The 57,282-nt window shown below is 60.9% G+C and carries 50 protein-coding genes and 2 tRNA genes (1 of these 52 only partly in view); 25 read left to right on the forward strand and 27 right to left on the reverse strand.

Annotated features, from left to right (window positions below):
• Positions 1-28: 28 nt before the first annotated feature.
• Positions 29-457, reverse strand: coding sequence for a ferric iron uptake transcriptional regulator (gene fur, locus AACT07_RS07790; protein ID WP_005334301.1), 429 nt, complete (start codon positions 455-457; stop codon positions 29-31).
• Between the two features lie 242 nt (positions 458-699).
• Here fur and AACT07_RS07795 point away from each other — a divergent pair, with 242 nt between their 5' ends.
• Positions 700-1,173: a DUF4442 domain-containing protein gene (locus AACT07_RS07795; RefSeq protein WP_005334300.1), complete on the forward strand. Its 474-nt coding sequence runs from the start codon at positions 700-702 to the stop codon at positions 1,171-1,173.
• A gap of 90 nt (positions 1,174-1,263) precedes the next feature.
• Here the strand turns inward: AACT07_RS07795 and fldA are convergent, their stop codons facing one another.
• From fldA to AACT07_RS07815, 4 genes are read right to left on the reverse strand one after another with little or no spacing between them, the layout of a single operon-like run.
• On the reverse strand, positions 1,264-1,788 hold the full coding sequence (gene fldA, locus AACT07_RS07800) for a flavodoxin FldA (RefSeq protein WP_005334298.1): 525 nt from the start codon (positions 1,786-1,788) through the stop codon (positions 1,264-1,266).
• Between the two features lie 39 nt (positions 1,789-1,827).
• Entirely contained in the window at positions 1,828-2,124 is a 297-nt protein-coding gene (ybfE, locus tag AACT07_RS07805; protein WP_005334297.1) for a LexA regulated protein, read from the reverse strand.
• Between the two features lie 20 nt (positions 2,125-2,144).
• On the reverse strand, positions 2,145-2,366 hold the full coding sequence (locus AACT07_RS07810; protein WP_005334296.1) for a DUF2788 domain-containing protein: 222 nt from the start codon (positions 2,364-2,366) through the stop codon (positions 2,145-2,147).
• A 55-nt stretch (positions 2,367-2,421) separates the two neighbouring features.
• Positions 2,422-3,204, reverse strand: coding sequence for an alpha/beta fold hydrolase (locus tag AACT07_RS07815; protein ID WP_083249931.1), 783 nt, complete (start codon positions 3,202-3,204; stop codon positions 2,422-2,424).
• A 274-nt stretch (positions 3,205-3,478) separates the two neighbouring features.
• Between AACT07_RS07815 and seqA the strand changes: the two genes are divergently transcribed.
• On the forward strand, positions 3,479-3,988 hold the full coding sequence (gene seqA, locus AACT07_RS07820; protein ID WP_005350541.1) for a replication initiation negative regulator SeqA: 510 nt from the start codon (positions 3,479-3,481) through the stop codon (positions 3,986-3,988).
• A 58-nt stretch (positions 3,989-4,046) separates the two neighbouring features.
• Complete coding sequence (gene pgm, locus AACT07_RS07825; protein WP_069527087.1) at positions 4,047-5,711, forward strand: phosphoglucomutase (alpha-D-glucose-1,6-bisphosphate-dependent); 1,665 nt, start codon at positions 4,047-4,049, stop codon at positions 5,709-5,711.
• Positions 5,712-5,833: 122 nt separating this feature from the next.
• Here pgm and AACT07_RS07830 read toward each other — a convergent pair whose 3' ends face one another.
• Complete coding sequence (locus AACT07_RS07830) at positions 5,834-6,523, reverse strand: TetR/AcrR family transcriptional regulator (RefSeq protein WP_253182236.1); 690 nt, start codon at positions 6,521-6,523, stop codon at positions 5,834-5,836.
• Here AACT07_RS07830 and AACT07_RS07835 point away from each other — a divergent pair.
• Positions 6,522-7,187, forward strand: coding sequence for a peroxiredoxin-like family protein (locus tag AACT07_RS07835; protein ID WP_069527088.1), 666 nt, complete (start codon positions 6,522-6,524; stop codon positions 7,185-7,187). The genes AACT07_RS07830 and AACT07_RS07835 overlap by 2 nt on opposite strands.
• 84 nt (positions 7,188-7,271) lie before the next feature.
• On the opposite strand, the gene mltB is transcribed toward AACT07_RS07835, so the two are convergent.
• From mltB to AACT07_RS07885, 10 genes are all read right to left on the reverse strand, one after another.
• Complete coding sequence (gene mltB, locus AACT07_RS07840) at positions 7,272-8,363, reverse strand: lytic murein transglycosylase B (protein ID WP_069527193.1); 1,092 nt, start codon at positions 8,361-8,363, stop codon at positions 7,272-7,274.
• A 132-nt stretch (positions 8,364-8,495) separates the two neighbouring features.
• Positions 8,496-9,110, reverse strand: a complete 615-nt coding sequence (locus AACT07_RS07845) for a CDP-alcohol phosphatidyltransferase family protein (protein ID WP_069527089.1) — start codon at positions 9,108-9,110, stop codon at positions 8,496-8,498.
• A gap of 16 nt (positions 9,111-9,126) precedes the next feature.
• Positions 9,127-9,777 carry an ATP-binding cassette domain-containing protein gene (locus AACT07_RS07850; protein ID WP_069527090.1) on the reverse strand — a complete coding sequence of 217 codons (651 nt, stop codon included), beginning with the start codon at positions 9,775-9,777 and terminating at the stop codon, positions 9,127-9,129.
• Between the two features lie 23 nt (positions 9,778-9,800).
• Positions 9,801-11,435: an ABC transporter permease gene (locus AACT07_RS07855; RefSeq protein WP_139123767.1), complete on the reverse strand. Its 1,635-nt coding sequence runs from the start codon at positions 11,433-11,435 to the stop codon at positions 9,801-9,803.
• Between the two features lie 77 nt (positions 11,436-11,512).
• A complete protein-coding gene (locus AACT07_RS07860; RefSeq protein WP_069527092.1) occupies positions 11,513-12,712 on the reverse strand; it encodes an ABC transporter substrate-binding protein in 1,200 nt (399 codons plus the stop codon).
• 17 nt (positions 12,713-12,729) lie between these two features.
• Positions 12,730-14,883: an FAD-dependent oxidoreductase gene (locus AACT07_RS07865; RefSeq protein WP_069527093.1), complete on the reverse strand. Its 2,154-nt coding sequence runs from the start codon at positions 14,881-14,883 to the stop codon at positions 12,730-12,732.
• Entirely contained in the window at positions 14,883-15,464 is a 582-nt protein-coding gene (locus AACT07_RS07870; protein ID WP_021231092.1) for a carboxymuconolactone decarboxylase family protein, read from the reverse strand. Before AACT07_RS07870 ends, AACT07_RS07865 begins: the two co-directional genes overlap by 1 nt.
• 25 nt (positions 15,465-15,489) lie before the next feature.
• Positions 15,490-16,164 (reverse strand): DUF1499 domain-containing protein, encoded by a 675-nt coding sequence (locus AACT07_RS07875; RefSeq protein ID WP_069527094.1) that lies wholly within the window; start codon positions 16,162-16,164, stop codon positions 15,490-15,492.
• A 179-nt stretch (positions 16,165-16,343) separates the two neighbouring features.
• Positions 16,344-16,622 carry a peptidylprolyl isomerase gene (locus tag AACT07_RS07880; RefSeq protein WP_005334269.1) on the reverse strand — a complete coding sequence of 93 codons (279 nt, stop codon included), beginning with the start codon at positions 16,620-16,622 and terminating at the stop codon, positions 16,344-16,346.
• Between the two features lie 133 nt (positions 16,623-16,755).
• Positions 16,756-17,130 (reverse strand): hypothetical protein, encoded by a 375-nt coding sequence (locus tag AACT07_RS07885; protein WP_043818464.1) that lies wholly within the window; start codon positions 17,128-17,130, stop codon positions 16,756-16,758.
• Positions 17,131-17,644: 514 nt separating this feature from the next.
• On the opposite strand from AACT07_RS07885, the gene tamA reads away from it, so the two are divergent.
• Positions 17,645-19,420, forward strand: coding sequence for an autotransporter assembly complex protein TamA (tamA, locus tag AACT07_RS07890; RefSeq protein ID WP_069527095.1), 1,776 nt, complete (start codon positions 17,645-17,647; stop codon positions 19,418-19,420).
• A gap of 61 nt (positions 19,421-19,481) precedes the next feature.
• Complete coding sequence (tamB, locus tag AACT07_RS07895) at positions 19,482-23,282, forward strand: autotransporter assembly complex protein TamB (RefSeq protein ID WP_069527096.1); 3,801 nt, start codon at positions 19,482-19,484, stop codon at positions 23,280-23,282.
• Between the two features lie 176 nt (positions 23,283-23,458).
• Here the strand turns inward: tamB and AACT07_RS07900 are convergent.
• Positions 23,459-23,543 (reverse strand) — tRNA-Tyr (locus tag AACT07_RS07900).
• A gap of 34 nt (positions 23,544-23,577) precedes the next feature.
• A tRNA-Tyr gene (locus AACT07_RS07905) sits at positions 23,578-23,662 on the reverse strand.
• Between the two features lie 124 nt (positions 23,663-23,786).
• Between AACT07_RS07905 and AACT07_RS07910 the strand changes: the two genes are divergently transcribed.
• Positions 23,787-24,296 carry a VC2046/SO_2500 family protein gene (locus AACT07_RS07910; protein WP_069527195.1) on the forward strand — a complete coding sequence of 170 codons (510 nt, stop codon included), beginning with the start codon at positions 23,787-23,789 and terminating at the stop codon, positions 24,294-24,296.
• Positions 24,297-24,407: 111 nt separating this feature from the next.
• Here AACT07_RS07910 and hpf read toward each other — a convergent pair whose 3' ends face one another.
• Entirely contained in the window at positions 24,408-24,746 is a 339-nt protein-coding gene (gene hpf, locus AACT07_RS07915) for a ribosome hibernation-promoting factor, HPF/YfiA family (RefSeq protein ID WP_005334257.1), read from the reverse strand.
• Positions 24,747-25,114: 368 nt separating this feature from the next.
• On the opposite strand from hpf, the gene AACT07_RS07920 reads away from it, so the two are divergent.
• The 3 genes from AACT07_RS07920 (at position 25,115) to AACT07_RS07930 (ending at position 30,796) form a co-directional block, all read left to right on the forward strand.
• Positions 25,115-27,619, forward strand: a complete 2,505-nt coding sequence (locus tag AACT07_RS07920; protein ID WP_069527097.1) for a putative bifunctional diguanylate cyclase/phosphodiesterase — start codon at positions 25,115-25,117, stop codon at positions 27,617-27,619.
• A 99-nt stretch (positions 27,620-27,718) separates the two neighbouring features.
• Positions 27,719-29,620, forward strand: coding sequence for a transglycosylase SLT domain-containing protein (locus AACT07_RS07925; RefSeq protein ID WP_069527098.1), 1,902 nt, complete (start codon positions 27,719-27,721; stop codon positions 29,618-29,620).
• 177 nt (positions 29,621-29,797) lie between these two features.
• Positions 29,798-30,796, forward strand: a complete 999-nt coding sequence (locus AACT07_RS07930; RefSeq protein ID WP_069527099.1) for a LacI family DNA-binding transcriptional regulator — start codon at positions 29,798-29,800, stop codon at positions 30,794-30,796.
• A 77-nt stretch (positions 30,797-30,873) separates the two neighbouring features.
• On the opposite strand, the gene AACT07_RS07935 is transcribed toward AACT07_RS07930, so the two are convergent.
• Both AACT07_RS07935 and AACT07_RS07940 read right to left on the reverse strand, forming a co-directional pair.
• On the reverse strand, positions 30,874-31,938 hold the full coding sequence (locus AACT07_RS07935) for a 3-deoxy-7-phosphoheptulonate synthase (protein ID WP_069527100.1): 1,065 nt from the start codon (positions 31,936-31,938) through the stop codon (positions 30,874-30,876).
• Positions 31,939-32,064: 126 nt separating this feature from the next.
• On the reverse strand, positions 32,065-34,017 hold the full coding sequence (locus tag AACT07_RS07940; RefSeq protein ID WP_069527101.1) for a TonB-dependent receptor domain-containing protein: 1,953 nt from the start codon (positions 34,015-34,017) through the stop codon (positions 32,065-32,067).
• A gap of 266 nt (positions 34,018-34,283) precedes the next feature.
• Between AACT07_RS07940 and AACT07_RS07945 the strand changes: the two genes are divergently transcribed.
• The 11 genes from AACT07_RS07945 to AACT07_RS07995 all read left to right on the forward strand — a co-directional run bounded on the left by AACT07_RS07945 (position 34,284) and on the right by AACT07_RS07995 (position 48,003).
• Positions 34,284-35,432, forward strand: a complete 1,149-nt coding sequence (locus AACT07_RS07945; RefSeq protein WP_069527102.1) for an isochorismate synthase — start codon at positions 34,284-34,286, stop codon at positions 35,430-35,432.
• Positions 35,429-37,075 carry a (2,3-dihydroxybenzoyl)adenylate synthase gene (locus AACT07_RS07950; RefSeq protein ID WP_069527103.1) on the forward strand — a complete coding sequence of 549 codons (1,647 nt, stop codon included), beginning with the start codon at positions 35,429-35,431 and terminating at the stop codon, positions 37,073-37,075. The genes AACT07_RS07945 and AACT07_RS07950 overlap by 4 nt, the downstream gene beginning before the upstream one ends.
• Complete coding sequence (locus AACT07_RS07955) at positions 37,072-38,019, forward strand: isochorismatase family protein (protein WP_069527104.1); 948 nt, start codon at positions 37,072-37,074, stop codon at positions 38,017-38,019. Before AACT07_RS07950 ends, AACT07_RS07955 begins: the two co-directional genes overlap by 4 nt.
• Positions 38,016-38,777: a 2,3-dihydro-2,3-dihydroxybenzoate dehydrogenase gene (dhbA, locus tag AACT07_RS07960; RefSeq protein WP_069527106.1), complete on the forward strand. Its 762-nt coding sequence runs from the start codon at positions 38,016-38,018 to the stop codon at positions 38,775-38,777. Before AACT07_RS07955 ends, dhbA begins: the two co-directional genes overlap by 4 nt.
• A 125-nt stretch (positions 38,778-38,902) precedes the next feature.
• Positions 38,903-42,892, forward strand: coding sequence for a non-ribosomal peptide synthetase (locus AACT07_RS07965; protein WP_069527108.1), 3,990 nt, complete (start codon positions 38,903-38,905; stop codon positions 42,890-42,892).
• Positions 42,889-43,755 carry a hypothetical protein gene (locus AACT07_RS07970; RefSeq protein WP_069527109.1) on the forward strand — a complete coding sequence of 289 codons (867 nt, stop codon included), beginning with the start codon at positions 42,889-42,891 and terminating at the stop codon, positions 43,753-43,755. The genes AACT07_RS07965 and AACT07_RS07970 overlap by 4 nt, the downstream gene beginning before the upstream one ends.
• Before the next feature lie 269 nt (positions 43,756-44,024).
• Positions 44,025-45,113: a pyruvate dehydrogenase (acetyl-transferring) E1 component subunit alpha gene (pdhA, locus tag AACT07_RS07975; RefSeq protein WP_069527111.1), complete on the forward strand. Its 1,089-nt coding sequence runs from the start codon at positions 44,025-44,027 to the stop codon at positions 45,111-45,113.
• Positions 45,106-46,092, forward strand: coding sequence for an alpha-ketoacid dehydrogenase subunit beta (locus AACT07_RS07980; protein ID WP_021231077.1), 987 nt, complete (start codon positions 45,106-45,108; stop codon positions 46,090-46,092). Before pdhA ends, AACT07_RS07980 begins: the two co-directional genes overlap by 8 nt.
• A complete protein-coding gene (locus AACT07_RS07985) occupies positions 46,089-47,189 on the forward strand; it encodes a dihydrolipoamide acetyltransferase family protein (protein WP_069527113.1) in 1,101 nt (366 codons plus the stop codon). Before AACT07_RS07980 ends, AACT07_RS07985 begins: the two co-directional genes overlap by 4 nt.
• Positions 47,190-47,397: 208 nt before the next feature.
• Positions 47,398-47,607 (forward strand): cold-shock protein, encoded by a 210-nt coding sequence (locus tag AACT07_RS07990; RefSeq protein ID WP_005302803.1) that lies wholly within the window; start codon positions 47,398-47,400, stop codon positions 47,605-47,607.
• Positions 47,608-47,697: 90 nt separating this feature from the next.
• Positions 47,698-48,003, forward strand: a complete 306-nt coding sequence (locus tag AACT07_RS07995) for a hypothetical protein (RefSeq protein WP_005350614.1) — start codon at positions 47,698-47,700, stop codon at positions 48,001-48,003.
• Here the strand turns inward: AACT07_RS07995 and AACT07_RS08000 are convergent.
• Entirely contained in the window at positions 47,990-48,238 is a 249-nt protein-coding gene (locus AACT07_RS08000) for a TIGR02647 family protein (protein WP_005334209.1), read from the reverse strand. The genes AACT07_RS07995 and AACT07_RS08000 overlap by 14 nt on opposite strands.
• A 245-nt stretch (positions 48,239-48,483) precedes the next feature.
• On the opposite strand from AACT07_RS08000, the gene AACT07_RS08005 reads away from it, so the two are divergent.
• Positions 48,484-49,032, forward strand: coding sequence for a hypothetical protein (locus AACT07_RS08005; protein WP_069527115.1), 549 nt, complete (start codon positions 48,484-48,486; stop codon positions 49,030-49,032).
• Positions 49,033-49,191: 159 nt separating this feature from the next.
• Positions 49,192-49,584 (forward strand): DUF2750 domain-containing protein, encoded by a 393-nt coding sequence (locus AACT07_RS08010; RefSeq protein ID WP_005334204.1) that lies wholly within the window; start codon positions 49,192-49,194, stop codon positions 49,582-49,584.
• A gap of 94 nt (positions 49,585-49,678) precedes the next feature.
• Here the strand turns inward: AACT07_RS08010 and AACT07_RS08015 are convergent, their stop codons facing one another.
• The 4 genes from AACT07_RS08015 to AACT07_RS08030 all read right to left on the reverse strand — a co-directional run bounded on the left by AACT07_RS08015 (position 49,679) and on the right by AACT07_RS08030 (position 55,831).
• Positions 49,679-51,529: an extracellular solute-binding protein gene (locus tag AACT07_RS08015; protein WP_069527117.1), complete on the reverse strand. Its 1,851-nt coding sequence runs from the start codon at positions 51,527-51,529 to the stop codon at positions 49,679-49,681.
• A gap of 127 nt (positions 51,530-51,656) precedes the next feature.
• Positions 51,657-52,403 (reverse strand): DeoR/GlpR family DNA-binding transcription regulator, encoded by a 747-nt coding sequence (locus tag AACT07_RS08020; protein WP_047437619.1) that lies wholly within the window; start codon positions 52,401-52,403, stop codon positions 51,657-51,659.
• Between the two features lie 94 nt (positions 52,404-52,497).
• Entirely contained in the window at positions 52,498-54,930 is a 2,433-nt protein-coding gene (locus AACT07_RS08025) for a formate C-acetyltransferase/glycerol dehydratase family glycyl radical enzyme (protein ID WP_069527119.1), read from the reverse strand.
• Positions 54,931-54,934: 4 nt separating this feature from the next.
• On the reverse strand, positions 54,935-55,831 hold the full coding sequence (locus AACT07_RS08030; RefSeq protein WP_069527121.1) for a glycyl-radical enzyme activating protein: 897 nt from the start codon (positions 55,829-55,831) through the stop codon (positions 54,935-54,937).
• Between the two features lie 128 nt (positions 55,832-55,959).
• On the opposite strand from AACT07_RS08030, the gene fsa reads away from it, so the two are divergent.
• Positions 55,960-56,613, forward strand: coding sequence for a fructose-6-phosphate aldolase (gene fsa, locus AACT07_RS08035; protein WP_069527123.1), 654 nt, complete (start codon positions 55,960-55,962; stop codon positions 56,611-56,613).
• Positions 56,614-56,744: 131 nt separating this feature from the next.
• Positions 56,745-56,924, forward strand: coding sequence for a hypothetical protein (locus tag AACT07_RS08040; protein ID WP_069527124.1), 180 nt, complete (start codon positions 56,745-56,747; stop codon positions 56,922-56,924).
• 18 nt (positions 56,925-56,942) lie between these two features.
• On the opposite strand, the gene AACT07_RS08045 is transcribed toward AACT07_RS08040, so the two are convergent.
• A protein-coding gene (locus tag AACT07_RS08045) for an HD-GYP domain-containing protein (protein WP_069527126.1) crosses the window boundary here: on the reverse strand, positions 56,943-57,282 show its final stretch. The gene runs 860 nt beyond the window's last position; only the last 340 of its 1,200 coding nucleotides appear in the window; the start codon falls outside the window, past its right edge — the gene reads right to left on this strand; its stop codon occupies positions 56,943-56,945.

Genomic DNA, 57,282 nt, shown 5'->3' on the forward strand with positions numbered 1-57,282 from the left:
ACACCGTTATCTGCAAGTCACGGCCGACTTATTCGTCGTGCTTGCACTCACCTGTTGCACAGTGACCGTAGAGGTAGAGGCTGTGGTTGGTGAGACGGATATTGAATTTCTTGGCGATCTCGCGCTGACGCTGTTCGATCACTTCGTCGGAGAACTCGATCACCTTGCCGCAGTCGAGGCAAACCAGGTGGTCGTGGTGCTCCTGAGTGGCCAGCTCGAATACCGACTTGCCACCTTCGAAATGGTGACGGGTAACGATACCGGCATCATCAAACTGGTTGAGAACGCGATAGACGGTAGCGAGACCAATCTCTTCACCCAGGTCGATCAGTCGTTTATAGAGATCTTCGGCGCTGGTGTGCTGGCAGTCCGGCTGTTGCAGGATTTCCAGGATTTTGACCCGGGGCAAGGTGATCTTGAGCCCGGCCTTTTTTAACGCTTGGTTGTTGTCTGCCATATTCTACTTATTCGCATTCTCGAAGGTGGGGTTATTCTGATGGACTGCCGCAGGAATGGCAACCTTGAACTCGCTTGGCCTGTCATTATAGGTCGTAGCCTCCCTAAAAATAAACCCAGCAATTCAAGGGGTTTAGCCATAAATGGCCGGTTGGATTGAAATAATCAATCGTGTCGTCCGACTTGCTGGCATGGCAGATGTTGATAAGATGTGACTTTCATATTTCTGGTCGGATGAGATCCATGGATTGGCTTTTTGACAATGCGGCCTGGGTGCGCCGCGCACTCAACGCCTGGCCCCCCTTCTGGGGCGCTGGTATCAAGATAGAGACCCTGAGCGATGACTTTCGCTACTGTCGGGTGACCCTGAAATCCCGATGGTGGAACAAGAACGCCAACCGCACCCAGTTTGGCGGCAGCATGTTTGCCATGACTGACCCCATTTATCCGCTGATGCTGATGGGCTACTTCAAGAATCGCTATTACGTCTGGGACAAGGCGGGCAGCATCAACTACATCAAGCCGGGCAAGGGCAAGCTGGTGGCCGAGTTTAACCTGACCGAGGGCAAGCTGGCCGAAATCGTGGCGGCGACTGAAGGTGGCAACAAGCACTTCCCAGAATTCGAGGTGACGGTACAGGACAAGAGCGGCGAGCTGGTGGCGCAGGTCAAGCGCACCCTCTATGTGCGAGCCAAACCGGAGCACAGAGGTGAATAACAGGGAAGAATAAAGGCAGGCATCGCAACAAGCAGATACAACAAGGGCCCCGTCGGGGCCCTTGTTGTCAGAGGTATGAGGGGAAGCGGATTACTCCAGCTCGCCCAGGCACATCTCTTCGTGCAGCTGCTTGCACCAGCCCTTGACGCGCTCGGCAGTCAGCTCCGGCTGGCGATCTTCATCGATACCCAGACCGACAAAGTGCTTGTCATCAACCAGTGCCTTGGAAGCTTCGAACTCGTAGCCGGCAGTCGGCCAGTGACCGATGATGATGGCGCCTTTTGCTTCGACGATGTCGCGCAGGGTGCCCATGGCGTCGAGGAAGTACTCGGAATAGTCTTCCTGATCACCGCAACCGAAGATGGCGACCAGCTTGTTGGTGAAGTCGATTTCGCCCAGATCGGGGAAGAAGTCGTCCCAGTCGGCCTGGGCTTCGCCGTAGTACCAAGTCGGGATGCCGAACATCAGCAGATCAAAGCTCTCGATGTCGGCCTTGCTGCTCTTGGCGATGTCACGGACTTCAATCAGGTTTTTGCCCAGCTCTTTCTGGATCATCTTGGCGACAGCTTCGGTGTTACCGGTATCGCTGCCAAAAAACAGACCTACACTTGCCATAGTGTTTAGTTACCCGTATTTGGTGTTAATGCTCAACGCTCAGACTGCAATGTCCACCGCAAAGGCGGACTCAATCTGTTGTTTCAGGATAGATTGGATCAGCTCGGCTCGGCTGATGTTCTGTTGTAACGCAAGTTGGTTCAGGCGCTCCAGCAACTCGGCCTCCACCTTTAACTCTACCCGCTTCAGCCCATTTTCCCGATCGCGCTTAAGCTGGTTACGCTTGTTGATCTTGAGCTGGGTCTCGCGGGGGAGTGGATTGGTCTTTGGCCTGCCGGGGCGCTTCTCATTTGCGAACAGATCCAGTGTTGTTCGATCAGTTTGCTGTTTGGCCATACATCACAGATGAAAATAAGTTAGCCGAGTCCTGAGCCTTCCCAGCCCAGTTCGATCAGCCCCTTGGCGACAAAACCCGCACAACCCAGAAACAGTACCAACCAGACGATAAAACGACCGAAACGGGGCACGTTGCCGCGCTTGAGCACGTCCTGAATGGCCAGGCCAATCAATATGAAAATGGCCACAAAGAATAACTTGAGGCCCAAACTTTCGATCAGGTCGATATGTTCACTTAGCATGGATTGCGCACACTCCTTATGACCGGCGCACTATATCACAAAGGATTTGAAACTGTTAACCGCCTGTCGACAGGAAATCCACAACCAATTTGTTGAACAGAGCCGGTTTTTCCGCATGCAGCCAGTGGCCGGTACCCGCGATGACACGCACCTTTGCCGCCGGGAATTGGGCCAGTGCCGTCTCGCTGTATTGGGGCTGCATATAGTCAGAATCCCCCCCTTTGATAAAGAGCACCGGTCCCTCGAAGCGATGCTCATCCGCTGGCCAGCCCATGATGTTGGCGTAGTTTTGCTCAAGGGCGGGCACATTGAAGCGCCAACCCCAGCCATGCTCACCTTTGGCGAAGGATTTGAGCAGGAACTGGCGTACCCCGGCGATCTCGATATGCTGCGCCAGCATGGCTTCCGCTTCACTGCGGCTTTGCGGCGGCGTGCGTAGTGTGGCGTTGAGTCCGGCGAACACATTCTGGTGGCGGGAGTGGGGATAGGCGACTGGCGCCATGTCGGCCACCACCAGCTTGGTCACCCGCTCAGGCGCCAGCTTGGCGACCTGCATCGCCACCTTGCCGCCCATCGAGTGGCCAATCAGGGTCGCTTCGGCAATATTCAGCCGATCCATCAGGGTCAGGATGTCGGCCGCTTGCGCCGGATAGCTCATCTCGCTGCTATGAAAGGAGGCGCCATGGTTGCGCAGATCGACGCTGATGACCCGATAGTGTTCGCAGAGGGCACGGGCCAGCAGGCCGAGGTTGTCGAGGCTGCCAAACAGGCCGTGGATCAGAATGACCGCCGGGCCCTGACCCTGCTCCTTGAAGTTCAATATGCTGTTTTGTTGCAAAATGACACCTTGTCGGTCGTGGGTGCGTATCGCTGTTTTATTTAACGCACTGGAAAGAAAAGGATTTCGTCCAATGGATTGGGATTTTATGTGGTTTTTTTTCTAAAAAATCCCGTCCGGATCGGCTATCAGTGCGGCTGATCACACACTTGGCCCGCTATTATGCCGTATTCTCGATGAGATTCATGTACATCTGCCAGCCCCTTGCTTGGGCTGTCGGGTTTGCCTATGTATAATCGCCGCATCCGAATTTCGACGAGTCCAGCGCATCCCTATGAAAACCATCGAGCTTGATGACGATCTCTACTTCTATATCGCCAGCCAGACCCGGCACATTGGTGAGAGTGCCTCCGATATCCTGCGCCGTCTGCTGGAACAGCCTGCTCACCAACGTGTGCCGGTTGCCGAGCCAGTTGCCGTCGCGCAGCCCAGTACGGTAGCCACCCAACAAGGGCTGCAAGCCTTGCTCGATTCTGGTGAGCTGCAAAAAGAAGAGAAGTCCATCAACCGCTTTATGCTGGTGCTGAGTACCCTCTACCGGGATAACCCGGAAGGCTTTACCCAGGCCACCGAAATCAAGGGGCGCAAGCGCGTCTATTTCTCGCAGGATCCCGAGGCTCTGCGTGCCAGCGGTAGCACCACCAAGCCCAAGCCGGTACCGGAGACCCCGTTCTGGGTGATCACCAACACCAACACCAGCCGCAAGCAGAATATGGTGGCCCAGCTGATGGCCAGCATGGGCTATGGCGAAGAGGTGATCGCGCAGGTGTGTGGCGCCATTTAACGACTCTTCAAGACTCAGGCCTTGCCCGGCAAGGCCGCCATTACGCAAGGAAAACGCCATGGCTCAGCATTCCCACGCCGGTCAGCCGGCCCGTTTAAGCGACCTGACCAACATCCCCCGTCTGGTCAGCGCCTACTACCTCAACAAGCCGGACATGAGCCGCCCCGAGCAGCGGGTTGCCTTTGGTACCTCCGGCCACCGTGGCAGTGCCTTGCACAGTGCCTTTACCGAATCCCATATTCTGGCGGTGACCCAGGCCCTGGTGGAGTATCGCCAGCAGGCCGACATCACGGGCCCGCTGTTTGTCGGTATGGATACCCACGCCCTGTCCGAATCCGCTTTTGCCAGCGCAGTCGAAGTGCTGGCGGCCAACGGCGTCGAGACCCGCATTCAGGCTGGCCTCGGCTTTACCCCGACCCCGGTCATCTCCCACGCCATCCTGCGCTACAACTCTGGCAAAGAAGGGGCCAGCAAGCCTGCAGCGCGCGCCGACGGCGTGGTGATCACCCCATCTCACAACCCGCCGGAAGATGGTGGCTTCAAGTACAACCCGCCCCACGGTGGTCCCGCCGAAGGGGAGATCACCAAGTGGGTAGAAGACCGCGCCAACGCCATTCTGGAAGCGGGTCTGGCCGGTGTGAAGCGGATGCCGTTCGCCGAGGCGCTCAAGAGCCCGTTCGTGGTCGAGCACGACTATGTCACCCCCTATGTGGATGATCTGAAGAACGTGCTGGACATGGACGCCATCAAGAACGCGGGCATCAAGATCGGTGTCGATCCGCTGGGCGGCTCCGGCGTTGCCTACTGGGACGTTATCGCCAAGACCTACGGCCTGAACATCGAGGTGGTGAACTACAAGGTCGACCCTACCTTCTCCTTCATGACCCTGGATAAAGACGGCAAGATCCGGATGGACTGCTCCAGCCCGTTCGCCATGGCGAGCCTGATTGCCCTTAAAGACAAGTTCGACATCGCCCTTGGCAACGACCCTGACTACGATCGTCACGGTATCGTTACCAAGTCTGGCCTGATGAACCCGAACCACTATCTGGCGGTGGCAATCCAGTATCTGTTTACCCATCGCACCGGCTGGTCTGCCGATGCAGCCGTTGGCAAGACGCTGGTCTCCTCTTCTATGATCGACCGGGTTGCCGGCGAGATTGGCCGCACCCTGAAAGAGGTGCCGGTCGGCTTCAAGTGGTTCGTGGATGGCCTCTACAGCGGCGAGTTCGGCTTTGGCGGCGAAGAGAGCGCGGGCGCCTCCTTCCTGCGCAAAGATGGCACCGTCTGGACCACCGACAAGGATGGTTTCATTCTGGCGCTGCTGGCGGCGGAAATTCTGGCGGTGACCGGCAAGGATCCGCAGGCTCACTACGATGCACTGGAAGCCAAGTTTGGCCGCTCCAGCTATCGCCGTATCGACGCCCCGGCCAACAGCGCCCAGAAAGCGGTGCTCTCCAAGCTGGATCCGGCACTGGTAGAAGCCTCCACCCTGGCGGGTGAGCCCATCATCGCCAAGCTGACCAAGGCGCCGGGCAACGATGCCGCCATCGGCGGTCTCAAGGTAGTGACTGAGAACGGCTGGTTCGCGGCGCGCCCCTCCGGCACCGAGTCCATCTACAAGATCTACATGGAGAGCTTCAAGGGCGACACGCACCTCGACCTCATCCAGCAGGAAGCCCAGCAGATCGTCTCCGCGGCACTGGCTAAGGCAGGTGTCTAAGCCGCGCATCACGTCAGCGCCCGGGTCCTCGGGCTAAAGACAAGGTGAAGAGAGGAGCCAAATCGGCTCCTCTGTTTTTCTGTGGTGGCTACGAATTGTGCGAGGGGCTGCTGGTCTGTGGCTTAAAGCATGGCCTGTATCTGGGCCAACACTGCCTGTACCTTGGCGGCAGGTGGATGGGTGCGACCCAGTACGCGCATTCCCCACACCATAGTCATCAACAAAGCCGCGAGGGTGTCGATATCGCGCTCGGCGGCCAGTTCTCCAACGGCTTGTGCCTGGCGCAAGTTATTGGCCACCCGCTGTTCCACTTCGGCTAAGTGCACGCTGGCTTCATGCTGAATCGTTGGATTTTGGCGCCCCACTTCCAGCAGGGTATTGACCAGCAGGCAGCCACGATGTGTCTCGCTGGCTATGGCATCCCGAGCTACAGCATCGAGCAGGGCTCGCACACCGGCTAGGGGAGAATCTGCCGAGGCCAGCAACAGTTCGATCTGCGCCAGACTCTGTGCTGAATAGCGCTGCAACACTTCGATAAACAATCCCTCTTTTGAGCTGAAGGCGCCGTACAGGCTGCTGGGCTTCAACCCCATTCTGTCAACGAGTGTGGCGATGCCAGTGTTGCTGAAGCCCGTTTCCCAGAAGCTGTTGAGGGCAACCTCCAGAACTTGTTCTCTGTCAAATGATGCCGGTCTTGCCATTTCGATTCCTGCTTGCGTTGTCTTTTTGTAGTGATCACTAAAAAATATCTTGACCAGTGTTGGTGGCTTGTTTGATATTGTAGTGACCACTACAGAAAGGATGGTAATCATGCCCACACTTGAGCAAAAAATCAAAGAGTACGATGCGATAAAGCGAACTAAAGTCCCTGGTGATGTACTGGCGGTGATGGAGGGGGCAACAGAAGCGCTACGGGCGAGCGGACTGGGACAAGGGGCATTTGTCACTGGCGATCAGTTTCCTGACTTTGCGTTGCCCGATCAGCACGGGGTGGTGCGCCCGCTCTCCCACTATCTGGCTGAGGGGCCTGTGGTGCTCAACATCTATCGAGGTGGTTGGTGTCCTTATTGCAATCTCGAGATGCAGGCACTCAATATCGCTTTGCCCGAGTTTGTGAAACGGGGGGTCACCCTCCTCGGTTTGACTCCCGAGATGCCAACAACCGCGCAGGACACTCTCACCGCCAACGAGCTGGCGATCACTGTGCTCAGCGATGAAGGCAACCGGGTGTCGGCTTCGCTGGGGTTGGTATTCGAGCTGCCCGAGGTGCTGCGCCCAATCTATGAGCGTTTTGGTATCGATATTCCGGCCAGCAACGGGGATGACAGTTTTACTTTGCCAGTCCCGGCGACGTATATCCTTGGCCAGGATCGGGTGGTGCGTTACCACTTCGTCAATGTTGACTACACCCAACGGGCAGAACCGACCCAGCTGATCGCTGAGCTGGACAGACTGGCCGCGGTCGGGATGCTTTAAACCGACACGGCGCCAGAAGGTGCCGTGTGGAGTGCAGACGAGGCGGGCCTTGACGGTCCAGCCTCGTATTTATAAGCGGATGACCTAGTAACCGCCTTTGGCCTCTTTAACCGCCAGCCCCAGCTGCCATACCGCCATGGCATAGTGGGTACTGTGGTTGTAACGGGTGATGGTGTAGAAGTTGGGCAGGCCGTACCAGTATTGGTAGCCGGTGCCGACATCGAGGCGCAGCAGGCTCGACTCGCTGTGGTTGCCGAGGGTGCTGGTGGGGGTGAGCCCTGCACGGCGCAGGGTGGCGACCGGGTAGCGGGTCTGGAAGCCATGCTCATAGCCGGGCAGTTGGCCCTGACCGCGCACGGCTACCGGTTGGCCTTTCTCCCAGCCGTGGGCCTTGAAGTAGTTGGCGACGCTGCCGATGGCATCCACCGGATCCCACAGGTTGGTGTGGCCATTGCCGTCAAAGTCCACCGCATAGCGCTGGAAGCTGGAGGGCATAAACTGGCCGTATCCCATAGCGCCCGCATAGGATCCCTTGGGGTCGGTGGGGTCGATCCCCTCGTCGCGGGTCATCACCAGGAAGGCTTCCAGTTCGCTTGTGAAGAATTCGGCCCGGCGAGGGTAATCAAACGCCAGGGTGGCCAATGCATCCAGAATGCGGGTCTTGCCCATCACCCGGCCCCAGCGGGTCTCGACCCCGATAATGCCGACGATGATCTCCGGCGGCACCCCGTAGATCTGCTCCGCCCGGTTCAGCTCGCTTGCGTATTCACGCCAGAAGTTGACGCCGTTCTGTACGTTGTCGGGGGTGATGAACTTGGCGCGATAGCGGTTCCAGGCACCGGTCGGGCCGGTGGGCTTGGCGGTGGTCGGCGCTTGGGCATCCATCAGGCGGATGATCCAGTCGTAACGCTCTGCCTGTGCCAGCACCTGATGCAACTGGGCGTTGTCAAAACCGTGCTTCTCGACCATTTTCTGTACAAATCTGTCCACGTTGGGGCGATTGGCGAAGTCCCCCTTGCTAACCCCTTGTGTATAAACGGGTTTGCTCGATGGCGCCTGATTGATAAAGGCGCTCTTGGGCTGGGGGACGACCACGGGTTTTGGCGCCGGGGCGCTGCTGCAGCCACCGAGCAGGGGGAATAACGACAGAGTGAGAAGAGAGGCAAGGCGACGCATAGGGTTCTCAAAGAGACTGACAAAAGTGTCGCCATGGTAAAACATTGTCATCCCCGTGCAAGTGTTCCGTGCGCCTCGTTGGCCGCCATTTCATCGTGCGATGGATTAGCCCTCCGGTGAGGGCTGCGCTGTTTAGCGCTGGGGGTGACGCAGGGTGTGGTAACCGCTCCAGAGCCGGGTCAGGGTGGTGATGGCGCAGAGCAGGGCAAAGCCGTAGGCGAGTGGGGCGAAGGCTGCGGGCCACAGGCACATCAGCACAAAGAGGGCGATGGTCTCGCTCCCCTCGGTGAGCCCGCCCAGATAGTAGAGGGACTTGTGGTGGTAGACCGGATTGTCGATGCCCCGCTTGCCTGCCATGATGGCAAAGGCCAGAAAGCTCGACCCTGTGCCCATAAAGGCAAACAGCAGGGTGGCGGCGGGCAGCGCATTGGCGGGGGCGGCAAGGGCAAAGCCCAGCACCACGGCGGCGTAGAAGATGAAATCCAGCGTGATGTCGAGAAAGCCGCCGCAGTCGGTGATGCCGGTTTCCCGCGCCACGGCGCCATCGAGCCCGTCCAGCAGCCGGTTGAGCAGGATGGTCGCGAGTGCCCACTGATAGCTGCCAAAGGCCAGCAGCGGCAGCGCCAGCATGCCGATGGCAAAGCCGGTGAGGCTCACCTGATTGGCACTGATCCCGGCACGGCAGAGCGGTTTGGCCAGCTGGGTGAGGGGGCTGCGGATCACGGGGATCAGATGGCGATCAAACAAGGTGAACACTCCTCGGTTAACAGTGGCATTCGGTGAGGTTGAGTATGGTGCCCGGCGCGTCTTCCGCATCGTGGGTCACCAGGATGGCGGGGATGGCCAGCGCCTTGATCTGCGCGAACACCAGTTCGCGAAAGGCGGCCCGCAGCGGCTTGTCGAGGCGGGAGAAGGGCTCGTCCAGCAGCAGGGCGTCGGGTTCCGCCAACAGCGCCCGCAGCAGACTGACCCGCGCCCGCTGACCCCCTGACAGCAGCTGCGGCAGCTTGTCCGCCTGATCCGCCAGCGCGACCGGCGTTAACGCTGTCAGTGCCTTTTCCCGCCGCGCGCGTTTTCCCTTGATGGTCGCTGGCATACCGAACATCAGGTTCTCCGCCACCGTCAGATGGTCAAACAGCAGGTCATCCTGAAACAGCATGCCGATGCGCCGCGCTTGCGCAGGCAAGGTGTTGAGTGGCCGCTCGCCGAGCCTTATCTCCCCCTCCAGCCGGATCGGGCCATTTCCTGTCTGCGCGCCCGGCAGTACTCCGGCCAGCCCTGCCAGCAGGGAGCTTTTACCGCAACCGCTCGGCCCCATCAGGGTCAATACCTCGCCGGGGGCCACCTGCAGGGCAGGGAGCGAGAGCAGCGGATTTTCATCAAGGTAAAGTCGAAGAGGCGTGGTGCTCAGCATATGGCTGTTTCCATCATCAGAGTTCATCGTGAGCCGCCCCCCTTGAGCGCCGGATTGATCCGCGCCGGCAGCCAGAGCGCCAGCAGATAGATAACGAGCGGCAGCAGCAGTTGCAGCAGACCGTATAGCCCCGCCAGTCGCCGGTTGAGGCCGCTGCCGATGGCCACCGCTTCGGTGGTGATGGTGACCACTCTGCCAGCCCCAAACAGCAGGGTCGGCAGGTATTGGGCCAAACTCACCGCCGCCCCGACGCCGAAGGCAAACAGCAGCGGGCGCGCCAGCAGCGGCGCTTTCACTTGCCACCAGGCTCGCCATGGCGTTGCCCCCAGCAGCAGGGCGCACTGGGTAATACGCGGGTCGAACTGACGATAGGGGCCGTGCAGGCAGAGATAGACATAGGGAAAGACAAACAACAGCTGGCTCCAGAGCACCCAGCCCCAGCCAATGCCGCTGCTTATCGAGCCATGTGCAAGCCAGTCCACCCCGAGCCGGATGCCAAACAGCAGGCTTGCCTGCGGCAGCAGCAGCGGCAGGCAGATAAGCCAGAGCGGCCAGGGGCGGCGGCCGGCTTGTGCCTCCAGACTGCACACCGCCATTCCCAGTGCCAGCAAGCCGCTCACCAGCGCCAGCAGTGCGCTGGTTGTCAGCAGCGGCAGCAGGGTTGGCAGCAGATCCAGCCAGTAATGACTGCTCCACTGGCTGGGCCAGAGGGCGGGAAAGGGCCAGCGGCGCGCCAGCGACCAGAGCAGCAGGGCCACCAGCACCGCCAGATTAAGGGTGATCAGGGTCAATGCAAAGCCTGCTGCGAGCCGGTTGGCAAAGGAGTGGGACGCCGCCCGTTTGCCATCGAGCCAGCAGCCTTTGCCCACCTCTTGATGAAGCCACTCCAGTAATCTGAACAGAGCGATGAGCAGTGCCGTGATGGCGAGCAGCAGCAGTGCGCCGCTGGCGGTGGCGCCGCGCCAGAGCAGATCCGGGTCCTGATACCAGATCCACAACCGCACCGCCAGCGGGGCGGGGGCATCGGGCCCGAGCAACTGGGCGAGATCCACCACCGCCACTCCATAGGCTGCCACCGCATAGATGGGCAGGCGCAGGGCGGGCCAGAGGGCGGGCAGCTGCAGGCGCCACCAGATCTGGGGGGCGCTGAAGCCAAGGCTCGCCCCCAGCCACTGCTGGCGTGCCAGCTGGGTAGGTTGCTGTGCGGCCATCGCCATCAGCAGCAAAAAGGGGGTCTCCTTGAAAACGATCAGTGCAATCAGCCCGAGCCCCAGAGGGTCGCGAATGGTCTGCCAGTCGGGAGGCAGTTCAAACCCGGTCAGAGCTGGCGAGACGAGTCGCAGCAGCCAGCCGGAGGGGGCGAGCAGAAAGGCAAAACCGATAGCAAAGGCGACGTGGGGCATGGCCAGCATGGGCGAGAGCAGGCGGCGGAGCAGCCCGAAAGCCCGGCTGTCGCTGTGGGCCAGCAGCAAGGCGGTCATCAGCAGGCTGCCGAGGGTGGAGGCGGCGCCAATCCACAGGCTCAGCGCTGCTGAGTGCCAAAGACCGGGTTGGGCGAGCAGCAAGGCAAGATGAGAGGCGGTCATCCCCTCCACCAGCAGTTGCCACAGTCCCGCCAGCAGAGGGATGACGAAGAGCGCCAGATAAATGACCGCCATCCCCGTACTCATACTGGGGTGGCGTGTCAACCGGCGCCACGGTCGGGAGCGGGAAAGCGGGTGACCAGCGGCACTCATCAGTGACCGTAGCGCTCGGCCCAGGCTGCTTCCAGCTTGAGCTGCCAGCTGGGGTGAGGCTCGGCCACCCCTTTGAAGCGCAGTGCCGGTTGCTCTTTGGCGGAGTCAGGCAGGGCATCGGCCCGCAGCACGCTGGGATCACCCCAGAAGGCCGGATTGGCTTTTCGCGCCTGCGCCGCCGGGCTCAGCAGGAAGTTGGCCACCACCTTGGCACCCGCACGGGCACTGGCGTTGAAGGGGATGGCGAGAAAATGGCTGTTGGTGAGCGCCCCTTTTTTCATGGCGACAGCCTCTACGCTGGGGGGCAGGGCGCCAATCTGGGCGGCGCTCTGCGCCTCCTGCGGGTTGAAGCTGATGGCCATGGCCAGTTCGCCATCATCGAGCAGTTGGCGGGTCTCGGCGGCGCTGGTGGGGAACAGTTTGCCCTTGCGCCAGAGTGCCGGATGCAGCTCATCGAGCCAGGCCCAGAGCGGGGCGGTGAGCTTGGCAAAGTCGCTCTCGGTCGCCTCCCGATAGAGGGGGGCTGGGTTTGGCGTCAATTCCAGCAGGATCTGCTTGAGAAAACTGGAGCCATGGAACTGGGGCGGCTTGGGATAGGTGAATCGACCGGGATGGGCCTTGGCCCACGCCAGCAGAGCTGCAGCCGAGGTGGGCGCTCTGGCGACCTCTTCGGTATCGACCATCAGATTGAGCTGGCCGATACCCCAGGGGGCTTCCAGTCCTTCCACCGGCAGGGTGAAGTCCTCACTCACCGGCAGGGTGCTGTCTACCAGTGCCATGTTGGGCAGCTCGGCGGTAAAGGGTGCACCGAGCAGTCCCTGCTCCTTGAGCACCTTGAAGTTCTCGCCGTTGACCCAGAGCAGGTCGATGGGGCCGCCAGCTTGCTTGCCCGCCTGCTTGTTGGCCAGCAACTGGCTGACGCTCTGGGCGATGTCATCCACCTTCACCTGCACCAGCTTGACCTGATAGTCGCGCGCCAGCTCCTGCCCGGCCCACACCAGATAGGCGTTGATCTCCGGGCTGCCGCCCCAGGCGTTGAAGTAGACGGTCTGTCCCTTCGCCTCCTCAAGGGTCCGTTGCCAGTTATCGTCTGGGTTGGCCGCCAACAGCGGGCCGCTGGCCAGCAGGGGCAGGGCGCACAGCAGGGCGTTTAGCCGCTGTTTGAGCTGTGAGTTGAGTTGTGAGAATGACTTGAGCATAAACGTTTCTCTGGTTGTCAGGCGCCACGGCGCCAGCGGTGATAACGGGCCAGCAACGCCAGCACCCGGGTGGGCTGGTGGGCCCGTTTCCATTCACCCGCCACGTATTTGTTCCCCTCCATCAGGGTGGGATAGGCGTGAATGGTGCCGAGGATCTTGCCAAGGCCGAGGTGGTGACGCATGGCGAGCACGAACTCGGCAATCCGCTCACCGGCGTGAGTGCCCACTATGGTGGCGCCAAGGATAGTATCTTTGCCCGGCACGGTCAGCACCTCGATAAAACCGTGGCGCTCCCCATCGGCAATGGCGCGATCCAGCTCGGCCAGCTCGAAGCGGGTCGCCTCGAAGGGAGTCCCCTGCGCTTCGGCTTCCTTGCGATTGAGGCCGACCCGGGCAATCTCCGGCGTGGTGTAGGTGGCCGCCGGAATGACCCGATAGTCGGCCCGAAAGCGCTTGAACTGGCCAAACAGGGCATTGACCGCCGCATACCAGGCCTGATGGGCGGCGAAGTGGGTGAACTGGTAAGGGCCCGCTACGTCTCCCACTGCCAGTATGTTGGGGAAGTTGGTGGCAAGGAAGCCATCGACTGCGATGGTGCCGCGGGGGGCAAGCTCCACCCCCAACTCTTCGAGCCCGAAGCCGCTCACATTGGCGACCCGACCCAGCGCCAGCAGCAGCTGATCCCCTTCCACCACCTGCGTCTCATCGTCCCGGCGCAACTGCAGCCGGATGGGCAGATCCCCCTCGGCTGCGGGCAGATAGTCGGCTCGCTCGGCGCGCCAGCCGGTGAGTAGCTGCACGCCATCGCGGCTCATCTGCTCGGCCAGTGCGTCGGCCACCGCTCGATCTTCGCGGGGCAGCAGCTGCTCCGAGAGTTCCACCAACGTAACGGGAATGCCGAGCAGGGCGAAGCTCTGGGCCAGCTCGCAGCCGATGGGGCCACCGCCCAGCACCAGCAGGCGGCGCGGCGGGGTGCGCAACTGCCAGAGGCTATCCGAGGTGAGGTAAGGCACCTGATCCAGCCCCGGCAGCTTGGGCACCAGCGGCCGGGCGCCGGTGGCGATAACGATATGGCGGCTGGCAAGGCGCTTGCCGTTAACCTCCACCTCCCAGGGAGAGACCAGCCGCGCCTCCCCTTCGATGCACTCCACTCCAAGCCCCTGATAGCGTTCGATGGAGTCGTGGGGCTCGACCTCCTTGATCACCTCAGCCACCCGCTCCATCACGGCGGCAAAATCGGCACGGGAGTGGCTTGGGCTAAAGCCCAGCTCGTCGGCCCTGCGCTGCTCTGCGGCAAAGCGGGCGCTTCGGATCAGCGCCTTGGAGGGGACGCAGCCGCTGTTGAGGCAATCGCCCCCCATCTTGTGTTTCTCGATGAGTGCCACCTTGGCCTTCACCGCTGCCGCGATATAGCTGGTAACCAGCCCACCGGCGCCCGCACCTATCACCAGCAGGTTGTAGTCGTAGCGAGCGGGTTTGCGGTAGGGGGAGAGCAAGCGGCGCAGCGCGAGCTTGGCGGTCAATTTCTTGACCAGCCAGGGCATCAGCCCCAGCAGGGTCAACGCGACCATCAGGCCGGGGGAGAGGATATTGCCGGTGCTGGTCAACTGGCCGAGCTCGCTGCCCGCCAGTACGTAGACGAAGGTGCCGGGCAGCATGCCAAGTTGGCTCACCCAGTAGTAGGTGCTGACTCTGATGGGGGTGAGCCCCATCAGCAGATTGACCAGAAAGAAGGGGAAGATGGGGATGAGGCGCAGGCTCAGCAGATAGAAGGCCCCCTCCTTCGCCATACCGGACTGAAAGGTGGCCAGCTTGTCGCCAAAGCGGGCGGTGACCCAGTCGCGCAGCAGAAAACGGGCGCTGAGAAAGGCCAGGGTCGCGCCTATGGAGCTGGCAAAAGAGACCAGCAGCAGCCCCCAGGTGACGCCGAACACCGCGCTCCCCCCCAGGGTGAGCAAGCTGGCGCCGGGCAGGGAGAGGGCGGTGCTCAGCACATAGATAAGCACGAACAGCAGGCTGGCCGAGACAAAGTGGCTGTCGACCCATTGCGCCACTGCCGCCTGCTGGGCCTGCAAGGCGTCCAGAGTGAGGTAACGGCCAAGATCGAGGGCAAAAAAGGTGCCGATAAGGCTCCCCATCCCCAGTGCAAGCAGCAGGCGGGTCCGGTTCATCAGGCGTCCTTGCTGTCGGGCTGGGCAGGACGTTCCGGTTGCACTGGCAGCTGGCAGAAGCCCTGCGGCGCGATATCGAGGGCTGCGTTGAACTTGGCCGACATGTTCTGGAAGGCGATAAGGCCGGTCAGCTCCACCATGGCATCGTCATCGAACCAGGGTTTGAGGCGGGCCGCCTGCTCATCGCTCACCCCATCCAGTCCGGTCATCGCTTCGGTGTAGTCGAGCACCGCTTTTTCCCGCTCGTCAAACAAGGGGCTTTCGCGCCAGTTGGCTAGCGCCTCCACCTTCTCGCTTGAACCGGCTCTCTTTACCAGGGTCATAGCGTTGATGTCGACGCAAAAACGACACCAGTTGAGCTGGGAGACCCGCACCGTCACCAGTGAGCGCAGCACGGGATCGATGGGGGAGCGCTTGCGGTTGATGACCCCGTAGAGGGTGGCGACGGCGGCAAACAGGCGCGGCGAGCGACCCCAGCACTTGCCCGGAATAAGCACCTGACCATAGTTGCGCTTTTGCAGCCAGAAAAAGGGGCGGATAAACCAGGCATATTCCCGGTCGGGTTTGACCTCAACGCGCATCAGTTACCTTCTTGTTGTTTCACACTTACGGTTTCAAATTGGGTTTGTAGGCCTGACCAAGGCGCTCATTCAGGCGGATCAGGAAATCCTCGATCCGCGCCCGGTTGGTGCCCAGATCGCTTTGCCCCTGACGGGAGGCTGATCGCATATCGATGCGGGTCTCTTTGGGGCCGGCAAAGACCCGCAGCGCCACATCATCCTGAAAGCCGAACCAGCCGGTGGTAACCACCGCATCCAGACCGTCGGGGCTGGGTCGTACCTGCCAGCCCAGCTCCTGCATCAGTTCGCTGGCTTCAATCAGCACTTCGGCAGGAGAGGCCTTGGTAAAGAGAGGACCGGGTTTTGCCTCAACTGCTTTCAGCGGTGCGCTATTTATTGGCAGATCCTGCGCTGTTCTGAGCTCTGCCGCCCAGCGTAGCTGGGGGGGATTGTAGGGATCTGTGCTCACATCATTGATCAGCGGCATCCGCAGCGCCTGCAGCACAAAGGTCAGCGGCAGCAGTAGCGGCAAGGCGCCAAGGCCGCTGGCATAGCGGTTACGGCTCCAGGGCAGGCGTACCAGCAAGATCAGGGAAACAAGGGCTCCGATGAGACAGATCGCAAAACCGATCCACCAGGGCCAGAGATGAAAGCGGCTGCCGAGGGCGCCAGCGAGCGGGAGTAACCAGGCCAGCAGGGGCCACAAGCAAGAGCGGGGCATAGCACGGGATCCATCGACGAATGTGGACAATGCCGAGAAGGATAAACTTAATTGCCTGATAACGTTAGTAAATTGATGAGAGTTTGGCGTGGTTTTGGTCAGTTTTGCGAGGGGAATGCAGAGGGAGATGAAGCCCGCCTGACGGGAGCTTCACCGAGAAGATGGTCAGTTGTGATGACTTAGTTGCGATAGAGCACTTTGATCAGATGGAAGCCGAACTTGGTGCGCACCGGCCCCAGCACCTTGAGCAGTTCACCCTTGAAGACGGCATCGTCGAAGGGCTTGACCATATCCCCTTTGTTGAACTCCCCCAGATCGCCGCTGCGTTTTGCAGAAGCGCAGGTGGAGAAGCGCTTGGCCATCTGGCCGAAGTCGGCTCCCTTCTCGATCTTCTCCTTGATCTCCAGACACTGTTTTTCGGTCTTGACCAGAATGTGCTGGGCACAGGCTTTTTTCATCGGGGCGCTCCTGGGAGTGATGGCGAAGGTTGTTAACGCCAAGGGTGGTAGCAAATCGGGGCGCAAGAGTACCCCAATTTGCCACCGGCGTCAGCCATCACAGCCCGCCATTTACCGGCGATCGTCAGCCCTGTTACTGGCGAGCGCGGGTGGCCAGCACGGCGCGGGGACGCGCTTGCCAGATGATCTCCAGCCCGAGCAGGGCGTAGAGGCTCCAGATGGCCAGCGGATTGAGCCATTCGCCCCCCAGTTGCAGGGTCATCAGGGCGCAACCTGCCAGCAGCAAGGTGATGCCCGGCAGCCGCCAGTGGACGGGCAGGGGGGCCAGCAGCGCCATCGCCAGCAAAATGCCGAGGCCAAACGGCAGGTTCAGGGCTGTAAAGGCCAGCGCCTGCTGGCCACTCATGCCGGTCAGCAGGGCCAGCAGGGCGCTGCAACAGGCGAGAAAGGTGATGAACTCGAGACGATCGGCAATATAGTCAGCCATCTGTTCGCTACGTGCATGCATGATGTGTCTCCTTCAGTTGATGGTTCAAGTGTGAGGGAGGGGCGCTTGCAAAGGCAGCGGGATAATTCGATTGCGCTGAACGAGCAATTCTTAATCACCCGCTACGGCGGGCTTTAGGGTGTGCCGGGACTGTTAAACGGTGATGGTGGGGTGATGCCGACAAACTCTGTCGTGGTGGGTTTCTGGTGGTAATGAGAGGGGGAGAGGCGACAAATGGCGCCTGACGACGAAGTGAACCTTGTTCAGGGCGGGTCAGCTCGCCCTCATCGGGAAAGCGGGCGTCGTCATTGTCACCAAAATGTGTGATTTGTGGTCAACCTCTTAAAAGATATGGCGAATTTGCCAATGGCGCCGCGCTGTCGCTGGCCGATGCCTATGTTAGGATAAGGTTCGCCATTTTTCTGGCGCGCATTTTTGTGTCACGGCCATGCACGGCATGGCGTGCTGCGCCGCATTCGGGGTTGGCCCGAAAGGGCGCTGGTTTCCTTCACCACAGATTCAGGAATATTGACCTTTGACAGGATGCATTTCATCCCTGCTGGCAGGGCGTTCACTGTCCGGCCCTGTGTTTCGCCGCGGCCTGCGGGTACTGGGGGTGGGCCTGTTGCTGTCGCTGCTGGCTTCGCCCGCGTTTGCCGCCAAGCTCACCTATCAGGTCAAGGGGTTGAAAGGGGAGAACAAGGATAACGTTGAAGCCTATCTCAATGCCCTGCCAGTCTATCAGGAGCGGCAATACCGCCCGGCCCGCGCAAAAATCACCGAGAGCGTGCAAAAGGCGCTGCAGGTTTATGGCTACTACCAGCCGAAAATCACCCTGAGCCGCGACAAGAAAACCCCGTCCAAAGTGGTGATTGAGGTGAACAAGGGGGAGCCGGTCATCGTCTCCCGCCTCGATATTCTGCTGGAGGGGGATGCGGGCAGCGACGAGCTCTACAGCGCCCTGCTGGACAAGTTGCCACTCAAAGAGGGGGAGCCCCTCAACCACGCCAAATATGAATCCATCAAGGCGGATCTCGGCAGCCTCGGGCTGGCCCGCGGTTACTTTGATGCCAAGCTGAGCAAGAGTCAGGTCAAGGTGTTCCCGGACAAGGGGACGGCGGAGATCTTTATTCTGTTCGAATCGGGCCATCGCTACCGTTTTGGCGAGATCCGCTACGATGCCACCCCCGAAGCGCTTCACCTTATTCGCCCGCTTATCAACATCAAGAGCGGCGACCCCTATCTCGCCATCCGTCTGGCCGAGATGTCGCAGGATGTCTCCTCCACCAAGCTGTTCCGTCAGGTCGATATCAAGCCGGTATTGAGCGAGGCGAGCAACTATCGGGTGCCCATTGCGGTGACGCTGGATAACCGGGTCGATCACGAAATCGAGGCAGGTATCGGTTACGCCACCGACGTAGGCCCGCGGATGAGTGCCACCTGGGAGAAGCCCTGGGTCAACCGCTACGGCCATCGCCTGTTTGCCACCGCCAAGGTGTCGGCGCCGGAGGCCGAGCTCAGCTTCGACTACCAGATCCCGGTGGGTAACCCGTTGCGGGACTACTACTCCATCCAGACCGGCTACCAGTACAAGGACAACAACGATACCCGCTCCGATCTCACTACCATCGGTGTGCACCGCTGGACGCGACGGCCGGAGAGCTGGGATCGGGACGTCTTTATCCGGCTGGAGAACGAGATCTATACCCAGGGCGCCGACGAGGGGAACAGCTTGCTGCTGATCCCCGGGGTCTCCTGGTCCCGACTGCGGGTGCGCGGCACTCTGGTGCCCGATTGGGGGGATCGCCAGCAGCTGACGCTGGAGTTCTCCGACCCCAGATGGGGTTCCGACATCAGCTTTATGCGGGTGTGGGGGCGCAGCAAGTGGCTGCGTACCCTCGGCGATAACCACAGATTCCTGATGCGGGCAGAGCAGGGGGCCATCATAGGTGACAGCTTCTCGTTGGTGCCGCCGTCCTTGCGCTTCTTTACCGGTGGCGATCAGACGGTGCGCGGCTTTGGTTACGAGAGCATCTCCCCCACCGGACCGGATGGCAAGCTGACCGGTGGCCGCTACACCAGCGTGGCCAGTCTGGAATACAACTACCGCTTCAGCGAGAAGTGGCTGGGGGCCATGTTTGTGGATGGCGGCACCTCAACCACCGATTACAGCGAGCCCTGGAAAATAGGTACCGGCGTCGGTGTACGCTGGGTCACCCCCATCGGCCAGGTCAGGCTGGATCTGGCGGTCGGGGTATCGGAGGAGGACAAGCCCTTGCGGCTGCATTTCGCATTGGGGCCTGAATTATGATGTTGTCTAAACGCTTTTTTCTTTGGCCGCTGCGGCTGTATCTTGCGCGGGGGTCTGCATTGTGATCTGGCTAAAACGCATTTTTCTCTGGCTGATGGGGCTGGTGTTCCTGCTGCTCATCGGCGTCAGCCTGCTGGGTTTTACCCATCAGGGCAACAAGTGGTTGTGGCAACAGGCCAAGGGAGCGCTGCCTTCTCTCAAGGGGGAGCTGGTGGCCGGTCAGCTTGGCTATGGCTGGACTCTGGAAGGGGCCGGCTGGCAGGATGCGCTGGTGGATGTCACGGTGGATCGCGCCGTGCTCGATTGGGATCTGGGCAAGTTGCTGCAGGGAAAGCTCTGGATAAAATCCCTGGCGGTGACCCATCCGGTGGTCAAGGTAGCTGACTCCGAGCCTGCTCCGGAAGAGCCTTCCGAACCCTTTGTCTGGCGCCCGCTGCCACTCAAGATCCAGGTCGACAGTCTCAAGGTGGTCGATCTCGATCTGGCAGTGCCCGGTGTGGCCGTGACGCTGGGGTCCCTTGATATCGGCGCCACCCTCAATCGCAAGGGGCTGATTGTGCGCGGCCCGGTGCTCGATAACCTGACGGTGACGCTGGATGATGCGGCACCCGCCAGCGCAGCCAAATCTGCCAAGCAGCCGGCCGCTAACGAGAAGCAAGCCGGTGCTGCGGTGGCGCGCAACGACAAGGCCAGCGCCAAGACAGCCAAACAGGGTAAAGGGACGCCAGCTGCGAATACGGCAAAGGCAGCCCCCATTCTCCTGCCCGCCATTCACCTTCCTTTCCCCATCCAGCTGGAAGGGGTCAGTGCGACCCGGGTGCAATATAAGCAGGGCGAGCTGATCGAAGGGCTCGACAAGCTGCTGCTGTCGGCCACTGCTGCCGACGATCGCATCGAGGTGCGCGAGCTCTCGCTGCGCCACGCCATGGTCGATCTGGCGCTCAAGGGACACATCCAGCTCAGTGACGACTACCCGCTGGCGGTGACGCTGGATGCCAAGGCCCGCAAGGGGCTGCTGGATGGCGAGCTGCAGGGTGAGCAGGCCACGCTGGCGCTGAGCGGTTCGGTCGGCAAGCTGGGGTTGGCGTTGTCGGCCAAGGGGCCGGTCGCCGCCAATCTCAAGGGCTCGCTGGCCGCCCTCGACCCGGATCTCCCTTTTGATGTGGCCCTCGACTGGAAGAGCCTCGGCTGGCCTCTTCACAAGCCTGCCAAAGATGAGCCGAGCTATCGGCTGGGCAAAGGGAGCCTGACTGCCAAGGGCAAGCTCTCCGGCTACCAGTTTGCCCTCAATACCTCCGGCAAGGGGACCGATGTCCCCCCCTTCAAGCTTGCGCTGGACGGCAAGGGGGATCTGGAGCGGCTCAGCAAGATCGCTTTGCAGCTCAATGCTCTCAAGGGGGAGCTGAAGCTCGATGGCAAGCTCGCCTGGAACAAGGGGATCGAGTGGCAGGGGACCACCCTGTTCAAGGGGATCAATCCGGCCGAGCTGCTGCCCGAGCTGAAAGGGACGCTGGCCGGTGAGCTGGAGAGCCGTTTCGTGATGAACGAGGCGGGTCACTGGGAGCTGAAACTGCCCAAGCTCAAGGTGGATGGCAAACTCAACCAGTACCCGCTGGCCCTCAAGGGGGAGCTCAGCGGCAACGACAAGATGGAGTGGCAGATCCCGGCGATCTCGCTGCAAAGTGGCCCCAACCAGTTGCAGGCCAAGGGCAGTATCAGCAGCGCCCAGTGGAAGCTCGATGCCAACCTGCAGGCTCCCCAGCTGGGGGGCATCTATCCCGGCCTGAAAGGGGATATCAAGGGGCAGGTGAAGGTCAGTGGCAATCAGCAGACGCCAAAAATCGATGCGGATCTCGCCTCCGAGCGGCTCTACTATGCCGGCACCGACCTGAAGGGGATTAGCCTCAAGGGCAATGCGGTGATCGGCGCCAAACCGGCCGGTGAGCTCGCGTTGTTGGTGGCGCAGTTGAAACAGGGCGAAACCAAGCTCAGCCAGCTGGCCCTGAACCTCAGCGGCGATATCAGTCAGCATCTGTTGACCCTGACCATGAAGGGTGACCCTGTTGCGGCCAACCTCAAACTGGGTGGCGGCGTGCGCGGGGATCACTGGCGCGGGGCGCTCTCCGAGTTGCGGCTGAAAACCCCGCTGCGCCGCTGGGACTTGAGCTCCCCCTGGGCGCTGGATCTCGATCTGCCGCGTCAGCGGCTGGCGATGGGGGATCTCTGCCTCGGCTCCCAAGGGGCCAGCCTCTGCGTCAAGGGGAGTCAGGTCTCCGCTGCCCAGGGTACCCTGGAGTTTGCCCTGAGCGAGTTTGATCTCAAGCGGCTGCGCCCCTGGTTGCCGGACAACTTCCGCTGGCAGGCGATGCTCTCGGCCGATGGGCGTGCCAGCTGGCGTGGCAATCAGCCGACCCTGCATGCGGTGGTGCGCACCACGCCGGGCACTTTTGTGGCAGATGGCCTCAAGACCGACTATCAGCAGCTGGCTCTGGCCCTGGATTTCGAGCGGCAGCAGGCGGCCATTCGCCTCGATTTTGCCTCCAAGCAGATCGGCAATATCGATACCGATCTGCTGATCAGGGAGCCTGCCGGTCGCGGTCTGCTCGGCGGTCAGCTCAAGTTTGACGATCTCAAGCTCAATACCTTCGCGCCGCTCATCCCTGAGGTGCGCTCCCTGCAAGGGATCATCTCCGCCGATGCCCGTTTCGACGGCACGCTTGCGGCGCCCCTGCTGTTTGGTCAGCTCAACCTGCGTGACGGTGAAGTGCAGACCCACTCCGATATGGTGACCCTGACCAAGCTGGTGACCCGCCTCAAGATCGAGGGCAACCGCGCCGAGCTCGATGGCTCCATGCTAGTGGGCAAGGGGCCGCTGGCGTTGGGCGGCTGGCTCAGCTGGGCCAAGATGCCGGTCAGCGGCAGCCTCACCATTCAGGGCAAGGATCTGGAGGCGCAATATCCGGGCATGGGCCGGGTCAGAGTCTCGCCCGATATCGCGGTGTCGCTGGGGGAGGAGACCCGGATTACCGGTCAGGTGGATATTCCCTGGGCACGTATTCTGGTCAAGAGCCTGCCGGATTCGGCGGTGGCGGTCTCCGACGATGTGACTGTGGTCTATGACGATCTGCCCCCGGCTCCCAAGCAGGCCAGCCTGCCGCTGGCGATGAAGGTGGCGATCCGCCTTGGCAACGATGTGAAGCTTGATGCCATGGGGCTGAAGACCGATGTTTCGGGCGGCCTCAATATCCGTCAGGATCCCGAGAAGCCGCTGGCAGGTAACGGCCAGCTGGTGCTGACCAACGGCCGCTTCAAGGCTTACGGTCAGAACCTCATCATCAAGGAGGGGCGTATCCTCTTCTCCGGTCCGCTGGATCGGCCCTTCCTCAACATCGAGGCCAACCGGGATCCCGATACCATCGAGGGTCAGGTGACGGTCGGGGTGCGGGTGACTGGCCCTGCCAGCAAGCCGGAGATCACTGTCTACTCCGAGCCGCAGATGGCGCAGTCGGAACAGCTCTCCTATCTGCTGCGCGGCAAAGGGTTGCAGACTGGCGGTGAGGATGGCGGTTTCAACGGTCTGCTGGTGGCCGGAGCGGTGAGTCAGGCGAATGGCGTGGTGTCGAGCATCGGCGAGTCGCTCGGGATGAGCGATGTCTCCCTCGATACCGCGGGCAGTGGTGACAACACCCAGGTGACGCTGTCTGCCTATCTGCTGCCGGGTTTGCAGTTCCAGTACGGGGTTGGGGTTTTCAGCCCCATCGCCGAATTCAAGCTGCGCTACGAGGTATTGCCACGGCTCTATCTGCAGGCGATGAGCGGGGTGGCTCAAGCAGTCGATATCTTCTATCGCTTTACCCTGTAACGCGTCACTCTGTAACAAGGCAGAGATGAGAGTAAACGGGAGGCGCAGGCCTCCCGTTTTTTATTGCGCAATCGACCGCGGGCAAGCCGTGATAAAGGTTGGCAGTGCAGAGGGAGAATGGATTGCGATGGGCCAAAAATGCGAAAACCCGGCGCTAGGCCGGGCTTTCTGAATGATGGTGGAGGGAGAAGGATTCGAACCTTCGAAGGCAGAGCCGTCAGATTTACAGTCTGATCCCTTTGGCCGCTCGGGAACCCCTCCACGGGGTATTGCTTTCAACTTGTCGCACTTGAAATGGTGGAGGGAGAAGGATTCGAACCTTCGAAGGCAGAGCCGTCAGATTTACAGTCTGATCCCTTTGGCCGCTCGGGAACCCCTCCACAAGTGCGAGGCGCATACTAACAGATCTTCCGGTTTTGTGAACCCCCAAGCAGGATTTTTCCATTAAAAGAATTGGATTTGTGGCCGATAACCAGTGAAATCGCCATTTTCGAGAGTTATCTCATGCTGCCCAGTTCAATCCGTAATCACCTGCTTGTTGATGAGGGCCAGTTGGGGCAGCGCCTCAACCGTGACCTGCAGCATGGGGATCGGGCGGATTTCCGGTTGCATCTGGCCCTGCTGACCGACGCGGTGGAGGAGCAGCCCTGGTTTGATGCCAAACCGGCGGCCACTCCCCAGAGCCGTGACTGGCGTCTGCACTTTGCGCTGAGACCGGCAGAGGTGCTGGTGGCTGAAGGGGCGGGGAGTGACTGCAGTGCCATCAATGAGCGGTTGCAGCAAGGGGGAAGCATGGTGGATGTACGGCTCTGGCTGGCGCTGCAAACACCGCCGCTGGCGGTCAAACAGCCACTGCTCGATGAGGCGGTCTACGACAACCTGTCACCGCTGGCGCGGGAGCGGTTGCAAGGAAAGCTGGCCGATATTCCACGCCAGGAGGATCCGCTGGTATTGCTGCCGATCCTCGATCGTTTGCAAGAGGGGATGGATACCCGGTTGCACTGGCTCAGTTGATGGCGCCTGTTCACTGGTGTAACGCGATGCTTGTCGGCAAATCACAGGCAACAAAAAGGCGGGTGCCCCCGCCTTTATGCTCTTTGGAATTTTTAGCCTTGCGGCATGCAATCAAGCGTCAGCTTCATCCGGTTGCGGCTGCTCTTTGAGCGCGGCATTGGCACGACGGGCAATCGGCTTTTCGGTGTGACGGTTGAGTTGGCGCTCCAGTTTTTGCCCCAGTTCGTTGATGGCGGCGTAGAGATCCTCATGCTCTGCCTGGGCAAACAGTTTGCCGTTGGGGATGCCAGCACTGGCTTCGACAGTGAACATCAGACGCTCTTTGGAAACAATCACATGGGGTGTGATGAGAGGCACCTGAAGACGTTCGAGCTTTTCAAAACGGGATTCGATGCGCTCGCGGATAGCCGGGGTGATGTCGATGATTTTGCTGGTAATTTCGATTTTCATATTGGCCCCCTTCGGGTCGTCTTGCTTGTGTCTTCACCTTCAGATTACTCATTGGTAAAGATTGAAATGTGATCCATGTCACATAACCTTCCCTTGGCTATTCAGCAACTTATAAATTGTGATCTTTTCCGGTTTCGTGCCAAAAACAGCTTGAGCTCCATGAAACTGGCAGGCAGTATGACGGGAATAGGATCGTTTCTGTCCCTTCTTGGCAGCACTTCGTGTCGACCTCATGTCCGGTTTCCACTGCTTGATATCGCATGTTTGTACTCTTCCCTCGCAACCTCTGATCTGATGAGCGGATGCTGGGGGCGTTGCTATGCCTGATTGGACATCAAACGTGGTTGGTTGTTGTGTTGGAGTGGTAAATGAAGCAGCAGGCCACGCAAGTCATGTGGTTTTTCGATCGGCAACATGATCAGTGGAGTCTCTCTGATCAGGGGGCCTACCAGCAGTGGCAAGGGGAGGGCAATCATCCCTGGGCCGCTCGCCTGTTACCGGAAGATGAGGCAGGCTTTGCCGACTTTCTCGTCCGGCTTCATGAATCACATCTGCCTGAACAGTTCATCGGTCATCTGAAAGATGATCAGGGGCAGCTCAACCATGTGCTCTGGAGCGGCCAGTTTGTGCCCACCCAGCAGATCTGCTGTGGCTGGCTGGCCCCTCTTGATACCGCCAACAGTGCAGTATCCTCTCTCAACCTCTCTTTGCCGTTGCTGCAAACCACCCTGCTCACCCAGTTGGCGCAGGCGCTCTCTGCCCGCACCGGGCTCGATTTCTTCAATACCCTGGTCAGCCAGCTGGCCCATATCCTCAAGGTGGATACGGTCTGGGTGGGTGAGTTGTGCGGTGCCGACCGGGTCAAAGTGCTGGCCGCCGACGGGCTGGCGCAGAAGGACTATCCGCTGGCGGGCTCCCCCTGTCAGGAGCTCTACAAGCAGGGGGCCATCTGTTTCGAGGTGATCGACGAGTCGCAGGAGTATCAACCCTGGCTGGCGGCCGGGCAGACTTATTATGGTCAGCCGCTGTTTGATGCCAGAGGCCAACTTCTGGGCCATCTGGCGCTGCTCTATTCGGCCCCGGCAGATACCAGCAACCTCACCTCGGTGCTCAATACCTTCTCGGTACGGATGGTGGCCGAGCTGGAGCGTCTGCAATCCGATGCCCAGATGCGCCTCTCTGCCGTTGCATTCGAGACCCACGAAGGGATCATCATTACGGATCCGGGGTTCAAGATCCTGCGGGTCAATAACGCCTTCAGCCAGATCACCGGCTTTGATAGCCAGTCGGTGCTGGGCCTGCATCTGGAAGAGGATCTCTGGCCCAATCTGGGGGGGCTCGGCTACGAGCTCAATACCCTCAGCCGCTGGCAGGGGGAGACCCAGCGTCGCCATGTCGATGGTCACACCTATCCCCAGTGGGAGATAGTGACACCGGTGCAGGATGAAAAAGGGGTGATCAGCCACTTTGTCATCTGCTTCGAGGATATCTCCGAGCGCAAGGCGGCCGAGCGACGCATTCAGGATCTCGCCTATTACGACGAGCTGACCGGATTGCCCAATCGCCGTCAGCTCCACGAGACTCTGGTGCAGACCTTCAACGAGGCGACCCGCGACGGTCTGATTGGCGCGCTGCTCTTTATCGATCTCGACCACTTCAAGACCATCAACGACTCCCTCGGCCACGCCACCGGTGACTGGTTGCTCAAAGAGGTCGCCGCCCGTCTCAAACGGCTGGTGCGACAGGGGGATTGTCTGGCCCGCCTCGGTGGTGACGAGTTTGTACTGCTGCTGCCATCGCTCTCGGCCAGCCCGCCCCAGGCGGAGATGCAGGCCGATATCATTGCCGAACGGCTTATCACCGAGATTGCCGCTCCTTATAGCTATGTGGGGCAGGTGCTGCACATCGGCGCCAGTGTCGGCATTACCCTGTTTCCGGATCGGGAGCAGGGGGTTGATGATCTGCTCAAGCAGGCGGATACAGCCATGTATCAGGCCAAGTCCGCTGGCCGCAAGACCCGTCGCTTCTTCGATGCCTCGATGCAGCAGCAGGCGGATCGCCGTCTGCTCATTCACAACGAACTGCGTAACGCCCTCAGTCAGCAAGAGCTGACCCTCTATTATCAGCCCCAGCATATGGTCGATGGCGGCGATATCATTGGTGTCGAGGCGCTCATTCGCTGGCAGCCGGCCGGTCGCTCGCTGGTCTCGCCGGCAGAATTTATCCCCATCGCCGAGGAGACGGATCTGATTGTCGATATCGGCAACTGGGTACTGCACGAGGCGTGCGCCCAGTATGTGCTGTGGGAGGAGAACGGCATCCATATTCCGCAGATCTCGGTCAACGTCAGTGCCAAGCAGTTCCATGCCACCGACTTTGTCGAGCGGATCCACGATGTGTTGGCGCAAACCGGCATGGATCCGGCCTGCCTCAATCTGGAGATCACCGAGTCCGTGGTGCTGGGCCATGCCGAGGACACCATCAGCAAAATGACCGAGCTCAAGGAGCTCGGCATCAGCTTTGCCATCGACGATTTTGGCGCCGGTTACTCCTCCCTGAGCTACCTCAAGCGGCTGCCTGCCGATGAACTCAAGATCGACCGCTCCTTCATTCAGGACATCCCGAAAGATGGCGACAACATGGCCATCGTCGAGGCGGTGATCGCCATGGCCCGCCATATGGGCTTTAACGTCACGGCGGAAGGGGTGGAGTCCCGTCAGCAACTGGAGTTTCTCAAGGCGCAGGGGTGCAGTTTCTATCAGGGCTATCTCGCCTCCAAGCCGCTGCCGGTGCCCTATCTGGAGAAATATGTACAGCGGCTGACCAGACCGGAGCAACTGCGCGAAATACAGCTGAGTGAGGCAGAAAAATAGTCCCTGCTCCCCGCTGTAGCGCTGCCCGGCAACGGGTAGAATGAGAGGCAGTAGACCCACCGCCACCGGGCGGTGTATTGCCCTCAATGGAGATGTTCAGTGAAAGCTGTATGGGGAATTGTTTTGTCGGCGCTGTTTGTGCCGACCCTGATGGCGCAGACTGCCGACCAGACGCTCTACCGTCAGGCGTATGACGCCGTACGGGCCAATGACCAGGCCCGTTTCCAGCAAATTCGTGCCCGGTTGACCCATTATCCCCTGTTGCCCTATCTCGACTACTATCAGCTCGCCTTTCGTCCGGGGGCGGCGGATTACAACGATGTGACTCGCTTTATCCGCCAGCATGGGGATACTCCCCAGTCCAACAGGCTGGAGCGCAGTTATCTGACCTATCTGGCCCAGAGCCAGCAGTGGTCGCAGTTCCTGCGCTTCTATCCGGTCAAGCCGAGCTCCACCGACCTGCTCTGCATGCACTATCAGGCGCTCTATTACACCGGCAAGCCGAAAGAGGCGTTGCAGGGGGCGGGCAAGATCTGGATGAGCGGCCAATCCCGTCCCGATGCCTGCTCACCGCTGTTCCAGCTGTGGCAGGCATCGGGTCAGCGAACCCAGGAGAAGATCTGGCAGCGGATGACGCTGGCGTTCGAGGCGGAAAACCCCAATCTGATCCGCCACCTTGGCTCGACCCTGGGTAGCGGCTTGCAGAGCTATGGCGATCAGATGGTGACCCTGTTCGAGCAGCCAGCCAAGGCGATGAACCCGGCCTATTTCAGCAGCAATCCCTATTCCCGCAAGCTGCTCTCCCTCGGCTTGACCCGCTATGCCAATCAGGAGCCTGAGTCGGTGCTGCGCCAGCTTGCGCTGTTTCGCAGCCGTTTCGGCCTGACCCAGGCCGAGGTGAAACCGGTAGAGCGTGCCATTGCCCGCCGCCTGCTGCTGGATCGTTCCATTGCCCAGCGCAGCTGGGTCGACAGCACGGTGAAAAAGCTGGCGGATCCCGACATTACCGAGCTGCGGGCGCGACTGGCCATCTGGGAGCAGGATTGGCGTGGCCTCTCCGGCTGGGTGAAGATGATGCCGATGGCCCGTCAGAAAGAGGATCGCTGGCGCTACTGGATGGCGCGCTCCCTTGAAGTGCAGGGGCAGCAAAAACCGGCGCGGGATCTCTATCTGGAGACTGCCAACCTGCGCGGTTTCTACGGTTTCATGGCCGCCCAGCGCACCGGGGTGCCTTATCGCATCAAGAACCAGAGCGTCAAGCATGTACCGGACTGGCGTACGGCCAGCCAGCGCTGGCCCTTCCTGTTGCGGGTGCGCGAGCTGCTGTCGATGAACGAGATTGCGGCGGCCCGCTCGGAGTGGATCCACAACATGGATCGCAATCCGGTGGCCCAGCGTATCGAGTTTGGTCATATCGCCCTCAATCAGGGGTGGCACGAGCTGGCCATTCTCGCCAGCATTCGCGCCGAAGCGTGGGATGCCCTCGACCTGCGCTTCCCGCTGCCGCTCAAGCGCACCTTCTCCCAGATGGCGCAAGAGCGCACCATGAACACCAGTTTGCTCTATGCCATTTCCCGTCAGGAGAGTGCCCTCTATCCGCTGGCCCAGTCGCCGGTGGGGGCGCGCGGTCTGATGCAGCTGATGCCTGCCACCGCCAAAGAGACCGCCGGCAAGCTGGGGGTGCCCTATCGCAACGAGCAGCAACTGTTTGATCCGACGATGAATATTCGTCTGGGAAGCGCCTATCTCAAGCGCTTGCTGGATGTCTATGATGGCAACCGGATCCTGGCGGCGGCCGCCTACAACGCCGGGCCAGGACGGGTAAAACGCTGGCGAGAGCAGAGTGACAACAAGCCGATGGACGTGTGGGTCGAGAGCATCCCCTACAAGGAGACCCGCAACTACGTGCAAAACGTGTTGTCGTTCGATCTCATCTATCAGCACAAGCTGCAGCAGCCGCTGCGCTTCATGTCAGAGCGGGAGCTCAAACACGCCTATTGAGTCGGGGGCCGCCAGCCGGCCCCTGTTTTCAAATTTCCCTGCTGCCGGGTATCATCGGGTAAGGTTTTGTTACCAAAGGAAACATGCCTGGTGACCTGGCTCCGGGAATTGCATCAGGCCGCAGGGTATACTCGGGCGTCGGCACCGACAGGTTCCCCCACAATAAAGGAATGGATAGTGGCAACGATTAAAGACGTTTCTCAGCTGGCAAATGTGTCTATCTCCACCGTGTCGCGGGTTATCAACAACACGGCACAGGTAGCACCGGAAAAGCGTGAGGCCGTACTGGCGGCCATGAAGGAACTGAATTTTCGACCCAACAGTTTTGCCCAGGCACTGGTCAGCAAGCGTTCCAACTGCATTGGCGTGCTGGTTGGCGACCTCTGCGGCGGCCCCTTCTTTGCCCAGATGATGCGTGGCATCGAAACCATGGTCGATCAGGCCAACAAGTTCACCATCGTCATGTCTGGCAACCACGATATCGCGCGCGAGCGTCACGCCATTCAGGCGCTCCTGCAGCGCCAGTGCGATGCGCTGATCCTCCACAGCAAGGCGCTCCCGGACGAGGAGCTGAGCGAGCTGGCGGCTGGCTCTACCCCCATCGTTTTCATCAACCGTCAGGTGCCGGGCTTTGAGGATCGCTGCGTCTGGCTCGATAACCAGGCGGGGATCACCACCGCGTGCCAGCACTTGCTGGATGCCGGTCATCGCAACATCGCCTTTATCACCTCCGATGATGAAGAGTTTGTCGATGGTCAGCAGCGGATGGCCGGTTACACCCAGACCCTGGCCAGAGCCGGGATCGCCTTTGATCCTGCACTCGTTAGCCGCGCCTATGCCGACGAAAATGGCGGATATGTGGCGATGAGTGAACTGCTGGCCCGTGGTGTCGAGTTCACTGCCGTGCTCGGTTTCAACGACGGTATGGTGGCGGGGGCAATCTCTTGCCTGCTGGAGCGGGGTTACAAGATCCCGCAGCAGGTGTCGGTGGTGGGGTTCGACGATATCCCCTACGCCCGCTACATCTATCCCAAGCTCACCACGGTGCGCTACCCCATCGAGGAGATGGGCAGCCGCGCTGCCGAGCTGGCGCTGCGTCTGCTCGATCACAAGCCGGTGGATGGCCTGGCGCTCAAGTTTGAAGCCCAGCTGGTGGAGCGTGAGTCAGTCGCCTGACGTGCGTCAGACAGTGAACAACAAGGTGGCCCCATCGGGGCCACACTCTTTTCTGCGTTATCTCTCTAATCCGCCATTTATCCCGCCAGGGCGACCCGCTGCTGACGGCGCGCCTCAACCACTTCTGCCACCATATCGAGCAGTTGCCTTGTCTGTTCCCAGCCGATGCAGCTATCGGTGATCGACTGGCCGTAGCGCAGCGGTTTGCTGCCGATATCCTGACGCCCTTCGCAGATAAAACTTTCCACCATGATGGCGGCGATGGCATGGCTACCAGCACCCAGCTGGTCGGCAATGTCACGGGCAACCAGCAGCTGGCGGGCATGCTGCTTCTGGCTGTTGCCGTGGCTGCAATCGATCATCAGCCGGGGTGACAGATGCTGCTGGCGCAGCAAGTCTCCAGCCTCTGCCACATGACAGCTCTGATAGTTGGGCTGCCGGCCACCGCGCAGGATCAGGTGGCAGTCGGGGTTGCCATGGCTGCGCACCAGTGCCAGCTGGCCATCACCGGAAGGTTGGGTATAGAGGTGGGCCGCCCGGCTGGCGAGGATCGCCTCGACTGCGATCCGGATATTGCCATCGGTGCCGTTTTTAAAACCGATGGGACAGGGGAGAGCGGAGGCTAGCTGGCGGTGGAGCTGGGATTCGGTGGTGCGGGCACCGATGGCGCCCCAGCTGATGAGATCCCCCAGATAGAGCATGCTGGTGAGATCGAGAAATTCGGTGGCACAGGCGAGCCCTTCCTGTCCAAGTGCCAACAGTAACTCCCGGGCCTGGGTTAGTCCCTTTTCCAGTTGATCGCTGCCATCGAGGTCGGGATCGAAGATAAATCCTTTCCAGCCGAGCGTCGTGCGCGGCTTTTCGAAATAGGTGCGCATCACCAGTTGCAGCTGCTCCCCGTATTGGCCCTGCAGTTCAGCGAGCCGGCCACCATAGTCGCGGGCGGCTGCCGGATCGTGAATGGAGCAGGGGCCGATCACCAGCAGCAGGCGATCATCCTCTCCCTGCAGAATATGGCGGGCTTGCTGGCGGCTGCGTGCGATCTGGCGAGCGAGCCGTGCCGGACAGGATCTGGTCTTTAACATCTCGTCAGGGGTGGGCAATGTGGCAAGGGGTGAAGCATTCAGAAGTGAGGTGAACATGAGCGATCCTGATGACAAATGGAAATCTGCATGCTCTTTGCTGTCCAGTGGGGATCTTCCCCTTATTCTCTTGGTTAACAGAACGCGGGCATGGGCCCGCGCTCTGTTATATCGACCTTGGCTACCTTAGAAGCGGGCTGAGCCGCTGACGTAGTAGCTGCGACCCGGTTCGACGTTCTGGAAGACAGTATCTTTCTCTTGCAGGCGCACGTCGGTCAGGTTGTTGATCCCCAGTCGCAGGTCAAAGTTCTCGGTGACCTTGAAGCCGGTGCCGAGATCGAAGGTCTGATAGCTGGGCAGCTTGTGCAGTACGACAACCTTGTTGACGGTCTGCTCGGCAAACTGGGTGCCGGTGTAGGTGGTGCCGACAAAGGCATTGACCCGTTCGGTGGCCTGCCAGGTGATCTTGGCGTTGGCCTTGTGCTCAGGCCGCTCGGGCAGAGCCTGGCCCTGATCGCCTTCCGCCTTGAGGTAGGTGTAGTTGGCGCCAAGGTTGATATTGTCGGTCAGATCGAGCTTGCCGGTCAGCTCCAACCCCTTGGTGGTGGCTTTCTCCAGGTTGTACCAAGTGCGGTCAGTGGAGTTCGGCAACTGCTTGAAGGTGAGCATGTCGTCGATGTCGGAGTAGAAGAGGGTGGCGCTGGTCTCCCAGATCCCTTCTCCTGCGATGACACCCAGCTCGTAGTTGGTGCTGGTTTCCGGCTTGACCTTGTCGCTGCCATAGATGCGGCAGCTGCCGCCGCAGCTCTCGATGCTGTAACCGCTGGAGTACTGGTGCGGCGCCGGTGCCTTGAAGGCCTGGCTGACACCACCTTTCACTGTCACCACATCGTTCATCTCATAGACCAGATAGCCGCGCGGGGTGAAGTGGCTGCCGTAGATCTCGTGGTGATCGTAACGGCCGCCCAGCGTGAAGGTCAGGCTGTCGGTCAGGCCAATTTCGTCCTGAGCAAACAGCGCCTCCTGAGAGTGGCTCTCTTTGCCGCCGATATCCTTGTAGCTCACCGCATCCACCAGCTCCCGATCCAGATATTCACCACCCAGGGTCAGGTAGTGGTTGGCCAGCGCCAGGTTGGTATAGCCCTTGAGGGTCAAGGTGTTCTCTTCCAGCTCCCGCTGCTGTGGGGCAGAGTAGCTGGTGTTGAAGTCGTCGATCTGGGAGGTCTCGTAGTTGGCCATGACGGTGGTGTCACCCCAGCTCCAGTTCCCCTTGTGGGTCAGCCCAAACAGGTTGCGATCGTTTTGCTGCTGGCGGCTGTGCACCTTGTTGCCGGTTTTGCGGAAGATATCGAGAGGCCGCTCATCCTGGTTGTAGAGGTAATCCAGCTCGAAGCGCTGCTGCTCATCCACCAGCCAGCTCAGGGTGGAGGCGAAGTTGCGGGTCTGCTTGGCTTCGATAAGGGGGATGCCGTCAGCAGCTTCGGTGGGGGTCCAGGCTTGACGGTCATACACCTCGCCGTTCATCCGGATCAGCAGGTTGTCGGTCAGCGGGCCGGTAAAGCCCAGGTTGGTTCTGTGCTGATCGCCGCCATCCTTGCCCTCGATGGCTTTGAAGTCGGCATCGGCCGCCCCTTGCCAGGTTTTGCCCGGCTGCTTGGTGATGATGTTGATGACACCCCCGATGGCATCGGAGCCGTAAAGTGCCGACATGGGGCCACGGATCACCTCGACCCGCTGGATCATGCCAAGGGGCACGGGAGTGTTGTCGAAGTTGCCGCCGCGCCACAGGGCATTGGAGGAGGAGAGGCGTTTGCCATCCACCAGCACTAGCGTGTACTTGCCGGACATGCCGCGAATACCGATATCGCTGCGGCCATTGGTGTCAGCTTCAGCCTGAATGCCCACTTCGTGGCGCAGCAGGTCGGCAAGGTCATTGACGGGCGCGGCGGCGATCTGTTCGGCCGTGATGACCGAGATGGAGGCCGGTGCCGAGCGGGTATTGTGCGCCGTGGTGGTGACGGTGATCACCTCATCGGCTTGAGGGGCGTTGCTGGCGGCGATCGCTTGCTGGGTCAGCAGAGTGACGATGGTAGTGGCCAGCAGGCTGGGAGCAATAAAACGGGAGGTTGAGGATTTCATTATTTACATCTTCCATAATATACAAATGATAAGCGTTATCATTATCAAGTTGAATTTGCTCCGATCGCAACTCTTTTTTATCGGCGAAGCTCAGTTTCGTTCGTCACCCGCTTTTGACTAAAAAGAAGTTAATGAAATTGATTCTCATTTGTATTGATCGTTTTTTCGCTCCTTGTTAGGATGCCGTTCACCCTGATATCAGGTGAGTCAAATGACTCACATTAAGTCGTATCAGGCAGTGATTCATTCCAAGGAGTAGCACCGTCATGTGTGACCATGCACTGGAAGGAGAGTGGCCCGCCACTGCGGCCGGGCTGGATAAAGTGTGCTGTTTTGCCAGCGGTGACAGGGTACTGGTCGCTTCCGGTATCCACGACAGTTTTACCGGCATTCCACCGGAGAAGCTGCTCGCCCATCTGCGTCAGTTGCGCCAGCAGGGGATGGCCAATCCCATCGCCATCGGCGCCATCCCGTTTGATACCCAATCTCCCTGGCATCTGGTGATCCCGGCGCAATCGCAGTGGGTTGCAAGGGATGCCCTGTTGCCCGCCCGCTGTTGCCAGCTCCATGGCGAGGTGAGCGAAGTGACCGGCTCCGCCCACTATCAGGGGGCAGTGCGGGCAGCGTTGCAGCAGTTCAGTGAGGGGCAGCTCGAGAAGGTAGTGTTGTCGCGCGCCATCGATGTGCAGAGCGCAGAGCAGACCTCCCCCGCACACGCCTATGGCTCTCTGCTGGCCCAGAATCCGGGGGCCTATGTGTTCCAGATCCCGCTGCCGGAGGGGGAGACCCTGCTTGGTGCGAGCCCCGAGCTGCTGGTGTCACGCAGTGAGATGGAAGTGGTGAGCAATCCGCTGGCGGGCTCCCGTCCGCGCCACGCTTTTCCTGATCAACAGGCGGCCAGTGCCGAACTGCTGGGGGCGCAGAAAGATCGCTATGAACATGCGCTGGTGGCCGATGCAGTCGCTGCGGCTCTCTCTCCCTTCTGCCGCGAGCTGGATGTCCCCCTAGAGCCGCAGGTGATCGCCACTCCTACCATGTGGCACCTCTCGACCCGCATCGCCGGACGGCTCCATGAGCCCTCTCCCGTTCTGGCACTGGCGCTGGCGCTGCACCCGACACCAGCGGTATGCGGCACACCGCTCTCGGCAGCGCGTCAGGCCATCTCCCGGCTCGAGGGGTACGATCGCCGCTTCTACTGTGGCGCCGTCGGCTGGATGGATGCCGATGGCAATGGCGAGTGGGTTGTCACCATTCGCTGTGGCGTGCTGGCCGGTAGGCAACTGCGACTCTATGCTGGCGCCGGGGTGGTGGTGGGCTCTTCGCCCGAAGCAGAGTGGCAGGAGACCGCCGCCAAGCTCGGCACCATGTTGCGTGCCTTCGGCCTCGAAAGCCGGGAGCCGGAGGTAACTGCATGAAGCCGCTGGTGCCCTTTACCCCCTGGCCCGCCGAGCTGGCAGCCCACTACCGGGCACAAGGGTGGTGGCGCGGACAACCGCTCACCGCCCTGCTCGATGACTCCGCCGAACGTTATCCCGAGCGCACGGCCCTGATCTGCGGCGAGCGCACCCTCAGTTATGGCCAGTTAAAGCGTGAGGTCGATGCGCTGGCGGCGCGGCTGGCCGCGCGCGGGCTGGGCCATGGCGATAGTGCGCTGGTGCAGTTGCCCAACTGCGCCGAGTTCTATATCTGCTGGTTTGCCCTGATCCGCTGCGGAGTAGTGGCGGTGCATGCCCTCTACAGCCATCAGCGGCGCGAGCTGGTGGCCTTTGCCCGCCAGATTGAGCCCGCCTTGCTGGTACTCAGCCCCTCCCATCCCGGCTTTGCCGGTGAAGCGGGGAGCCTCGTGGCCCTTGATGAGCGGGTATCTCCTTCCTGCCAGACACTGCTGTTCGAGCAGGTAGAAGGCTCCGATCTTCAGTCAGGATTTGCATGGCGTCGGCCTGACCCGATAGCCCGTGCTGATGGTTCGTCGCTGACGGCTATCGCGCCAACTCCTACCCCGGCCGATCAAGTCGCTTTTTTCCAGCTCTCCGGCGGCAGCACCGGCACCCCCAAACTGATCCCCCGTACCCACGATGACTATGGCTACAGCGTGCGCCAGAGCGTAGAGGTGTGCGGTTGGGATGAGCGGGTGATCTATCTCTGCGCTCTGCCAGCGCCCCACAACTTTCCCCTGAGCTCCCCCGGGGCACTCGGGGTGTTTTATGCCGGTGGCTGCGTGGTGCTGGCAAAGGATCCCTCTGCAGCAACCTGTCTGCCGCTGGTACAGCGTCATCAGGTCAACTGGGCGGCGCTGGTGCCACCGGCTCTGGCGCTCTGGCTGGAGGCGGCCAGCCACTATCCGCAGACCTCTCTGGAGTGTGTGCAGGTGGGCGGCGCGCGCCTCAGCCCGGCTCACGCCGAGGCGGTAGCGAGCCGCCTTGGTTGCCGCTTGCAGCAGGTGTTTGGCATGGCCGAGGGGCTGGTCAACTACACCCGCATCGAGGATGACCAGTGGCACATCGTCAATACCCAGGGCCGCCCGATGAGCCCGGGCGACGAGGTGGAGGTGCGGGATAGCGATGGGCACCACTTGCCCGATGGTGAGTGCGGCGAGCTCTGGACGCGTGGCCCCTACACCTTTCGCGGCTACTTCAAGGTTGATGCCCACAATCAGCGGGCTTTTGATCGGGACGGTTTCTACTGCACCGGCGATCTGGTCTGCCGCTTGCCCGGCGGTCATCTGATAGTGGTGGGGCGCAACAAGGATCAGATCAACCGGGGTGGGGAGAAGATCGACGCCCTCGAAATTGAAGAGCTGTTGCTGACCCACCCGGAAGTGCGGCAGGCGGCGCTGGTCGCCATGCCGGATCCCATGCTCGGGGAGCGCAGCTGCGCCTTTTTGATGTGCCGCGAGCCCCTTAATCTGCCCCGCTTGCGCCGTTTCCTGCGCGAGCAGGGGGTGGCCGATTACAAACTGCCCGATCGCCTGGTGCTGGTGGAGCAACTGCCCCACACCCCGGTCGGCAAGATAGACAAACAGACGCTGCGCGAGCAGCTCGCCAAGGAGTGTGCATGACCATTCAATCCCTCGCCGCCTACCCGCTGCCTACCGCCGAGGAGCTGCCCATCGGGCGGGTGAACTGGCCTTTCGAACCGGGCCGCGCCGCCTTGCTGGTCCACGATATGCAGCACTATTTCGTCGACTTCTACGGGCCGGACAATCCGCTGATCAATCAGGTCATCGACCATATCGCCACCCTGATCCGTCAGGCGCGTGCTCTCGGCATGCCGGTGGTCTATACCGCCCAGCCCGCCGAGCAGAGCCAGGCCGATCGGGCGCTGCTCAATGACATGTGGGGGCCGGGGCTGACCCGAGCGCCGGAGCGCCAACCCATCGTCCCGGCGCTGGCGCCCGAGCCGCAGGATACGGTGCTGGCCAAGTGGCGCTACAGCGCTTTTTGCCGCTCACCGCTGGCCGAGCTGATGGCCGAATGGGGGCGGGATCAGCTGGTGATCTGCGGCATCTACGGCCATATCGGGGTGATGCAGACGGCGGTCGATGCTTTTATGCGCGATATCCGCCCCTTCCTGGTGGCAGATGCCATCGCCGACTTCTCCCGCGAGGATCATCTGCTGGCGCTCTCCTACGTCAGCCGCAATGCCGGTCGGGTGATTACCGTGGCCGAGGTGATGGCGGCCAGCAAACGCCCCCTGACTCTGGAGTCGCTACGTGCTCAGGTGTTGGTGCGGCTGCCCGCCGAGATGCAGCAGGAGCAGCCCACCGAGGATGACAACTTGCTCGACTACGGTCTCGACTCGCTGGCGGTGATGGGGCTGGTGGAAGAGTGGCGTCAGCAGGGGCTGGTGGTGGAGCTGGCCGAGCTGGCCCGCGCGCCGACCCTGGCTCACTGGTGGGGGCTCCTCTCCCGTCAGCACAATGTCAGCCAACCCAATGTCAGTCAGGCCACGGCTTATCAGGTCAACGAAGATCATGTCACCGAACCGGAGTGCACCCCATGAGCGAGTGGCAAGGCAGAACCGTCTGGGTAACCGGTGCGGCACAGGGAATTGGCCATGCGGTGGCACGTACCTTTGCCGAGGCGGGAGCCAGCGTGGTGGCGTTCGATTTGCAACTGGTCGAGGCGCTGCCCGGCAACGTGAAGGGAGTGGTGATCGATATCAGCGACAGCGAGGCCGTGACCCGCTGCTGCGAACAGCTGCTGGACGAGGGGCTGGGGCCCGATGTGCTGGTCAATGTCGCGGGCGTACTGGCGACCGGCAAGCTCGATGAGGTGGATGACGCCCTCTTGCAGCGCACCTTCGCCATCAACACCTTCGCCCCCTTCTACCTGATGCGGGCCCTGACCCCCTGGTTTCAGGGGCGGCGCAGGGGCGCCATCGTCAATGTCTCCTCCAATGCCGGTCGGGTACCGCGAGTGGGGATGGGCATCTATGGCGCCTCCAAGGCGGCGCTGACCAGCCTCACCCAAACGGCAGGGCTGGAACTTGCCCCCTATGGGGTGCGCTGCAATCTGGTGTCGCCGGGCTCGACCCGTACCCCGATGCTGTACGGCATGTGGCAGGAGGGGGAACAGCGCGAAGGGGAGCTGCGCACCATCGCGGGCCTGCCCGGGCAGTTCAAGCTGGGGATCCCCCTTGGCAAATTGGGAACACCCGACGAGGTGGCTGCCTGCGTGCTGTTTCTCGCCTCCGATGCCGCCAGCCATATCACCTTGCAGGATCTGGTGGTCGATGGCGGTGCCACCCTGGGGGTCTAGCCCGCGCACTGCCGATCTGGCAGGCGTGACACTCTCTTTATGGAGGAGGCCTGGCCTCCTCACTTTTCAGCCATGCGGGCAGGGGCAAGCCGCTGCCCGCTCGATGTTTGCGCAAGGACATTCCCATGGAACAGACAATGGCGATGCGCGCCACCCATCAGCGTGGGGAGCACCCGCGCTGGCCGCTTACCACTGCTCAGGCGGGCATCTGGTTTGCCCAGCAAAAATACCCGCAGAGCCCCGCCTGCAATACCGGCGAGTACTGGCTGCTGGAGGGGGCGCTGGCTCCCCATCACTTCACCCGAGCGGTGCGTCAGACCATCGACGAGATCCCCGGTCTGCATTGTGCCTTTGTGGCCACTGCCGATGGCCCGCAAATGGTGGCCAATCCCGCCTGCTGGCAACTGACCGAGCGGGATCTGCGCAGCGAAGCCGATCCACTCGCCGCCGCTCAGGCCGAGATGCGTGCGCAGCTGGCCGTTCCCTTCAATCTGGCCGGGGGGCCGCTGTTTGCCACCACCCTCTATCGCCTTGGCGAGGGGCGGTGGGCCTGGTTTATCGCCGTGCACCATATCGCCATCGACGGCTTTGGCCTGAGTTTGCTCTGCCAGCGGGTGGCGAGCTGGTATGAGGCGCTCTGCATCGGCGAGCAGCCTGCTCCCTGTCGTTATGCGACCCAGCAGGAGTTGTTGGCCGAGGAGGCGGCCTATCAGGATTCGCCGCGCGCCGCGCGGGATCGCGATTTCTTCGTGCAGCAGCTGGCCGGGGTGGAGAATCCTGCGTCGCTCTCCCGCCGTCCGGCGCAAGGGCCGGGCCCCACATATCGTCTTGAACAGCGCCTTTCTGGCCGCCAGTGGCAGGCACTGGTGGCACGGGCGAGTCGTTTAGCCTGTCACCCCTACAGCCTGCTGCTGGCAGCAGTGGCCAGCTATGTGCAGCGGATGAGCGGTGCTGGCGAGGTAGTGCTGGGTATTCCGCTGATGGGGCGACTGGGCTCAGCGGCGGCCGATACCCCCTGCATGAAGGTCAATGTGGTGCCCCTGCGCATTGAACTGAGCGGCACCAGCCGGGTAGGGGAGTTGCTGGCACAGGTCGAGCGGCAATTTGCCGCCCTGCGCCGTCATCAGGGCTGCCGTCAGGAGTGGTTGCAACAGCGCCAGCCGGGCCAGCCTCTGTTTGGCCCTCAGGTCAATCTGATGCCCTTTGCCCGTACCCTCAGCGTTGGTGAAGGACACAACCAGGTTCGTGGTGAGGTGCAGGTGCTGGCGGCGGGGCCGGTGGAGGAGTGCGCCTTCTATTTTGCCGAGGAGGCAGGCGCTATGACCCTGACCCTCGAAGCACATCAGGGGCGCTTCAGCCAACAGGAGAGTGAACGTCATCTGGCCCGGCTGCTGGCCTATCTGGCCGCCTGGAGTGCGGCGGCTGACGAGGCCCTGGCGGTGCGCTTGCCGCTGCTGCTGTCCTGTGAGCAGGCTGAGCTGGCGCGCTGGAACCAGACCGACTATCCGTTGCCGACTACCACTCTGAGCGCACTGCTGGCCGAGGGGCTGGCGGCGGCAGATCAGAGCGCCATCGCGCTGGAGTGTGGTGCCGAGCGCTGGAGTGTGGCCGAGCTGCGCCAGCGTACCCGCCAGCTGGCCAGCTATCTGGCGGGAAGAGGCGTGGGCCCCGGTTGTCGGGTAGCGGTAGTGATCCCGCGCGCTCCCGAGCTTATTCTCGCCCAGCAGGCCATCATGGCGGTGGGGGCCGTCTATGTACCCGTTGATCCGGACTATCCGGCGGAGCGGATCGGCTACATTCTCGCCAGCAGCGATCCTGCGCTGGTGTTGACCAGCCATACGCTTCAGATGCCGCTCGATGTGGCGGCGCCACTTGTCTGCCTCGATGCCCCCGGTGTGGCAGAGCAGCTGGCTGCGGTAGAGTTGGCAACTACAGCACCTTGTGAGCTGCCAGCCCCCAAACCGGAAGATGCGGCCTACATTATCTACACCTCCGGCTCGACCGGTCGGCCCAAAGGGGTGGTGGTGAGCCATAGCTCCATCGTCAACCGGCTGCTCTGGATGCAGCACATGTATCCCATCGGCCCGGCGGATCGGGTGCTGCAAAAGACCCCGGCCGGTTTCGATGTCTCCATCTGGGAGTTCTTCTGGCCCTTTATGACCGGGGCGCGGCTGGTGCTCGCCAAACCGGGCGGCCACAAGGATCCCGCCTACCTTGCCGAGCTGATTGAGCAGGCCGGGATCACCACTTTGCACTTTGTCCCCTCCATGCTGCAGATCTTCGTCGCACAAGCCGAGCCTGCCCGTTGCCACGCCCTGCGGCAGGTCTTCTGCTCCGGCGAGGCGCTGCCCGCGGATCTGGTGCAGCGCTGGTATGGGGCATTTTCAGCCCCCCTGCACAACCTCTATGGCCCGACCGAAGCGGCGGTGGATGTCACCTGGTATCCCTGCCGGGCAGACGAGGCGGTGACCAGCGTGCCCATCGGCTATCCGGTCTGGAATACCTGTATCCACATTCTCGACCCCTGGTTGCAGCCGGTGCCCCCCGGTGTAGCGGGGGAGCTCTGGATCGGCGGCGTGCAGGTGGCGGAGGGCTACTTTGGCCAGCCCGAGCTCACCGCCGAGCGCTTTATTGCCAACCCCTTCGGGGCGGGTCGGCTCTATCGCAGCGGCGATCTGGCTGCCTGGCGTGAGGATGGCGCCATCGAGTATCTGGGGCGACTCGATTTTCAGGTGAAGATCCGTGGCCAGCGCATCGAACTGGAGGAGATAGAGCAGGTGCTGCTGCGCCATCCCCGGGTGGCGCAAGCGGTGGTGCAGGCCCCCGAATTTGCCCCCGGCGATCGCCGTCTGGTGGCCTATGTGGTGGCCGTAGATAGCAGAGAGTTGACGCTGGCCGAGTTGGCACCCGCCCTTGGCGCTGCCTTGCCTGACTACATGGTGCCGGGGCTCCTGGTAAACCTGGCCGAGCTGCCACTCACCCCCAATGGCAAGCTGGATCGCAAGGGGTTGCCGCTGCCCGACATGGCGTCGGCGGTGGGTCAGTCACTGCCGAAAACCCTGCTGGAGGAGCGGCTCTGTCGCCTCTTCGCCGAAGTACTGGGGCTGGCGCGGGTCGGCGCCGACGATAACTTCTTTGCGCTCGGTGGCCACTCCCTGCTGGCGGCGCAGTTGGTGGTGCGCATTGAAGAGTCGACCGGACAGGCGCTCACTTTGGCCAGTCTGTTCGAAGCGCCGAGCCCAGCCCAGCTGGCGCGTCGTCTTGGCGGCGAGCGGGAGGCCATGCCCATGCTGTTGCCCCTGCGGGCGCATGGTACGCAGTCCGGCACATCGTGCCCCACCCTCTTTTGCGTCCACCCCGCAGGGGGGCTCGGCTGGTGTTATGCGCCGCTGGTGCCCCATCTGCCAGCCGACATGGCGGTCTATGCCTTGCAGGCAAGGGCGCTCTGCCAATCGGATGCGCCGCTGCCTGCCAGCTTCGACGAGTTGGCCCTCGATTATGTGACCGAGCTGCGCCGTCAGCAGAGCGAGGGGCCCTACTGGCTGCTCGGCTGGTCACTCGGGGGCATGCTGGTGCACCGGATGGCCGCCATGCTGCAAGAGCAGGGACAAGAGGTGGCCATGGTGCTGCTGCTCGATGCCTACCCCTGTCAGCAGTGGCAGACCCAGCCGTTGCCCGACGAGCAGCGGATGCTCGATGCGCTGCTGCGGATGGGGGGGATTGCGGTTGCGGACGAGGCGCTGGACTCCCTCACTCGAGACGAGGTGGTGGCCCGACTGGGGGCGGAGGGGAGTGCGCTGGCCATGCTCGACGAGCAGGTGGTGAGCGCCATGATTGAGCTGGTGGGCCACAACAACAGGCTGATCCGTGAGCCGGTCGACTATTGCTACCACGGGGAGGTGATCTTTATCGAGGCGTCAGCCTCTCGCCAGCCCTGGCTGGATGGACGTGGTTGGGAGCCGCTGACAAAAGGGGAAATCCGCTATGAGCGCTTCCCCTGCCTCCATCAGGAGATGGTGCATCCCGACTGGCTGGCGAAGATCGGCGCCCTTATTTGTGAGCGGGTCGATGGGGTCGGGCAACAACCGCACATCCGGCAGGAGGAGGACGCATGACCCCGGTTGCCGCCATCCGGGAAGCCTTGCTGGCGGGCAAGCTGGTAGGGCTGGGGGAGCCGCACTGGCACCCGGATTTTATCCGGCGCCAGCACGCCTGGCTGTGTGATCCGGCGCTCTGGGGAGTCATGACTGATCTGGTGCTGGAGTGCGGCAACCGCCGCCATCAGGGCTTGCTCGATGCCTGGCTGGCGGGGCAGGAGAGCTGGCAAGGGGAGCCGCTGACGCTGGCACGGCTCTATCCGGTCTGGCTCGACTCCTGTGCCTTTCCCGCCTGGATGGCCCCCGAGTTTCCGGCCCTCTTTGCCGCTCTGCGCCAGAGCAATCTGGCGCGCCCCGAACATGTGCGGCTGCGGGTGCATCTCTGCGAGCCCTTGTTTGAGTGGCAGGAGATGAGCCCGGAGCGCTGGCAGCAGCACAACAGGGGGCGGGATCAGGCGCTGGCCGACTATCTTCTTGCACTTCCCGCCCGCGGCGTGGTGGTGCTGGCGGGGGCACGCCATCTGTTCAAAGTCGCAGGGGATCCCCACTTTGCGCAGCCGACGCTGGGCCAGTTGCTGGAGGCCGCACGGCCGGGTTGGTTGCATGTCCTTCACCCCTGGCCAATGGTTGATGGGAAGGGAGATGAGGAGGAGCGGGTGTGCGAGCTGGCTGGGATCGCGACTGCCGATCTCTATCCACACTGGCCGGCGCATCCGCCGCTGGAGACTCTTATCGACAGGTTGGTGCGCGTGGCTGACCGGGGACGGGAGATGCGAATTTGCCCCACCTTGCTGGCCGAGCCCTGGCGCAGCCGCTTGTTGAGTCGCGCTCACTTGCTGCCAGTTGGCATGGCCCGCCAGCTGCAACACTGGCTGGCGTAACTGCTGGTTGGAGTAACGGCTGACTGAAGTAACTCAATGGGGGAGCAAGGCTCCCCTTTTTCACATTTGGCATCCTGCGTTCAGTGCTGCAAAGTTGCACCATTTACGGCATACCTTGCCACTCATCGACGAAAATTCAGCTCCTTCGCTACTTTAAAGAAGTTTCTACTGGTCTTACCTGAGTAAATTCCTTTGCTTTTTATTTAACAAGGTATTTACATCTAGGTGTCACCAGCATCGGTGACGCTCACAACGGCAAGGAGCCAATTATGACCCATGTCGACATCCCTTTCCTTCGTTACCTCGATGCGGAAGGGTGCCCGGTCGCCACCTTACCGACCTGGCTGGACAAGGCGATACTGCACACCTTCTACCGCAATATGGTGATGGTGCGCAGCTATGACAAAAAAGCGATTGCGCTGCAACGAACCGGCAAACTCGGTACTTTTCCCTCCCATCTCGGCGCAGAAGCCGTGGGGATTGGCATTGGTCTGGCCATGCAGCCGCAGGATGTCTACGTCCCCTACTATCGGGACATGCCCACCCTCTATGTGCGGGGCGTGCCGATGGAGAAAAACCTGCAATATTGGGGTGGTGACGAGCGGGGCAGTTATTTTCTCAAACCCGATGGGACCCCCTCTGAAGATCTCCCCATCTGCGTCCCCATCGCCACCCAGATCACCCACGCTTGCGGTATTGCCTCGGCCTTCAAACTGCGTAATCAACCGCGCGTCGCCGTAGTCACTATCGGCGACGGCGGCACCTCCAAGGGGGATTTTCTGGAGGGGCTCAACTGCGCCGGTGTCTGGCACCTGCCGATGGTCATCATCGTCAACAACAACCAGTGGGCTATCTCGGTGCCACGCAAGCTGCAATCGAGCGCTCCTACGCTGGCTCAGAAGGGAATTGGTGCCGGGGTACGCAGCCTGCAAGTGGATGGCAACGATGTGGTCGCGGTCTACGATGCCGCTCGCAGTGCCGTAGAACGGGCCCGCAGCGGCAAGGGGCCGACCCTGATCGAGGCGGTCAGTTATCGTCTCGGCGATCACACCACTGCCGACGATGCCACTCGCTATCGCGATGGGGCCGAGGTCGAGGCCGCCTGGGCGAAAGAGCCGGTCAAGCGGCTGCGCCAGTTTATGCATAGCAAAGGGTGGTGGGATGAAGAGCTGGAGCAGAGCCTGCTGGCGGAAGCCACCCGGGAGGTAGAGCAAGCGGTCTCCCGCTATGAGGCGATGGCACCCCAGCCACCGGAGGCGATGCTCGATTATCACTACGCCAGTCTGCCCGCCGAACTCTTGCCCCAGCGCGAGCGAGTGATTGCCAAGGGGATGAAGCAGGAGGTTGGCCATGAGTGAGATCAGTTTGCTGGAAGCGGTCAACATGGCCCTTCACTACGAGATGGAGCACGACCCTGATGTGGTGGTATTGGGCGAGGATGTGGGAGTCAACGGCGGGGTGTTTCGCGCCACAGTTGGCCTGCGCGACAAGTTCGGTTTCAAGCGGGTGATCGACACGCCGCTGGCCGAGGGGCTGATCGCAGGAGTGGCGGTCGGTATGGCCACCCAGGGGCTCAAGCCGGTGGCTGAGTTCCAGTTTCAGGGTTTCATCTTCCCCGGGATGGAGCAGATCATCTGTCAGGCGGCGCGGATGCGAAACCGCACCCGTGGCCGCCTCTCCTGTCCCCTCGTCTATCGCTCCCCGTATGGCGCTGGCATTCACTCGCCGGAACATCACAGCGAGAGTGTCGAGGCGCTGTTTGCCCATATTCCCGGGCTGCGGGTGGTGATCCCCTCCAGCCCGAGACGCGCTTATGGCCTGCTGCTATCGGCCATCCGCGATCCGGATCCCGTGATGTTTTTCGAACCCGACCGCATCTATCGCTCGATGAAATCTGAGGTGGTGGATGACGGTGTTGGCCTGCCGCTGGATGTCTGCTTCACCCTGCGCCCAGGCCGGGATATCACGGTAGTGGCCTGGGGGGCCTGCATTCAGGAGGTGATGCGGGCGGCGAACCTGCTGGCCGAGCAGGATATCCAGTGCGAGGTGCTGGATCTGGCCACCATCAAGCCGCTGGATATGGAGACCATCCTCACCTCGGTGCGCAAGACCGGCCGGTTACTGGTGGTACACGAGGCGTGTGGCAGCTTCGGGGTAGGAGCCGAAATTGTGGCTCGGGTGACCGAGCAGGCACTTCCCAGCCTCAAGGCGCCGCCCAAACGGCTGACAGGTGTGGATGCCGCCGTCCCCTATTATCGCAATGAAGCGTATTACCTCATCACCGAGCAGGATATCGCCGATGCCGCTCACCAGCTGATGGAGAACCAGTGGCTATGAAATTTTTCAAATTACCGGATCTGGGTGAAGGGTTGGCCGAAGCCGAGATCGTTGAATGGAAGGTGAGTGCCGGTGATACCGTCGCGGTCGATCAGGTGCTCTTGTCGGTGGAAACGGCCAAGGCGCTGGTGGATGTACCCTCTCCGGTGGCCGGGGTGATCGCCCGTCTCTGTGGCGCCGAGGGGGATATCCTCCATATCGGTGCGCCGCTGGTGGAATTCGAGGGGGGTGAGGATGATGGTACCGTGGTGGGCAAAGTCAGCGCCCATCAGCAACATATCGAGGATCACTTCGTGGTGGGGGCCATTGCCCCGGGTGGCACGCTGGTACAAGCCATGCCAGCGGTGCGCCTGCTGGCACAAAAACTGGGTCTGGATATCGACCGGATCAAGGGATGTGGCAGCGGCGGTATGGTGACCGAGCTGGATGTGCAGCAGGCATTCGAGGCTCAGCAGAGCAGTGGCAACGAGTTTCTCAAAGGGTCACGGCGAGCCATGGCCAAGGCGATGGAGCTTTCTCATCAGACGGTGGTGCCGGTCAGCATTACTGATGAGGTGGATTTGCGTCACTGGCACCCTGATGAGGATGTGACGGTGCGCCTTATCAAGGCGATTGGCGTGGCGTGCCGCGCCGAGCCCTCGATGAATGCCTGGTTTGATGGTGAAACCCTGTCAAGACGGCTGTTCAAAGAGGTCAATGTGGCCATTGCGGTGGATTCCAAACATGGCCTCTATGTGCCGGTGATGGAGAACGTGGCTGAGCGGGAGGGGGCCGATCTGCGCCAAGGTCTGGATCGGATGATCGCCGATGTGAAGGCGCGTGCTGTGCCCCGCGAGATGTTGCAGGGGGCGACCATTACGCTCACCAACTTCGGCGCCATCGCAGGCCGTTATGCCAGCCCTATCGTGACGCCGCCGCAGGTGGCCATCATAGGGGCAGGCAAACTGTTCGAAAAAGTGGTGTTCATCCATGGTGAAGCACGTCCCGTCAGGGCATTGCCGCTGTCGATGACATTTGACCACAGAGCCTGCACCGGCGGGGAGGCGGCTCGTTTTCTCAGAGCGCTGGTCGAAGCGTTGGAAGCGGCCACCTTATAACGGATTGTGCCCTGCCGTTGGCAGGGCACAAATTTGTTTGCGTAATCTACAAAGCCACGTATAATCCAAACCAGCTTGAAAGGGCGATAGTTATGTCAATGAATACGATGTTTCACATCTTGTCCTGTTGTTCATAAGTTAATCCCGTTTTTTGAGCTTTACCCGCTGAAAAGCATAAGTAATTATTTTGAATACAGGTTTAAAAGATATGTCTAACATGATCACCGGTACCGTTAAGTTTTTCAACGAAACCAAAGGTTTTGGCTTCATCCAGCAAGAAAACGGCCCGGACGTTTTCGTTCACTTCAGCGCCATTCAAGGTAACGGTTTCCGTACCCTGGCTGAAGGTCAGCGCGTACAGTTTTCTGTGACCCAAGGTCAGAAAGGCCCGCAGGCTGAGAACGTAACCGCTCTGTAATTCTTACAGAATTTAAGAAAGCCGTGGTACCTCTGGTGCCACGGCTTTTTGTTTATATGGCTTCTGCTACTGACTCCCATGTGCTGAATCATGCTGCTATCGCTCCTGCTTGCTGCCACCTTGACTCCGACGTCCGATGCGCCGGTACCGGTTCAATCCGCGATGGAAGCGCAGGTGATCTGCCAGCAATTTGTCCAGGTCCGGATGGGCACTGCACAGCAACCCGATGAGGTGAATGCGCGACTGGTGCCTGAAAGGGAGGGGGAGTGGCTGGTGGATGGCAAAGTAAAAGGACCCGAAGGTCCTTTGCTGTTTGCCTGTCATCTTCACCAAGGGGAGCGCTGGGAGCTACTCAACTTTTCACTCTGGGCACCACAGCCGCTCAAAGCGGTTTGAGTGCGACCAGCAGATGTTGCAGGTGTTCAACCATGGTCATGCCAAACGGGGTGAGATAGCCGCCATCTTCTGCGCTGATGAGCCCCTGTTGATGCAGACGGGCTGCCGCTTGGCACAACTCTTCAGACATATCGCTGCGTAATTTAATCCCTAGGCTCATGTTGGCCGGATCAAAGCATGCCAGTATTTTCAAATCGTTCACGAATTCGTTAGAAACCTGGTCGATCCCAATCATGGATTTACTCCTTACGCTAAAGATGTATGCAAACTAGCATCCCCGGATCCACTTTAGTGGGCGCTGGCTCAAATTATTGATCTTTGGCTGGATGCTGTGTTTCAAATGCTGTTTTTTTCGGCGTAATCAGATGGTTGGCTGACAGCTTCGCCAAGGGCCGAGCCGGACCAAACATGGTAGGATAGGGCACTTCTTTATATCGGACGGTCTATTGGTGGCTGTCCGTCCTGTTCAAGGTATCGCTCATGGTCAAGATCACTCTGGTATCCCTGCTGCATTCACTTTGTACCCGCTTTCCGGTTTACCCCACTGCTTCGTTGACGTCACTGCTGGATGCCCATCAGGGCGAGGTATGGTTGCCTGCACGCAAGGGGGCCGACATTGCACTGTTGCGCAAGCATGCCAATGGGGCTCATGAGCTGGCGTCACTCGATGCGGGCTGGTGTGATTTTGCCGCCAGCGACAGCGGTGATACACCCGAGCTGGATGCGCTGGCCAACTACGACAGCGAGATGATGGATAACCTGCTGATGTACTGGCACTGCGCCGCCAAGATCAACAGCCCGATCACCGATAACCTGTTCGAGTTGCGCCGCGAAGTGGTGGATGAGGCCCACGGCGCCAAACTCGCTGCCGCCTGGGAGCAGCAACAACAGCTGCGTTTTGAGCAGCTGATGGCGATGGCGGCCAATGGCCGGGATCTGCTCTGCTTTGTCGAAGTGGAGTCCGCCTACTGGCTGCGGCAAAAGCTGAGCGAGCAGCCTGATGTGGAGCTGATCACCCCTGCGCTGTAAAAGGGCCAATATGATGGCTGGCGGTCTCGCTATCGAGGAGGCTGCTCTATCCTTATTGGCGTCATTGTCCTCCCCATCCGGTGCCAAGGGGCTGCAAGCTGGACAAGCTGACGACAAGATGTGAACATGGCGCCCTTTATCGAGAGAGAGACTTGGCCAATGAGCTATGAACTGAGCGACACCGAGCGCAATGCCGCGCTGCAACTGAACGCTGATTACCGTTACGATCACTTCATCAGCAAGCTGGTCGAGCATGAAGAGCTGTTCGTCCTGACTGACGAGCATGGCGTCATGATGCTGACCACCGACGATGAAGATTGCATCCCGGTATGGCCGCACCCGGAGTACGCCAAGGCGTGGGCTGAAGGCGAGTGGGCCGATTGCAAGCCGCAGTCCATCACCCTGAAGGTATGGCTGGAGCGCTGGGTTGACGGTATGGAGCAGGACGAGCTGTGTGTTGCCGTGTTCCCGACCCCGGATCAGGAAGGCATCGTACTGGAGCCGGCTGACGTGGCTGACGCCATTGCCGAGAAGCAGGCCAAACGCGGCTGATCACCGAGCTATTCGCAACACCGGTTGCCAACAAAGACCCCGCTATCTGGCGGGGTCTTTTGTTTTAAGGACTTTTGCCGATGGGCTGATGCAATCAGGGCTGGCGATAAGTGGTGTCGATGATAGGCTCGGCCGGGAAAGTCTTGCCACTCTTGATGGCTGCCCTAGTCTCGGATTTTAGCTCTTCATCAATCCATAGCAGACCGCCATAGCTGTAACCGCTGTTGTCGCCCCCAAGAGGCCAGTAAAGCTGCTCGCTCTTGGGTGTTGCAGGTACTTTTGGCAGTTTTATCCAGCGCCAGGCGCCTTCCCGGGTGTAGGGCACCTGATAGGCGGGGACGAAGCTTGCCAGCTCATAGAGCCGCTGCTGGATCTGCCGTGACAGGGCCGCCTTTTTGGTAAAGTCGAACTCCTTGTCATACTGCTCCACCAAGGCCGTGATGGCGTCGTCATCGATGTTCATGATGTTGTTGGTCTGGGGCTTGTTGGCGTTGACCTTGTGGAAGAACTCCCAATAGGCGGGATAGCGGCTACCCGCCCAGGCCATCCAGGCGCTCTGGTGCTTTTTCTCCAGCATCGCTTTGAAACCGGCCGAGGCATCCATCAGGTTGAGCTCCAGATTAAGCCCCGCCTTCTTGGCCTCTTCCCGCAACAGCGTGAGCCGCTGGGCGTGCTCTGCGGTGGTGTAGGTGATAGCGAGGGTCAGTGACTGCCCCTTGTCGTTTTGCAAAATCCCCTGCGGCCCCACTTTGTTAAAGCCTGCCTTGGCAAAGTATTCCCGTGCCAGTTTGGGATCGAACGGACGGGCCTTGATCTCGCTGTTGGTAAACTCACCCTGACCTGAGCCATAACTGTTGAGTCGCTGGTAATCCCCCCGTAGCAGGGTGGTGAGCATCTTGTCGAGGTTGAGGGCATGCTGGATCCCGAGCCGCACATCGAGATTAGTCAGCTGCGGATCGGCGGTGTTGAGATAGAGCCCCATCGGCGATTGCGGAGTCTGGTTGTAGAACCAGGTGCGCGCGATATACCCCTTCTCGAACTCGGCAGTTTTGGTCTTGTCGTGCCACCAGTTGGGCATCACCAGCGGGAAGGTGTCGAGATCGCCGCGCAGGAAGTGCTGCCAGGCGATGTTCAGATCCCTGAGCACCTTGATCTCGATCCGCGCAGGATTGAAGCGATGCTGGAAGTAGCGCTCGTCATCCCCCCACCAGTTTTCAATCCGCTTGAAGGTGACCGATTTACCCTTTTTCACCTGATCGATCTGATAGGGGCCGGTGACTGGCAACACCTTCCAGTTGTACTCCTTGACCCAGTTGGCGGTGAGCTTGATGGCGTGGCTCGGCTCCGGGCTGATGGGCAGTGACTCGAGCAGATCCTGGCGGCTCTTTTCGGTACCGCTGGTGATGGCCAGGGTGTGATCATCAAACTTGGTTATGTCTGCTATCTGGGTGCTGTAGTAGTTGTTGTACCAGGGGTCGTTGATCTCCTTGCTGCGCATCATCTTGAGGGTAAATAGCCAGTCATCGGCGGTGACCGGCTGGCCGTCTGACCAGCGCGCCTTGGGATTGATGCGAAAATAGAGGGTCTTGTTGTCGGCGCCGAAGGCCCACTCGTTTGCCAGCATCGGCATGGGGTTGCCGGTGACGGGATGAGTGCTCAGCAGTGGCAGGTTGGTTTCCCGCACGTAACCGGCAAAGCCGCCGTTGGAGTCGGGGCCATATTTGCGCAGGGTCAGGGGGAAGCTGGTCATAAAGGTGCGAAAGGTGCCGCCGCGTTTGGCGGCCGGATCGGCATAGAGAGGATCCTGGTTGTTGCTCTCCCACTTCAAGTCGGCGGGCAGCGTGGCACTCCAGCCAAACGGGCTCCAGCACAGGGTCAGGGTGATGGCGGTGGCGCGAATGATAGGGGAGAGTCGGCGCTCCCCGGCGGTGATGGTCGATGGCATGCCCTTGCTCTCCTGAAGTCTGCTTCCTGCAGATCACACACTGGTGATGTCAGTCCCGATGGGGACTGGCTCATCATGGAAATTTTATCCTGTCAGGTCAATGAAATAGCGTGAATTAGCGGGTGGCCTAGGCCGCAACGCAGTGCAGGGTGATCCCCTTGGCCGCGATGGCAGCCCGCATGGGGGCGGGCAGGGCATCATCGGTGACCAGCACGTTGATCTGGCCCGGGGCGCCAAGCTGGCTCGGGTGGATGGCGCCAAATTTGCTGCTGTCGGTGATCACCACATTGGTCATCCCCTTGGCCAGCACGCTGTTGACCACATCGGCCCGCATCATGTCGCGGCCGGTAAAGCCCATCTCGGGATGAAAACCGTCGACCCCGATAAAGGCCTTGGAGAAGTGCACCTGCTCGATGCAGAGGCGCGTGAGCGGCCCTACCACGCTCTCGCTCTGATGCTGGAACAGCCCGCCGAGCAGCACCACCTGAGCCGGGGTGTCTTTGAGCAGATGGGCGATATAGCTGCTGATGGTGATGATGGTGACCCGTTTGTGCAGGGCCAGATGGCGGGCCAGCAGGGCGTTGGCGCTGCCCCCCTCGATAAAGACCGTCTCGCCATCTTCCACCAGCTGGGCGGCCCGCTCGGCGAGGCGCTCCTTGAGCAGGTAATTGATGTTCATCCGGGCATCCGGGTCATCGGTCTCCAGCGCCATGGCCGAGCCGTGTACCCGTCTGAGCAGTCCCTGTTTCTCCAGCGCGGTGAGGTCGTTGCGCACCGTCACCTCAGACACGCCTGTGTGTCGGGAGAGTTCACTCACGCTCATCTTGCGAGCCTGATGGACCAGAGTGAGGATCAGTTGGTGGCGTGGATTCATGGTGCGCTCACATGCAAGGTGTTGGATAGCGGCAAGCCACCCGTGGGGTGGCTTGCCAATCATATGACGTCACTGGCGCCATGGGTGCGCCCCGTCAGAGACTGTGCTCGGTGCGGGCGATGATATCATCTTGCGCATCCGGGGATAAGGCGGTGAAGAAGGCTGAATAGCCCGCCACCCGTACCACCAGATCCCGGTACTGATCGGGATGGGCCTTGGCTGCCAGCAGGGTCTCGCGCGAGACGATGTTGTACTGCACGTGCCACCCCTTGTGCACCTCGAAGAAGGTGCGCAGCAGGCTCATCAGCTTGGCCTTGTCCCGCTCGTTCTCAAGGCTCGCCGGACTCAGCTTCTGGTTGAGCAGCACCCCGCCGAGGATGGCCGCCGTGGGCAGCTTGCCGATGGAGTTGAATACCGCCGTCGGGCCGAGACGATCCGAACCTGACGACGGGCTGGCCCCTTCCGCCAGCGGCGTGCGGGCGTGGCGCCCATCCGGGGTGGCCATGGTGGCAGCACCGAACGGCACGTTGGCGGAGATGGAGGAGGTGCCCGCATAGTAGGTGCCACCGATGGGGCCGCGGCCGAAGCGGGTGTTGTGCAACCCCTTGAGTTCATCGATATAGCTCTGGTAAGCCTGCACCAGCAGCAGGTCTACCTCGTCCAGATCGTTGCCGTATTTGGGGGCGGCATTGGTGAGGCGCTGGCGCAACTGCTCCCCCGCCAGCCCGGCAAAGTCTTGCTCCAGCGCGGCAGCCAGCTCTTGCTGCCCCACCACACCCTGTTCGAACACCAGTTTCTTCAGGGCCGCCAGACTGTTGCCGAGGTTGGCAATCCCCACCTGCAGACCGGATACCCAGTCATAGACGGCGCCCCCCTCCTTGATGGTCTTGCCGCGCTCGATGCAGTCATCTACCAAGGTGCTGCAGAGGATGTCGTGGGCCTGCGCTTCCAGCACGCTGTCGACCACGCAGTCGATCTCGATGGATTTGCGGGTGAAGTAGCGCACCTGCTCATCCCAGCGGGCCATCACTTCGTCAAAGTTGCCAAAACTCCCGTCTTGCAGCGACTGGGATTGGGGCAGGAATACCTTGCCGGTGGTGGCATCGCGGCCACCATCGAGGGAGGCCAGCAGGATGCGGGCGAAGTTGATAAAGCTCATGCCGGTGCAGCGGTAGCCCCACTTGCCGGGCACGGCGGTCTCAATGCAACCGATGGCGGCGTAGTGGTGGGCATCCTCCACGCTCACCCCGAGCTTGATGAACTCGGGGATCACCACCTCGTCGTTGTTGAAGGCGGGCATGCCGAAGCCGCAGCGGATCACCTGAATGCAGGCGTCGAGGAAATCCTCGCTCATCCCGGCGTGGTAGCGCACCGAGAGGTTGGGCTGGGTGGATCTCAGCTGGCCGCAGGACTCCAGAATCGCGTAGGAGAGGCCATTGACTGCGTCATGGGCAGTGCCATCTCGCCAGTTCTGGCCGCCGATGGTGACGTTTTGATAGAGCGGGCTGCCGGCGGAGGCTTTGGAGTGGGTGCCGGAGCGGATCTTGTTTACCTCCAGCAGTTTGAGCCAGCACCCTTGCAGCAGCTCGATGGCGCGCGTCCGAGGCAGGGATTCCGACAATTCCACCTCGCGGCGATACCAGGGGTAGAGGTACTGATCCATCCGGCCAAACGACACCGAGTGACCGTTGGATTCGATCTGCAGGATGAGCTGGATAAAGTAGCAGAGCTGCAGCGCCTGCCAGAAGGTCTCGGGGGGCTGGTGGGCGATGTGGGCGCAGTTGAGCGCGATGGTCTCAAGCTCGTTTCGGCGCTCGGGGCGAGATTCTTGTGCTGCCATATCATGGGCAAGTGCGGCGTAGCGCGCGATGTGATCGCTGACTGCCTCCAGGGTGATGGCGACGGCGTGCAGGAACTGCTCGCGCTGCAGATCGGCCCAATCCGCCAAATCCAGCCGACTGCGGCGCTCGGCCACCTTGGCCTTGAAGCCATCGAGACCCAGCGTGAGCAGCTGCTCATAGTTGACCGCGAGGTGGGCATCTCCCGAGGTCATGTTGCCCTCGGCCTTGATGATGCCGCTCTCCAGCAGCGCTTTTTGCTCGTCGGTAAAGAGGCCGAAGCAGCGATCCTGCACCGTCTGGCCGCGCCAGAAGGGGGTGAGGGCGTGGATGATCGCCTTTTCGGTTTCGCTGACTGCAAAACCGGCGCCGGGACGGTCTGCCAGCTCGTCGATCTCCTTCTCAATCCAGCTCACCGTGTATTCGGGAAACAGTGGTGCCGCCCGTACCTGACTGGCCTGATTGCCGACGATCAGCTCATCGTGTTTGATCCAGGTGGTGCGCTCCTTGAGGTGATGGGCCAACGCCAGAGCGCGGCGCACCGGCAGCGGCCGGGCGAGATGAGCCTGATAGGCCTCGGTGTAGTGGCGGGCACGCTCGGTGCAGACCGGCGGCTGAACGATGTGGATCAGGCTCTCTTTGTGGGCGCGGATCCGCGGGCTGAGGGTATTGAGGTCGAGCTGGGTCATGATCTTATCCTCTGGTCACAGGGGTCAGCCCCTGACGTTGGGCGTATGCATGGGCAAAGTGGAGTAAATCGGGGTCGTCGAGCGGTGTCTCTGGCGCCTGATAGGGCAGATCCAGCAGGGCATATTTGCCCACGCCTAAGGTGTGGTAGGGGAGGAAGTGGATCTCCTGCACGGTGCCGAGGCTGGCGGCGGTGTCGGTGATGGCTTCGATCGATGCGCGGTCGGCATTGAAGCCGGAAATGAGCGGCACCCGGATCTGCATCGGCACGCCGTGCTCGGCGAGGCGTTTAAGGTTCGCGATGGGCAACTCCACTTTGCCGCGGGTCCAGTGGAAGAAGCGTTCTTTATCCACGTGTTTGAGATCCGCCAGCACCAGATCCAATGAGGGGAGGCTTGGCTCAATCTGGTGCCATGGCACATGGAGGCAGCTCTCGACCGCGGTGTGCAGCCCTTCGGCCTTGCAGCGGGCCAGCAGGTTGGCTGCAAATTCGGGCTGCATAAACGGCTCGCCACCGGAAAGGGTGACGCCACCGCCGCTGCGCTCGAAGAAGGGGCGATCCCGCAAGATGGTGTCCATCAGGGTGTCCAGGGTGTCATCCCGACCGCACACCTGCAGCGCTTCGCTGGGGCAGAGGCCGCGCAGCCGTTCCATATCATCGGCTTTGAGGGCAGAACGGGTGAGCTGGATGCCCTCGCTGTCACGCAAGATTGCCGGACAAGCCTGGCTGCAGAGCTGGCATCCCTCGATGCACTGGCGCCGGTCGAGTAGTATGTCCGGCTTGGGAGAGCGGCTTTCCGGGTTTTGACACCACAGACAGGCCAGCGAGCACCCCTTGAGAAACACCAGGGTGCGAATGCCGGGGCCGTCGTGAGTTGAATATCGTTGCAGGTCGAAAATCATACCGCCTCCTTTTGTATTTGCATTCTATTTGTTTTCATTCGAAAGTTTATTTGATTTCGATCAAGCTATTTGCAGATGTTTTATCGCTAGAATGGCGACATATTGAACATCCCGTTAAGGAGTTAGAGATGGAGCTGTATCTCGATACCGCCGATGTGGCTGCAGTGCGTCGCTGGTCACGGATCCTGCCGTTGGCCGGTGTCACCACCAATCCTTCCATTACCGCCGCCGGGGGATTGCCGCTGAGCGAGCTGCTGCCCGCCCTGCGCGACGTGCTGGGGCCCAAGGCGCGCCTGTTTGCCCAGGTGATGGCCAAAACCGAAACCGAGATGGTGCGCGAGGCATTTGCCCTGCGTGAGCTGGACCCGGATCTGGTGATCAAGATCCCGGTATGCGCAGAGGGGCTGGCGGCCATCAAGAGCCTGACCGCCAACGGTGTGCCGACTTTGGGCACCGCTGTCTATACCCCGCTGCAAGGTTGGCTGGCGGCGGTGGCGGGGGCGGAATATGTCGCGCCCTACGTTAACCGGCTGGATGCCCAAGGTGGCGATGGCATTGCCACCGTGCAGGAGTTGCAACAGCTGCTTGCGCTGCACGCACCGAACAGCAAGGTGCTGGCGGCGTCATTCCGTACCCCGCGCCAAGCGCTCGACTGCCTGCTGGCCGGTTGCCAATCCATCACCTTGCCGCTCGACGTGGCGGAGCAGTTGCTGAACGTGCCTGCGGTGGATGCGGCGCTGGTGAAGTTTGATCAGGATTGGCTGCGCGCTTTCGGTCGCTGATCCCGGTGACAAGCTGATTGCCGTGATTGAGGGGGGAGGGTGAAGAAGCGCGGGTGATGGGGATTGACCGACTAGACTGGAAAGAGGTGGCCACGTTCGCGGGTCGCCCTGCAGTCTACCGGAGGTATCCCATGAGCGACCATCTGCTACTCCCCCATGGTGAAGATTTGCGTCGTGCGGCCCTTTGGCTCAGCGAGCACCACCAGCACGATATCGCCGCCATTGAAGAGGCCAGCCTGCGTTTTGATCTCTCGCCGCTGGATGAGGAGTTTCTGATCCGGCACTGGCTCGACAGGCAGCGCCAATCATGAATATCTGAGGTGAGAGATTTAGAAGAAGTTGGCGAGGTTGATGCCAAACTCTTTGGGGTCGACCGTGTTTTCGATGCTCTCCTGCACCCCTGACTTGGCCAGATCCAGCCACTGCACGTCGAGGTAGTGACGCTGGGTGGCGTGATAGATCACCTTGACCACCGGCTTGAGCGGCTGCTGCTCGTTGCGCTGCATCACGATAGCAAGGCGCTGGTTTGAGAGCTGTACCAGAGTGCCCACCGGATAGACTCCCATGCACTTGATGAACTTGGTGACCAGTTCGGCATCAAAGTGCTGATTGATCCCCTTGAGCAGAATGCGGAAGGCCTGGGTCGGCTGCATACCTGCTTTGTAGACC

The sequence above is a fragment of the Aeromonas sp. ANP5 genome, assembly GCF_963870295.1.
GTDB classification, from domain to species: domain Bacteria; phylum Pseudomonadota; class Gammaproteobacteria; order Enterobacterales; family Aeromonadaceae; genus Aeromonas; species Aeromonas veronii.

Bases quoted from the DNA above. Each gene is read 5' to 3' on its own strand.
- fur (WP_005334301.1), bottom strand. From the start codon at position 457: ATGGCAGACAACAACCAAGCGTTAAAAAAGGCCGGGCTCAAGATCACC.
- AACT07_RS07795 (WP_005334300.1), top strand. From the start codon at position 700: ATGGATTGGCTTTTTGACAATGCGGCCTGGGTGCGCCGCGCACTCAAC.
- fldA (WP_005334298.1), bottom strand. From the start codon at position 1,788: ATGGCAAGTGTAGGTCTGTTTTTTGGCAGCGATACCGGTAACACCGAA.
- ybfE (WP_005334297.1), bottom strand. From the start codon at position 2,124: ATGGCCAAACAGCAAACTGATCGAACAACACTGGATCTGTTCGCAAAT.
- AACT07_RS07810 (WP_005334296.1), bottom strand. From the start codon at position 2,366: ATGCTAAGTGAACATATCGACCTGATCGAAAGTTTGGGCCTCAAGTTA.
- seqA (WP_005350541.1), top strand. From the start codon at position 3,479: ATGAAAACCATCGAGCTTGATGACGATCTCTACTTCTATATCGCCAGC.
- pgm (WP_069527087.1), top strand. From the start codon at position 4,047: ATGGCTCAGCATTCCCACGCCGGTCAGCCGGCCCGTTTAAGCGACCTG.
- AACT07_RS07835 (WP_069527088.1), top strand. From the start codon at position 6,522: ATGCCCACACTTGAGCAAAAAATCAAAGAGTACGATGCGATAAAGCGA.
- AACT07_RS07830 (WP_253182236.1), bottom strand. From the start codon at position 6,523: ATGATTACCATCCTTTCTGTAGTGGTCACTACAATATCAAACAAGCCA.
- mltB (WP_069527193.1), bottom strand. From the start codon at position 8,363: ATGCGTCGCCTTGCCTCTCTTCTCACTCTGTCGTTATTCCCCCTGCTC.
- AACT07_RS07850 (WP_069527090.1), bottom strand. From the start codon at position 9,777: ATGCTGAGCACCACGCCTCTTCGACTTTACCTTGATGAAAATCCGCTG.
- AACT07_RS07855 (WP_139123767.1), bottom strand. From the start codon at position 11,435: ATGGCGGTCATTTATCTGGCGCTCTTCGTCATCCCTCTGCTGGCGGGA.
- AACT07_RS07860 (WP_069527092.1), bottom strand. From the start codon at position 12,712: ATGCTCAAGTCATTCTCACAACTCAACTCACAGCTCAAACAGCGGCTA.
- AACT07_RS07865 (WP_069527093.1), bottom strand. From the start codon at position 14,883: ATGAACCGGACCCGCCTGCTGCTTGCACTGGGGATGGGGAGCCTTATC.
- AACT07_RS07870 (WP_021231092.1), bottom strand. From the start codon at position 15,464: ATGCGCGTTGAGGTCAAACCCGACCGGGAATATGCCTGGTTTATCCGC.
- AACT07_RS07875 (WP_069527094.1), bottom strand. From the start codon at position 16,164: ATGCCCCGCTCTTGCTTGTGGCCCCTGCTGGCCTGGTTACTCCCGCTC.
- AACT07_RS07880 (WP_005334269.1), bottom strand. From the start codon at position 16,622: ATGAAAAAAGCCTGTGCCCAGCACATTCTGGTCAAGACCGAAAAACAG.
- AACT07_RS07885 (WP_043818464.1), bottom strand. From the start codon at position 17,130: ATGCATGCACGTAGCGAACAGATGGCTGACTATATTGCCGATCGTCTC.
- AACT07_RS07910 (WP_069527195.1), top strand. From the start codon at position 23,787: ATGCTGCCCAGTTCAATCCGTAATCACCTGCTTGTTGATGAGGGCCAG.
- hpf (WP_005334257.1), bottom strand. From the start codon at position 24,746: ATGAAAATCGAAATTACCAGCAAAATCATCGACATCACCCCGGCTATC.
- AACT07_RS07920 (WP_069527097.1), top strand. From the start codon at position 25,115: ATGAAGCAGCAGGCCACGCAAGTCATGTGGTTTTTCGATCGGCAACAT.
- AACT07_RS07935 (WP_069527100.1), bottom strand. From the start codon at position 31,938: ATGTTCACCTCACTTCTGAATGCTTCACCCCTTGCCACATTGCCCACC.
- AACT07_RS07940 (WP_069527101.1), bottom strand. From the start codon at position 34,017: ATGAAATCCTCAACCTCCCGTTTTATTGCTCCCAGCCTGCTGGCCACT.
- AACT07_RS07945 (WP_069527102.1), top strand. From the start codon at position 34,284: ATGTGTGACCATGCACTGGAAGGAGAGTGGCCCGCCACTGCGGCCGGG.
- AACT07_RS07950 (WP_069527103.1), top strand. From the start codon at position 35,429: ATGAAGCCGCTGGTGCCCTTTACCCCCTGGCCCGCCGAGCTGGCAGCC.
- AACT07_RS07955 (WP_069527104.1), top strand. From the start codon at position 37,072: ATGACCATTCAATCCCTCGCCGCCTACCCGCTGCCTACCGCCGAGGAG.
- dhbA (WP_069527106.1), top strand. From the start codon at position 38,016: ATGAGCGAGTGGCAAGGCAGAACCGTCTGGGTAACCGGTGCGGCACAG.
- AACT07_RS07965 (WP_069527108.1), top strand. From the start codon at position 38,903: ATGGAACAGACAATGGCGATGCGCGCCACCCATCAGCGTGGGGAGCAC.
- AACT07_RS07970 (WP_069527109.1), top strand. From the start codon at position 42,889: ATGACCCCGGTTGCCGCCATCCGGGAAGCCTTGCTGGCGGGCAAGCTG.
- pdhA (WP_069527111.1), top strand. From the start codon at position 44,025: ATGACCCATGTCGACATCCCTTTCCTTCGTTACCTCGATGCGGAAGGG.
- AACT07_RS07980 (WP_021231077.1), top strand. From the start codon at position 45,106: ATGAGTGAGATCAGTTTGCTGGAAGCGGTCAACATGGCCCTTCACTAC.
- AACT07_RS07985 (WP_069527113.1), top strand. From the start codon at position 46,089: ATGAAATTTTTCAAATTACCGGATCTGGGTGAAGGGTTGGCCGAAGCC.
- AACT07_RS07990 (WP_005302803.1), top strand. From the start codon at position 47,398: ATGTCTAACATGATCACCGGTACCGTTAAGTTTTTCAACGAAACCAAA.
- AACT07_RS07995 (WP_005350614.1), top strand. From the start codon at position 47,698: ATGCTGCTATCGCTCCTGCTTGCTGCCACCTTGACTCCGACGTCCGAT.
- AACT07_RS08000 (WP_005334209.1), bottom strand. From the start codon at position 48,238: ATGATTGGGATCGACCAGGTTTCTAACGAATTCGTGAACGATTTGAAA.
- AACT07_RS08005 (WP_069527115.1), top strand. From the start codon at position 48,484: ATGGTCAAGATCACTCTGGTATCCCTGCTGCATTCACTTTGTACCCGC.
- AACT07_RS08010 (WP_005334204.1), top strand. From the start codon at position 49,192: ATGAGCTATGAACTGAGCGACACCGAGCGCAATGCCGCGCTGCAACTG.
- AACT07_RS08015 (WP_069527117.1), bottom strand. From the start codon at position 51,529: ATGCCATCGACCATCACCGCCGGGGAGCGCCGACTCTCCCCTATCATT.
- AACT07_RS08020 (WP_047437619.1), bottom strand. From the start codon at position 52,403: ATGAATCCACGCCACCAACTGATCCTCACTCTGGTCCATCAGGCTCGC.
- AACT07_RS08025 (WP_069527119.1), bottom strand. From the start codon at position 54,930: ATGACCCAGCTCGACCTCAATACCCTCAGCCCGCGGATCCGCGCCCAC.
- AACT07_RS08030 (WP_069527121.1), bottom strand. From the start codon at position 55,831: ATGATTTTCGACCTGCAACGATATTCAACTCACGACGGCCCCGGCATT.
- fsa (WP_069527123.1), top strand. From the start codon at position 55,960: ATGGAGCTGTATCTCGATACCGCCGATGTGGCTGCAGTGCGTCGCTGG.
- AACT07_RS08040 (WP_069527124.1), top strand. From the start codon at position 56,745: ATGAGCGACCATCTGCTACTCCCCCATGGTGAAGATTTGCGTCGTGCG.